Here is a 56,379-nt window from a genome sequence, read left to right as displayed (position 1 = left end):
TTCCAATTCGGTGGCGCACATGCTGAAGGCGATGACCGCTCGGCCAGCGAACGGACAGTGGACTTGGGTAGACTCGGGCCGGGTGTTCAGTGTTCAGGAGTGCATGGCCAAGATTCGGCGCAACGGTGGGGATTCGAGCTCAACGCTGCCTGGGGAGTGGGTGTATTCCAGTGGCGGAAAGATCAGGGTCATGCCGATAGAAAGTGAGCATGCAGGCCATATTTTTGGCATTGATCTCGTGCCGGGTGAATACACGAAGGATCTGGAGAAAGTCCCCACTTCCGTATTTGGATGGAAACCTGGTCAGCCCTTGGCGTGGTTGATTGATCTGTTCAACGAGAAGGGGGAGTTGGCGTATCGTATCCATTATCAGGACAGTGCCTCAACCCCTCCCTATGGGTTACCGCCAGGTTTGCAAGACGGGAAGGCAATCGATGTCGAAATCCTCAGTGTGGCATCATGGCAGCAGGTCGAACACTATCCTGATAGGCTGTTGCGATTGACTCAACCGCGGCTCGTGCTGTTAGGGCACTGGGAGAACTTTTTTGGGAATGATCCCTATAAACCCACCCCTCTGCGTTGGCAAAACGAAGCTGCGATGGTCCAGGCTGTTCGCGATAATATCCCCGCTGGTACGGTGATTCGCATGCCGAATCCTTTCGCTCAAATAGCGCTCCCGAAGGCACAACTAGGTTTTGGTAACAACGAATCGTCCAAGGTATCTGGATGTGTCAAAGGTTTGCTGGATTCTAGTTCCCCCTGATGAGAGGGCCTTGGTCCCCCCATATTTTCGACGTCTCCGCTACTGCGGTGGGACGTGCTCTCTAGTTTTTCTGTGAGTAAAGGAGTCCTCATGACCGATTCAAATCAGCAACTGCCAACCCAGGCTCCGCCACTGGCAGAAGGAAATTGCGCGACGGGTGACCAGCCGACATCAAAGCCCACAATCACCTCTGTTCAGTTTGACATTGCTCAAGGCAATAGTTACCGGATGGAGTTGGGTAAGACGATGCTCGCAATCGCGACAGGGCTGCTTGCATTTACTATCGCGTTCCCGCCGACTCTCACAAAAATCACGTTCATTGAATCGATGCAAATCGCCTGGATTTGTCTCGCATTGTCGATCATAGGTGGCTTGGTGAATATGTACGGGTGGGAGAAGTTTTACCTGACTTATCGTCTCGACTATCGCGAGCGTGGCTCGCTCGGGAAAGCTAAACGTAAACGCATAACGCGCTGGAGAGTCTGGGGACGGGGAGTTCAGTTTACGGGTCTGTTCATCGGAGTCATAGGTATCGGAATTTTTGCCTATTGCAATCTTCCCAACATCAAATTGGCTGTGTGACTATGTCCGCTAAATGGCAACAGCGCAGAAGTCGCGAATTAAACGAAACAGGAAAGCGCAAGACCGAGAAGCGCGCCTTTGCTATCGCGAACAGTAAGGCTATCGAAGGTGTCGTCAAGGATTTCGGCCCCGACCCGGGCTCACGAGCGGGAGGGGGTGTTCGTGTGGTCTTCAATATGTCCAACGAATACATCCCCACGTTTTGCGCCGCTGCTTCAGGCGGTTATAAGAACTCCTACGATCTAGGTAAAACGAGGCGCCTCGGTGACAGCAATCCCGAGCCCAAGCGGCGCGAGCTCGTGGACGATGTGCTTACGAAAGTTACCGGGATCCCTGCGGAAAAAATTTACTTCGGGGCCGTGGAAGTCAACGGCAGCGGAGTGCGTTTTTATGGCGACTATTGTCTTGTGTTGAAAGATGCACCTGATGATCCGTGGATCCTTGATCGAAATTCGTATGACATCGCGCGAGCCCCGCTCGCTTGGCGCGGATCGCTAGATCCGAAACAGATGATAAAAAGCGCAGAATCGATTTCAGGAAAGTGGAAGGCTGACTTGGGTCATATTCTGGTGGTGAAGACCTTCTCCAGCATTCGGGTCAACAGCCGCCGGCTGACAGTGGGGCAAATATCGAACGCAGTACTCAATGATGAAGACTATGTTGAAGTGCTGCGCAGTTGCAGCTTCACCGCAAATGATATTGCTGAGGTTCGAACATCTGCAACAGACGCTGCCCGCGAAGGCGCAATCGCAGATCGCTCCCTGCACGGCCCAGTTCCCAGCGCTCATGAATTGCTCTGGCGGCGTCGCCGTCTGGAAGCAGAGCAAGCGATGCGGGACGAAGGATTGACGGTACGGGTCGTGACTGCTTCGGGGAGAATCCGATAATGGCCAATGCCTGGTATATCGACACGATGGACGCCCTCGCCGGTTTTGCCTTCGCCAGCTATAGGGGTGAAGACCTCGGTAGTGATGTGGCCTTTTCAGAAAGTGCGGACACTTACTTCATTGAAGCCCCTCATTTCGCCGCCGAACGTGTCAGTTCACGCGCGATTGCGTTTGGAGCGTCTCGTGGGCGGTTTCAAACCGGGTTATATGAAGGAGAGGGAGAAGTCGCGTTCCCATCGCTGAGCGCTGTGTGCGAGTTTATCCGTCGCTGTTACGGCAGCGGTGGTGGATCGGATGAGGGCCCGGGTGGGCTTGCCCCGTTAGAACCGTCACCGGATCAACCTCAACTTCCTCCGGAACTGGCGGGCCTAGGTGAATTCCCTCGGGAATCAGCTCAGGTTGATCCAGTGGACGTTTTGCAAGCGGCATTCTCTTCCTTTAAAGAGCGAGTACAGTCCCAGAATGACGGGGTCGCTTCCGGCAAGCCGTTTTCATTCCTTGAGAAGATTCCTTCGACGCTAATTGATGCAAAGAGCTCTGCACAGCGCCTTGCACGGGCTGCATTGAGGCTCATTGTTGAGACGTTACGGTATTCCGAGGCTACCTCGCCAGCAGAGCGATTGATTGCTGATCAGTCAGGAAGGAGACTCTACGCTTGTATTTCTCGTATGGGGCTCTGGATTCACATACGTGAATTGATCGAGAAGGATGCCCACGCTCGGAACGTGGCTTTGGCGGCTATAAGGCAATCTCCGCTAGCTGATCTGTATGAGGAGCTAAAATATGATTTCGATGATCGGTCTGAATCAACTGTAGTCATTTTTCTCGAAATCTGGCTCCAAGGTGGGGGGGCAGGGCGCCGCCTATACGAAGCAGCCTTGTGGTTACAACGCTATGGACGTCTTGGTCTGCGAGATGTTTCAAATTTGGTGATCCCGGTTGGTCCGTCGTTTGACCGCTTCGCAGATCTTTCCCATATCCCGGTACCTGTCGGCTTTCTACCTCAGCAATACAGGCCTGGTGGTACGGTCCCTACTATTCGCAACCTGATAGCATTCGCCTGCAACTCGCCTACCATTATCGATACAACTTATCGCGGAGAAGTGTGTGAGACGTTGTTATTCAGCGCTTGCTACTTGACGTCACTTTTTCGGGACAGTATTCCAATCGGTGACGTCTCGTACTGGCGACCCTGGGGGCTGGCAATCGGCGAGGTTGAGTTGATGGAGGTCAGTGAAATGGTTGCTTCAGCAATGGCCTGGCTGGCCAACAGTTTCCCTTCCGGCGCATTCACTCATGAGCTTGAAAAAATCATAGCAAACACAGCTTCGTTGCGAAGGAATCCTCAGCCCGGGCCTTCCATTGGGGGGGCGGATCTTCGGTAGCGTGCGATCGTTATGCCTACCTGATCCAAGTTTGGCCCTTAAGCCTATGCATCGCTTTCCACGTTAAAGCAGGGTGTGCGGAAGGCTGATTCAACGTTAGCGCTCCATAAACCCCATCTAGTCAAAGATGGGCAGCGCATTTAGGCATGCACTCTAGGTGTGCAGTTCCACGGCAGAAAGGCTTCGTAATCTTCAACCAATGTCGCCAGTGGCTGTCGCTCTAATGTGTGGCGAAGCCACGCATAGGGTTCTTGGCCGTTGACCTTGGCGGTCTCGACCAAGCTGTACAGTTGAGCGCTCGCCGTTGGGTGAAAGAGTCTTCCCAAAGAGCTTGGGTGGTTACTGCTCAATCACTGCCTGCCTCGCCTCACTTTACCCGAGAGGCTAAGGAAAGAATGGACCGGGTCCGCGGCTATCACCTTGGTTGGAAAGCCCCATTTTTATTGGAGGAGCAGCTCTCCTATTATATTCCTAATTACGCTGGGGGCTTCATGGAAACCATATTTAGACGCATGTGCTTGGTCAGTGTTATGCCCCAAGTAACTACCATAGTAAGCAAAGTAATAGTTTCCTATCTTCACGGTCTTTGGCTCTGAGCCGCAAAGCAATGAGTGAAGCTTCAGCAGTTGAGCTCTAGTAAAGTAAAAGGGTAGTGGTCTACTTGGGTCAATATCATAGGTTAGTTCAAGCTTTATACGGGGCATAATTCATGGACTCAGCTATTGCAGGAGATTATCACAGGGCAACACGTTGTCTCTCCAGTTGTTGATCTCGCACTAGCTACCGGCCTATGAGTTTATGCGATTTTAGTCCTTTTCTGACTTGGCGTTGCCCTATAACCATTCAGCCCAAAGTCAGACATGCTATCGCCTCACGAAGTAGAAGTTGGGATCAGCGACATTGTGGCAGATGACCCAATTCTGCATCAGCGGCAAAGCCAGACGCTTTTTATGACCTCATATGCTCCCTATTCTCGCGGAAGAATTGCTACATTCTGGGCGGTGCTGATGAGGCTGTTCAAGATATCAGTGCCATCAAAAAAACCGGACTAAGCCCACTTCTTCGTATCTGCATTGATCAGCAGCGGGGCGACAGCTCGTCACCTGCTACGCGCTTGACTGACTTTCCGGCGAAGGCGGAACCTTCAACCTGACTAAATGCGTCAATGGCAGCTGCGTCAAAAAAGCAGCGGTATTTGGGCGACTTGTGCAGGCGCGTCAATTTCGCTTTTGCTTGTTCTTTAACTTTGCTGTTGACTTCAGTTGTCATTTCAAGATCTCTCGTCGCCGTCGAAATCATAGTCCTAGGTGAGATCGTAAGCAAGACCGACGCCTTGGTGATATGTGGAGCCTTCCCGCAGGGACGCCTCTCTGACTTCAGAGTATGGGATCGTCAATTACAACGTCGTTCAGCCAGCAGCATGCCATGGTTTTGAACTGCACCGGGACCCAACACCGCCGCGTACTCGGGTAAGAAGCGTGTGGTGTGGGCTGCGCTGGATATAGAGCACAAAAATATTCTCGCGACTGTCCTTGGGCGGTGCCCAGCACATATCGTTTAAGGCGAGCTCCTCTGAAGAGACGGGCTGCTATCCGCGCACCCCCATCTCCATCGGCCTTGGTACGCATAGGGGCACATAAGGTTATTTGGCTTCTTCTCCCGCCGCTGGAACTTCGAACATCGCGCATGCGATGAGGTGGTCATCACGCCAGCCTCGGGTTCATTTAGAGCACATCTCGGTCGGTGGTCGCCCTCCGGTACCTGTAGAATACAGCCGCGCGTTGCTCATTTTGTGTCTTGAAGACTCGACCCTCAAACCGGACAACTAGCCCAGATCTAGAATCGCTCACCCCCAGGTTGATAGGGGTAGGGCGAAGCGGCAGCCAGCTTTGTTTCGATCTGAGTACCAGTCCTGTCCGTTTCTGCGCTTTTATCAAACCGGGGTGTTTTGGAAGAATGCACGTCAGCATTTGTACTAACTGCCCGTCTCGGGATTGGATTTTGTCGGGCTGGCGGTAGTACTCAGGACAAAACACAGACGTGTTTGATCTCTACCACCCAGGAAACAAGCAATGGCCAAGGTCTCTGACGTAATCGTACAAAGCCTGGAGAACGAAGGGCTGAAATGCGTTTTCGGTATTCCTGGGGAAGAGAATCTCGACTTTTAGAGTGCCTGCGAAAATCGCTGATCCAGCGTTTACTCACGCGGCATGAGCAGTCCACGGGATTCATGGCTGCAACCTATGGGCGCTTGACCGGAAAACCAGAGTTAGCCTTTCGACCTTAGGTCCGGGCGCGACGAATAGTTGTATGTCGCCAACTGTTGCCAAGGAGAGCTAAACTCAAGAAGTTGCCTCAGCAGCGCTGGGCAGGCGCGGCCAATGAGGCCTTGATGGTCACTATTGAGGAGGCGGGGCCCGGGTGAAGGGGCGTCGTAAGGTTATAACCGGCAAGTGGTGGCTTCAATAGCATTTCATCAAAGAGGCTCGGGCTGTCTTGGCTTCGAAGCCGGGACTGGGGACGCTTTTTGGAAGTTGCAGTCAGAGCGACGCCTGAAGAGTTACTGGGGTACTCGCTGGGAGCCGTAGAAGCGGAGCCAACGATCTCGCTCGCCGCAGCTTGGCAAAAAATTCGCCCTGCCCCGTGCTGTCTGACCTAACCAGTGGAAAGGTGCTTACGATGTCCGATCTCCAGAAGTTCCACAAAGTGTTCCATCCTCGCGTTGGATGCTTAAGCATCGAGCACCGATATTTCGCCCAAAGGCGTGAGCTGGTTCTAAATGAGGCCGAGCGGGTGCTAGGGGCAAAAAAAGCCGCAGACCAATGGTTTGTTCATCCTGCTCTTGCGCTCAATTATCAGCCACCGTGTCTCCTGCTATTGACCTCCCAAGGATATCGGCAGGTACTGGATCTGTTAGTCCAAATTGAATACGGCGTTTACGTATAATCCGTAGACATTAATTGCCGAATCATCTCTGCCTTTTTCGTGAGCTACATATGCCTACAAGAGCGCTGGTCGCTCCACAGTTACCTTTCTATAGGCACGCGAAACCGATTGTTTGCTGACCAATCCCAGCTTCGGCAGCGCTTCGGCTTTGGGTGAGCATCTCGTTGATTCGATGCGTAACCTAATCCGCTTGATATTTGAAGCCCGGCACGACGATGCTCGTAGTAGCTTTCCAAGGTGCTTGAGAAGCAAGCGCGTATCCAAACTGTTAAGTTTCTCCTTGAGCTGTCCCGAGATTCATCGCTGCCCGAACGGATACGACGTAATGCCAAATTTCTCATACGTCACTATCCAGATCAGTTCCAGGTGCTGCTGGCGGGACGTATTGAAGAAGGTTCAGACCCTTTAATATCGCCAATGGAACCAGTGTTCACAAGAGTTAAATCTTGGTCCTCGCAAAGCCCGTTGGGCATCTAGGATGTAAGAGCTGGTTCCGGGGTCACCACGCAGCGGAAATGCGCCGCTGCGCTCATGAGCATAACCCAAGCGACCAAGCTTAATGAATATCACCCATGTGGTTATCTCAAGGATGTGCTGACGCGCGTGCCGCAGCAGCGCGCCAGTATAGTGGAAGAGTTTTGTCGCATAACGGGTTACTGTGCGCGATCTATAACGCAAGTTCGCTTAACCTTTAGCGCGGACTTAAACCTAATTTTTATTAGCGCCACTTATGAAAAATTTCGAACTAGCATCTTCAGTTCATCAAAGCTCAAAGCAGACACGGCGATCGCACCTGGCAACCCGACCTCACATTTATAGGTCGAAAGGCGCTTACACAACTCATGCAGCTGATTTACGGCTTCGACTCCTGTGTAATTAATTGCGCGCCTTCTTAAAACTTTATTTCTAAAAGCGCGCACACCGGACATGTCAAATCCAGCGTGATGCTCTGCCAAAAGTGACACAATTGACCACGCGGCATCAGTAGCTAGTTCAAACTCTTCATCCGCGTACCGCCTGTGCAAGTTGGACAAAGCGCTTACCAAACCAGTCAAACTAAATAGAGCATCGGGAATATCAAGCTGTGTAGAATTTGAGTCGTCAGAAAGTGCAAATAAAACTAAAACTGCGCTTTCTACAATGCACCTGCATTCCCCTTCGCATACAGACCACTCCCTATAAAATCCACGTTCATTTGATGGATTTTCTGCCCCCCGGAACAAGCTAACAGAATCTTCCACGCTGCCTTCCATTCGATAGAACTTCGCTAGCTTTGTTCGTGAACGATGATTTTCGGGATCCGCGTTTAGAACGGCCTCACAAAGAGCGATAGCCAGCCTAGATTTTCCCTTTTCATAAAGTGCATCGGCCATTTTAAAGCGCCAAAAATCAAAGTTTGACACTCTCTCATTTTTTGAGCGTTCGACTTCAGATATAACAAGATCAATAAAAATATTACTTATATCAACATCAAACTTTGTCTCTAACACCTCAACTATAGCTTTTGCAATATATTTGTGGCGTGTAAATACAACGGTCGACGTTGTAGTGGCTGCGGCTTCTTGGCCTAACGGGTTTATGACGTATTTTTGTAGTCTAGCGACAGTTAGCCCCATAACCGATGCCAGAACTTCAAGGGATAACTTATCAAAATCTTCTGCGTGCATGGCCGCGATATAGCCTAACGCATCACGAAGAGACTTAGAGTTTTCAACAGTATGGTCGCTGAGCCTAGAAAGCATTGCTTCCGCATGAGAAAGAAGATCCCCGTTGTGCCTCGAAAGCAACAAGGCGCCAAAAAAGGCTCCTGTATTACTTTTCGATTCCTGCTTGGCGTAAAAGCGAAGCTTGTCTACTCGTACATTTGTCTCGAGATTCATAAAGTCATCCCCTAGACCTCTCGCGCCATAACCTGCCCAAGCTGTAACTATCTTTTCGGCGTCAACTTTGCTCAAATCTTTTAGAATCACTGACTGGTAGGAAGAGCAAAAATTCCAAGGTAGAGATATTGCTTCCGAAGACTTCCAATCAGAATCTCGGCAAGCTAGTAAAAAGTCGATTTTACCCTCATATCCCTGACATCCAGACTCCACGAAATGTAGAAGGGCACGAGCTACTTGATCGGCATCGTCCACCACAACAAGCCAATCTTGATGTTGCAACAACACAGGTAAAAGCTGAGAGACGTCAAACGGCCTAGAGCTGTTTTTTCGGTATAAAATTTTCTTTGTTGGATTGGCTTGGAGGATACTATAGGCTGTCTGGAGCAACGCAGTAGTCTTACCTTCGCACCCAGCAGCCAGTAAAGTACATATCACCGGCTCTGCGTCTTTGGTAATACCTTGAAGCTTGGAAAAGACCCTTCCTAGTTCATTTACTACTTCACGGCGCGGAATAGATGGCGACAGAGCCACCTTCCAGCTCGGCGTGGCACCATCGAAAAAGTAAACAGCGTCGTCATCATCCAGAGGTATGGCATGCGCATCTAATTCGATAAGAGTTAGGACATGCCAGCCCCCGGGAGGCGTAACCGGCCTTGTCGAAACAATCGCTATAGAACTTTTCGGAAGTTCGTATCGCCATATATCTCTATCTCGGTGGGCTTCTGGAAATCCAGCAGAACTATGCTTCCAGTTTTGCTCAGTAAAACTCCACTCGTAAGGTTTTAACTCTATATGCTTTGCATCGAAATTAAGTTGTCCCCACAATAAGCTATTCTTCCATTTACTGCCTTCCGGTGCTTGGAATGCGGCGCCAGCCTGTATTGCCATAAAGGAGCTACCATTCACATATTCAGGCTTGCCCCAAGCCTCGTGCATATGCCCATGGAGATATATCGCGTTATGGTGACCTAGTAGAGCCTTGACAGTTTCTCGATGACTTTGGCACACCCAATCCAAGGGGTGATGGCCAAGCACAAATTTGACATCTGTGGGTGGAGATTTTTCAAGTCCTGCTCTTAACAGGGCGATGCCTGGAGTCAAGGTACCGCGATCTTGCTCATCTCGGCACAACCACGAAGTATTGATACCGATGACGGAAACGTCGCCACCATTTACGCTTATTCTTTGATAGTATGATCCATCGGCAGAAACGATATCTTTGGTAAATGTAGCAAGAGAGTGATTGACAAAGTTAGAAAAACGCTCAACCAATATCTTCCTGTCTCCAAGCGAGATATCACTAGGTTCAAAATTACCATCCTCCAAACCTAAATATTCGTCTCTACCAAACTTTCTATTTTTATTTCTCTGAACATCGTGATTTCCAGGAACCAAGAAGATTTTTTCGCAAAAGTCCTCACCCAAAAAACTCATAAGTGGAACTAATATAATGTCGTTAAATAGTGAGTATTCGTCTATCTCGCCAGAGTTAGCGATGTCACCGGTGATGAAAATCGCATCTGGCGGTCCATTTTCTTCTGAATACTTGATGACGTGATCAATGATTTTTGACGCAAGCAGCGGTTGCTGGTAGGTGAAATCAGGTTTTTTTCCAAAATGGAAATCTGAAAGGTGTAACCATTTGAAAACGCTCACGAATGTATCCTTTATCCGTCAAAGATGCTCACATTCATGCTGAGGCATCCTGCCTTAATGGTTGCATATTAATATCATGCCAGAACTCATACGTCACCTGGGAATCGTTCGCTGGCCTCTTGACGGACCACATCGGTCTGCGAGTGCGCTACGCCGTGCAGTTGCCTACCGATGCTGTACTGGTGCGTGCCGAATGTGCCAGCGCCAAGGCGAGGCTTCGGAGGAGTGAGTGAGTCAGCATTCAGGTGGTGGCGGAGAATTAGTTATAGATACCGCCTTACCTGACAATAAAGATCAGTTCCCCCCTGTCAGTCATTGCCATGCCGCATTTGAGCCTACCAAGGGGACTGCTCGTGCATTGAGTAGATCCGATCGTCGACGATCTTGAATATCGCAATGTCTCCAGACCAGACGTTGCCCTTGGCGTCTAGGACACCCAGCCTTACGTTGTACTGCCCGTAAATCTCGAACGTGGTTGTGGTGCATTCCATGACCGAGCATTTCCTAGACGCTGCCTAGTTTTTCCTAGCTAGGTGAACCATAGCAGCTTACGGGCATGCGGCCCGTGGCATTTATTTTGAAAATCTACAGGTATTGTGCCAATTGACGAAGCGCTGCGACGTACCGGGCGCTTAGGTTCTTGGTCAAATCTATACCTGCTTAAATTTCATTTAGATACGCTGAACTGGCGCCGTCAATTTAAGCGGGGTGTCGATGGCTGGTGTTCCAGAGACCTATACCACTGATTCTAATTTCTGCTATGCCTACGCTTGAAATTATCCGTTCTGAGCGGGGGTTAGGACGGGCGTCGACGAGCAAACTACTACCAGCCTTGCTCCCCTCGACAAGGCGACGTAAAGGTTTTGGGCGGTCATAAATTCGGGGTGTAGGACGACAGACACGTCCGCTTCCAAACCTTTAAGCAACAAGGTACTGCCCACTGAGCGGCGCGCTAAAGGGCTCCCGGTATGCCGACTGTGCTCGCGAGCCTGGATAGCTGCGCGTAAAAAGTCGGATGCACCTGAAGCCGCTGACTGCATTGCCACTCGACAACAATGAAGAACCTGGGGGCGGAATACACGTGAACCTGGTTGATCAGCGAGGGCGATGAGCAGGCGAAGCGCCTGATCTAAAGTAGTATCTTCGATGAAGGCGATGGCCTCAGTTTCTGAAGGGGTCGGAGGCGTTCTGGCCCGACCTGCACGTAGAGATTCGATTCGCGTCCGTATGTTTGCAGCACCCACTCCAGTCATCACGCTTGATGCGAACTCAATGAGCTTCGCCAGAGGGTCAGGACCTCGCAGGTCAAATGATTTCGCAAAATCCACCAAGTCGCGCATATCGACGGACTCAACGGCCATTGCACCGGGAGTCTGGCTGGTAAGCTGGTGGCGTCCCTGGACATTAATGGCGTCACCTATGATAAGGACATTTCCCTGAGCATTAGGCGGCTCGGTCCGCGCGGCGCCCATGCGCTGTGTAACTGCGCTGTTAGCTTCTAGTTTCACCCAGCGCACTTCTGCTGGGGCCGTACGCAGATCCACCGGTAAGCCCCTTTGAAGTTCTAGTCTTACTGTAAGCAGCCACTGCCCCAGGTTTTCAGCTCCAACCTGACGCCAACGCCATGGAGTACCCAGTTCACCAACTGCTGGGAATTCGCTCTGAACATCGTTCTCCCAATGAACCAGCTGGTTACCACGAAAGCCGAATATAGCCTGCATCGGGTCACCGAGCACACACGTCGGCAGTATATGAGCCAAAGCTAAGACAATGGCATGCTGTACGAGATTGCAGTCTTGATATTCATCGACTAACAGACGTGAGTAGGTAGCACGAAGAGGATGGGTCAGATGGCCTGCGTTCAGCAGTTGCGCGGCTGCTTGACGAATCGCAGGGTAGTCCGTACCAGGCAGCCTCAGGTCCAGAATGCGTGGGTCATGGCCGCTTCTTGAAGGAAACCTAGCTATGAGACGCATCGCAAAACCATCGATTGTTGAGATCCGATATGCGGAGACCGGCACGCCAGCACGCTTCAGGCGTCTACGCAGAGCTGCAACCCCAGCGTTAGTATGTGTCAGCACGAGGATTGGCTCGTCCTGCCCATGCGCGAGGAGTGTGTCCGAAATCAACTGCGTTTTTCCACAACCAGCAGGGGCGGTTATAGATCCTCGTTCAAATACAAAAAGATCTATCTCAGGGGGCACTTGTGAACCCCCAGAGTTGGTCAGTGACTGCTTTGAAACCTAGCTCGGCGTTTGGCAGAGTGGGACCAACAATATCTCTAGCAATCTCTTGATAGGTCGTGAGCGACTTGAACCAACCATTGTTTCGAATACGAGATGCGACGCCCAGCAATTCACGGTGTTCGGGTAGATAGCCATCTATGAGTCGATCAGTCTGGATAGCCTCTAGCGTCACGCCCCCTTGGGACTTGCTCTGGATTTGCTGATTCATCAATTCGGCGCCCACAACTTCTTCAGCCTTCGCTAAAAGAGAGTCCAGTGCTTGCTCACTGAGGGAGCGGAAGAGTTCATCCTCCAAGGTCAGGCCTGGTCGCCATGTAAGAATCTGTCCCCCAGCAGCCATGAAAGCTTCAGCAACGCCTGGGGTAGAAAGCTTATCGGCGTCTACAAATACCAGTACGCGATAGCCCAAATGCAATAATGCCGCTCCACGAACAAAACTGTTATCAGGAGTTCCGCCGCCTGCATTCACATAAGAGCCTCCATGTGCCAAGAACGAGGTAGCGCCACATCTACCCCACCATTGATCAAGTCCGCGCGCAAAGCCTACCTCGCTCGCGCCCTCGCAAACGATGATGGATTTGGCAAGGAACGCTTCAGGGTCTGCCCGCAGAGTGCTTTGGACTTCGTTGGAGCCTCCTGCTTTGAGAGCAAAATGGCGATCGGGGCCTGCGCGTACAACGAACAACTGGGAACCAGACAACTCGCGAAGCGCGACTGGCGAATGCGTCGTCAAAAATACCTGCATTGGCGCGACGGTTTCCTTGGCACCCAAGGAGTCGAGGAATCGCATGAGCCGATGAGGCTCAAGGCCATATTCAACCTCATCAACCAGAGCGATTGGCGCAACGCTTGCGGCGGCACGTTGAAGTCCTGCTACAAGCAGTCGGGAAGAGCCTGTACCCAAGGAGCGCAGTGGGATACCGGCCTCACTATGCAGCGCTATAGCACCCTCTCCAATCGATACCGAATGGGCGTCTAGCAAAGCTTGCGGCATTGCCCCGACTGAAACGCCAAGACTCTGGGCGGTGTGCTGCACAACACCTAGCGTTTGACCCAGATGTATAGCCGCTTGGTTGCCGAAGTTTTTCCTAGCTTGCCTGGCTGCATGCGCTAACTCGGCCCCCAGCTCTGCACGTTCTTCCGTGATCCGATTGAGCACAGAGCCACGGCTCCAAGACAGATGAGTACTGGTGAAGCTTCCGATGCGGGCCGGCGCTAGTGCTGTTCGCTCTTTCCAGGGAAGAGTACGCTCAAGCTGCTGCCGTTCAGCGCGTTCAGAGAAAAGCGTCCATGAGGGCTCAAGATCGGCACCAACCCGCAAAAGCAGCGTAATAACGGTCTCGATATCGGTTCTTGGCTCGTCTTCGATAGTACCGGTGGCATGGTCAAATCCACGTAGGAATTCACCATATACATCGATATCCAAAAGAGAGGCCGGGAGGTCCCCCAGCGTTACGCCGATAGCGATGGGATTTTCGACATTCATTGCGAAGAAATCCATGTCGCCGAATGCACTATTTCGTCTGGTGCCAAGGCACAGATCAATAGCGTCGAGGATACTGGATTTTCCGCTGTCACCAGGACCGATGAGGCCATTTATGCCAGGGGACGGGAACCAGTCGAGAGCATAGATGGATCGAAAGTTTCTAATCTTCAAACCGCGAATACGCGCCACAGATTTTCCTCAAGAGCTGGCCGGGAAGGTCTACTGCTGTCAACGACCTTAGTCAGCAGCATAGCTTCAAATGCTTAGATGAAAAGGTGAGGCCTACTTTTGAGTGCTGTAAGGCCCGATAGCAATCATTCATCTGATGCAACCTGCTAAAAAAAGACGAAAATCTGGGCTTGGCGAATAGTACCGAGGCTTGATGAGCACATAGCCAAATCACCTACCTCATCCCCCGAAATTAAGGAGGAAGGGCTTGATCCGTATGTACGTAAAGGGATGCCCTGCTGCGGCTGCTGAACCAGCGGGATAGCCACTTTTGCCCAAGGCTAGACTGCGATCCCCCTCGGCTTTCCACGTTGACTCATCAAGGCTACGATTTATTTAGCTGGACCATCTGGCAAGGAGGGCCAGAAAGCTAACTCGGGTCGTTTTCTTGGGGGCGCGTTTGTGAGCGGTTGATACAAGGCGTCGCCCGCTCCCATTTAGTTGTTTGGGTTCAATGGGTGTCTAACTCAAGCTCAAAGCTACTAAACATTGACGAATTCAGTCGCTCTTAAATTCGATAAATTCGCATTTATTTCGAAAACCTACACTTGTTAAGAAAGACGAACAACACCGGATCGAGCACCGCGACTTTGATGTCCAGCTCCATCAGACCGGGCCAAACCGTCGATGGATTTTCGGAAGTCGACGGGTTTGGGGTAGAGGTGGACTTTTTTCGACGCTGGCGTTGGGGCGCATCATGGCAAAGGCTCCGGAAATTATTCGAGAGCCCAGCATCACGCCTCAGATTCCAGGTTGGAATGTGTGGATGGTGGATCGTTTACCATGGAGCTGTTTAGGTATGGCGGAGTCTTGCGCCGAATAGGGCAAAACTTTACGGAAAGTCACGCTGGCTAGGGGCATTGGCAGGATACAGAGTCAAGAAACGCAATGGCTTCGGTCTTTGGCTCAAACGCCCGGAGAGACCGGTTCAAAATGTCGTCCCGATCTTGGCAACTAGCTGCTCGGAGGATTCGACCTTGAGTGCTCCGCCCGCCGATGGGGAGGTGGGTTTCGCGGACCTCTTAGGTGTAACCGCCATCAGGCCCTAATCAACGCTGAGGTAGAGCGCGCGTGTGCTTACGCACATACTCCCACTTGCCAAAGCGAAAACGCTGGTACTGCTGCACCTGCACGGCTTTATGATCACGATAAGACATGATGCATTCCTTCAGTTCATTAGCTGCTTAGCAGCCTTCACACGTTAGATGCAAAGCTCGCGTTTAACGTGGATCAATGAATCTGAAGAAGTCCCGGATGGCGGTTACAGAAGCGATCGTACCGCAAGTCGGGGATTCCTGCTAGTGAGGTCTCATGGGGCAGCCTGATGAGCCTCCTGCCGTTCACGTCGAGCGTTTTCGGCTTTAGCCACAATATTGTTTCCCATCACCGCTAGGTCATTTATAAGTGCTCTAGTTCGTAGATCAAGCATGTCATCCAGATTGAATGCATACACGGTAGTATCACACATAAGTGCTGCAAGTTTGTATAAGTGTGCGAGTGCGCTGATCATATTCAGATCATGCTGCGCTTCTAGCGCTAGCGAGGCATGACTCGCATGTGTGTAAAGGCATAGGTTATTGTATTCGAATTCACCATATGCTCTTGGAATTGGGGTGCAATCTAGCAAATCAGCCCAGCTAAGCTTTTTTTGAGTGGTTATCTTCCACTGTCCATTTCGCACTGCATTTTTAATTTCCGTGGAAAGCAGCTTGTAAATTGGGCTTCTTGTAAGTGTTTTCCGGCACTCCAGAATTTTTTCGTTAACCGTCTCGATCTGCTGGTCATATAGATCTTTGTATCCTTCAAATTGTCTTATTCTTTCATAAGTGCGTTTGTTGTCTAAATTTCCCGCTAATTCGTAAGCGGCGTATTTGAATTCTCTTTCTTCCCGTCCGCCGGTGGCAAATTTGCTTTTGGTAATATAGTTGTAGGTCAAATATATTTCGTGACAGCTTCGGATTTGTATGTTTATGCTTCTTATGTCAATATAGTTTATTTCTGGCCTAAAAAAATAGGGTATCCCATTAGATAAATGGTAGGTGGTATTGTACATCTTGAAAAAGGCTTTGAATAAGCAATATATCCACTTGTCAGCCTCTGACATGGTTTCGTGCTGCCATTCCAGGTGCATATGCAAAGTTGATAATGCCTCGAACATTATTTTTGCGACTTCTTCATTGCTAATATTGTTCACTATCCTTAGGTATTCATCTTCCGTCATGGCTGTCTAATTCTTATGTTGTTAAAGTTTTAAATTTCACATGTGCCCTCATTGTGGGCAATGATCTAGGTCGCGAGCGAAGTAATAATCGATGCTGGCCTCAATGGCAAGGCGATTAATGACCGCCACGCCATCACGGTGCAGCCTGGGTGCGTTCACTTCAGGATGCGCGCAGAGGCAGGCGGTGGGCGACAGCGGTACAAACAGCCATTTGGAAAAGCTGTCCGGCACGACAAACTCCCCCTCGACAGCCTGCAGGAGCTGCCATGTTTTGCCACTCATCGCCCTTACCGCGTTGGAAAGTGTGAGGCGAATCGACGGTGCGACCAGCGCGCGGCTTGAAATAGTGAGGTCGGGGCGGATACAGCTGATACCTTCGGCCTCCAGTAGCTCCTGCTCATCCTGGGTGTAGTGATGCCGGAGACCAATTACCTTTGGAGCATCGCCGATTGACGGGTTAGCCAGCCGTTTGTTCTTCTTCCACTGCGTTCGGATGTTCCAGAGGCAGTAGAATTCGTCGATCACGGTGAAATGCTGGCGGCCAAAGCGAAAGGCAGGATTATCGAGGATAACGCTGGCCAGAGCCTGGAAGGCGTCCTCGATGTCTTTCATGAACCCGCCTTCCGCCTGTTGATCCCAAACCCGTAGGGCGCAGAAGATCTGGTCTGCTGGCCTGGCATGAAAGACCTTTTCAGACGCCTTGCGCAGCACCTGAACCGCCCCTTTCTCGTTCGCGAAGCGAGAAATGCTGGCGTTCGGGAAAGTGTGTTGGTTTATCGTCAGTTGATGAGGGTTGCCTTTCTGTGGTGGCTCAAAAGTCATGGAATGGGCTCGCATGTGAAGGGTATGTAATGCCAGGAAACTGGACGGCCCTGCAAAAGCAACCGAGCCCATTCGTGCCGACGGCTTAAAAAGCAAGATCTTCCGCCAAACGAATCCCTCCCGGCAAATCGAAGGAAAAGTTGTTGCCGTAGAACATGTTGAAGCAGAGCTTGCGCCCCCCAAGGTGTAGACGTGCGCTATTTTCAATAGTCATGGCGTGACAGTGTTCCGGGATGCCGCGCCGCAGGTTGTAAGCAGTGGTGGCGCCACAAGCGTAGAATATTCCAGTCGCATTAATTTCGAAAAAATCGCATCTATTTCGAAAGCCGACAGCCGCCCCCGACCAGCGCAGGACCCGATGCCGAGTGATGGGGTTGCCGAAAAGGGCGCTGGGGCCAACTGGTCAGCGGCGCATGACTGGCGACCGACTGAATCGCAGCCACCTCCAGCGCTTCGAGCTCATCCAGCGGCGGTAATAGCCCGGGCAAACGGCTCGCAAGCAGCGTCTTGCCAGTGCCGGGAGGGCCACTAAAAAGAAGGTTATGGGCACCAGCGGCGGCTACCAATAGAGCGCGTTTGGCGGCAGTTTGGCCTTGCACCTCACTCAGGTCGGGATAAGGCTGCGTCTGCAGAATCAGGCCATTGGATTTATAGGGCGGGATGACCGTGTGCCCATTAAGGTGGGACACCAGCTCCAGCAGATGACTGACCGCGATTACCTTCAGGCCTGACGCCAGACACGCTTCCTCGGCATTCACTGCCGGGACGATCAGCGTGTGGCCCGCTTCACGCGCAGCAAGCGCCGCCGGGAGCACGCCCTGCACGGGACGAATCGCGCCCGATAACGCCAGTTCCCCCAGACATTCGATGCCCTCCAACGCAAGCGTCGGCACCTGCGCGCTGGCGGCCAGCAAGCCAAGTGCGATGGCGACATCGAAGCGTCCGCCGTCCTTGGGCAAATCGGCAGGGGCCAGATTCAGTGTGATCCGCCGCGCCGGGAATTCCAGCCGACAGTTAAGGATCGCACTGCGTACCCGATCCTTGCTCTCCTTCACCGCGCCTTCCGGCAGACCTACCAGCGTCAGACTGGGCAGCCCGTTGGCGAGATGGGTTTCAACGGTCACGGCAGGGGCTTCAACGCCAACTTGGGCACGGCTCAGAACGATCGCGAGGGACATGGCTTTCCTTGAAGGCAGCACCGCTTCCTGCGGCGAGCTGAAGGATAGTCATTGGCCCGGCGCGTGGGCGGGGGCATGTTTTTCGGGGTATGTATTGAAGGGCAGGGGCACAGGAGGATAGGTCGATGACCACGTTGGAGGCCATCAAAGCCCAGGTTCAGCGCATTGCGCACTGCGCCTGAGCACCCGCAGGGTTAAACGCTCAACCCTGTGGCTCAGCCCCTGGCGCTTTCGGCTGCGTCGCCAACTGCGCTTCCATCTCCGCCATCTTCGCTTCCAGTGCCTCAAGTCGGGCGCGGGTGCGGGCGAGGACGATCATCTGGCTGTCGAATTCTTCCCGGCTGACCAGATCCAGCTTGCTAAAACCGCTCTGCAGCAGCGCCTTGAACTGGGTTTCGAATTCGTTGCGGGGAACCGGGGTTTCGCCGTTGAACAGGCGGGACGCGTGGCCGCTCAGGGCGTCGAGAAAGGCTTTAGGGGCGAGCATGATGAAACTCCAGAATCAGAGGGCGCGAGTGTAGCACGCAGCTTTCGACCGCCCGCCACGCGCAACGCTCTGCACGCTTTTCGCGCATCGTCTCGGGCACGCGCGCACCGTTGTTGTGCGGCGCTGGCAATCGATGACTACTCTGAAGCGTGAATTAACGGTTCAAGTGCCGAAATTCACGCCGATCGATGAGATGGCAAGCTTTCTGCTTAGTGGCTTGTAACCCATGCACTGATGCAGTCGCTGTGACGAATGCAGTGCGGCAGGCGGAGCGGGGAATGTTTCGTCAGAAGCGGTTTTCTGGAGTTGGTCAGGTCTCTTGCGGACACGACGCGTTACAAAGCCAGACACTGCGCTTAGACTTGAGTCGGGTTTGTTTTCCTGGGGCAAGTCCACCAATTCGGGAGAAAGTTTCATGAAGCTAGTCACTGCCATCATCAAGCCGTTCAAGCTGGACGACGTACGCGAGTCGCTGTCCGAAATCGGCGTGCAGGGCATCACGGTTACTGAAGTCAAAGGCTTCGGACGTCAGAAAGGCCACACCGAGCTGTATCGCGGTGCGGAGTATGTAGTCGACTTCCTCCCCAAGGTGAAGATCGATGTTGCGATCGACGACAAGGATCTGGACCGCGTTATCGAAGCGATAACCAAAGCGGCCAACACCGGCAAGATCGGTGACGGCAAGATCTTCGTGGTCAATCTGGAACAGGCCATCCGCATCCGTACCGGCGAAACCGATACCGACGCAATCTAAGCCGCCAAACCCCAACGCCCCAGGAGAAAACAATATGACTCTGCGTCAATTCGCAGGGCTAGGAGCCCTGTTGTCCCTCGTAACCCCTGGCTTGGCCATGGCGGCAGACGAAGTGGCAGCCCCTGTACTCAATTCCGGCGACACCGCCTGGATGCTGACCTCTACCGCGCTGGTGCTGTTCATGACCATCCCCGGTCTGGCGCTGTTCTACGGCGGCATGGTCCGCTCTAAAAACATTCTTTCCGTGATGATGCAATGCTTCGCCATTACCGGTCTGATCAGCATCCTGTGGGTCGTCTACGGCTACAGCATGGCGTTCGACACCACCGGGATGGAAGCCAACGTCGTCAACTTCAACTCCTTCGTCGGCGGTCTGTCGAAGGCGTTCCTGGCAGGCATCACCCCGGCAAGCATCACTGGCCCTGCGGCACTGTTCCCGGAAGCCGTCTTCGTGACCTTCCAGATGACCTTCGCCATCATCACCCCGGCCCTGATCGTTGGCGCCTTCGCAGAACGCATGAAGTTCTCCGCGATGCTGATCTTCATGGCGATCTGGTTCACCCTGGTTTACGCGCCGATTGCGCACATGGTCTGGAGCGGCGTCGGCGGTCTGTTGTGGGACTGGGGCGTTCTGGACTTCGCGGGCGGCACCGTTGTTCACATCAACGCCGGTGTGGCTGGCCTGGTAGCGTGCCTGGTACTCGGCAAGCGTAAAGGTTTCCCGACCACTCCGATGGCCCCGCACAATCTGGGTTACACCCTGGTAGGTGCGGCCATGCTCTGGGTGGGCTGGTTCGGCTTCAACGCAGGTTCCGCAGCTGCGGCCAACGGCACCGCCGGTATGGCCATGCTGGTCACCCAGATCGCCACTGCTGCTGCAGCGCTGGGCTGGATGTTCGCCGAATGGCTGACCCACGGTAAGCCAAGCGCGCTGGGCATTGCCTCGGGTGTGGTTGCCGGTCTGGTTGCTGTGACTCCGGCTGCCGGTACTGTCGGCCCAATGGGCGGCCTGATCATCGGTCTGGCGGCAGGCGTGGTCTGCTTCTTCTGCGCCACCAGCCTGAAACGCAAACTGGGCTACGACGACTCCCTGGATGCGTTCGGCGTTCACGGTATCGGCGGTATCCTTGGCGCGATCCTGACTGGCGTGTTTGCAGCCCCTTCGCTGGGCGGCTTCGGCACTGTGACCGACATCGCGGCACAAGTCTGGATTCAGTGCAAAGGCGTCGGCTTCACGGTCATCTACACCGCGATCGTGACCTTCATCATTCTCAAGGTGCTCGACATGGTCATGGGCCTGCGTGTCACCGAAGAAGAAGAAGCGGTCGGCCTGGATCTGGCGCAACACAACGAACGTGGCTACAACTTGTAATCCACGCATGAAAAAATGCCCGGGTCTCCGGGCATTTTTTTGTCTGGGGTTTGTCGATAGGGATGTCCGCACAGGGGGCGGGTGTTCCAGGCAGGGACATCCGCTGCAATGTTCGGCCAAACCTGGCGATTCCGGACGCTTGAGAGGGCATAAATGCCCTTGTTCTGCGCCCGTAAAAATCGTCGCTCATTACGCACTTTGTTTTTTTTTCCAGCGCGTTAGAATGCGCGCCGAAGGGCGGAGAACGGTATGTGGCAACAGACCTTGATCACGCTGCGGGCAAGGCCTCGTGGTTTCCATCTGGTGACTGACGAGATCGTTGCGGGCCTTCGCGAATTACGCGAATGCCGCATTGGCCTGCTGCATGTCTGGCTGCAACACACCTCGGCCTCGTTGACCGTCAACGAGAACGCCGACCCGGCGGTACGTCGCGATTTCGAGCGGTTCTTCAACCGTCTGGTGCCTCAGGGGCGCGACGGTTACGAGCATGACGACGAAGGGCCCGACGATCTGCCTGCGCACTTCAAAGCCAGTCTGCTTGGCTGCCAGCTGACATTGCCGGTTACAAATGGACGGCTGGCGTTGGGCACATGGCAAGGTATTTATCTGGGCGAGCACCGCGATGCAGGCGGAGCCCGTAGAGTCCTCGCCACGCTTCAAGGTGAGGGACACGACCGCTGAGAGTCTGCGGTAGTTGAATTTTTTCCGGCTGTCCAAGAAATCAAGCCCGGCTGGGCTATAACTAATCTGCTTGCGCAAGTCATGAGGTAGAACATGAGCGACGACGACATCGAAGAAGGTCTGGAAGACGAGCTGGAAGACGAGGAGGGCGGCGAGGGGCTTGCTGCGGCTTCCGATGAAGATGTAGTGGAGGTCGACGACAGCGCTGAAGTCTCTGCGACTCCGGCCAAGGGCAAGGCCAAGGCCGCCGTCTCGGTAGACGAATTGCCGAGCGTGGAAGCCAAGAACAAAGAGCGTGATGCTCTGGCTCGCGCGATGGAAGAATTCCTCGCTCGCGGTGGCAAGGTCGTGGAAGTGGAGGCCAATGTGGTCGCCGATCCACCCAAGAAGCCTGATAACAAGTACGGCAGCCGCCCTATCTAAAGGCCGGTTGTGCGCTTGATGAAAAACCCGCTGTCGCTGCGGGTTTTTTATGGCCTGCGATCCGGGTTGCCGACGCAAAAGCCGGCATTCATACCGGGGGAGACACGGATCAACCCCAGCGCGCCAGCACCTCGGGCAATTGCGTCAGGCTGCTGATCTCGGCATCCGGCGCTCTTTCAGCCTCCCAGACTTTGCCAGCGGGGTTGTACCAGATCGCCCGCATGCCGGCCTGCTGAGCACCGGCGATGTCGTCACCGGGGTGGTCGCCGACATGCACGGCCTGACTGGCATCGGCATTGCCGCGTTTCAGCGCTTCAACGAAGGGAGCAGGGTCTGGTTTGCCGATGCCCAGGTCCTCGGCGCACAGAGCGAAGGCGAAATAATCGGCCAGGCCCAGGCGTCGAACGTCCGCATTGCCGTTGGTCACGACACCCAGCGTGTAAGACTTGGTCAGGATTTCCAGTGTCGGCACCACTTCAGGGAAGATGTCCAATTGGTGCCGCCCTTGAAGGAATACTTCAAAGCTCTGGTCCGCCAGCTCGTGGGCTTCGGCCTGACTGTAGCCAGCGTCCTCCAGGGCGTGAAACAGCACCGTACGGCGCAACGCACTGATCCGGTGCTTGAACGTCGGATCCTCTTCGATGAGTCGCGAGCGGATTTCCCACAGATGCTCGACCGGAACCGGCCCTAGCTTTGGCGCGTTGGCAGCCAGCCACTCACGTAGCTTGGCTTCGGCACTGACAATTGCCGGTGCGGTTTCCCACAGCGTGTCGTCCAGATCGAAGGTGATCAGCTTAATGCTCATTGTCGGCGTTACCTTTGCGCTTGGCCCGTGGATGGGCGCTGTCGTACACCGTGGCCAGATGCTGGAAATCCAGGTGGGTGTAGATCTGAGTGGTGGCGATGTCGGCGTGACCCAGCAGCTCCTGCACGGCGCGCAGGTCCTGGGACGACTCCAGCAAGTGACTGGCGAATGAATGGCGAAGCATATGCGGGTGCAGATTCTGGCCCAACTCGCGTTCGCCAGCGGCCTTGACCCGCAGCTGGATCGATCGCGGCCCGAGGCGCCGGCCCTGCTGGCTGACGAACACAGCATCGTCCTGTGGATTGGCCAGCGCCCGCTGCTTGAGCCATTCCTCCAGCGCTTCCCGGGCCTTTTTGCCGACCGGTAAAACGCGAGTTTTGCTGCCTTTGCCGAGGACCTGCACGAGACCGTCCGCCAGATCCAGGTCTGCACAGTTCAGTCCGGTCAACTCGGACAGGCGCAGGCCTGACGAATAGAAAAGCTCGAGGATGGCCTGATCGCGCCGGGCCAGGAAATCGTCTTCGACGCCGCCTTCAAGCAGTTGCAGGGCTCGGTCGGCATCAAGCGTTTTCGGCAGGCGACGCTCGCCCTTGGGCGGTGACAGGCCATTGGCCGGATCGTGATCGCAGAGGCCTTCGCGGTTGAGGTAGTGATAGAAGCCGCGAACGGCTGACAGCAGTCGGGCCAGGCTGCGCGAGGATTGACCCTGCTGGTGAAGGCGAGCGACAAGGCTGCGCATGGCCTGAATATCCAGCGCTTTCCAGCTGTCGATGTGCTGCTTTTCGCAGAACGCCAGGACCTTGTTCAGGTCGCGGCGATAGGCTTCAAGCGTATGGCTCGACACTTGGCGCTCACTGCGCAGGTGCGTGCAGTAAGCGTCCAGTTGCCCTTCCATGACTAGCGAACCGAACGCAGCGAGTTGGTGAAGCGGGGCAGCAGGCGGCTGAGCACGTCGGCGATGTAACTGAGAAACAGCGTGCCGACCGAGCTTTTGTAATGCTGCGGATCACGGCTGCCGATGGCCAGAACGCCATGCAAACCTTGATGGGTGAGGGAAGCCAGGGCGGTCGAGCCTACTTCCTTGCTTTGCTCGCTGCCGAACAGGAACTCGAGTTCATGCTCGCGCAGCGCGCCACACAGGGTTTTGCCGCCCGACATCAGCCCACCGATGGCTTTCTGCGCGTCGGCGGCACTGACCCAGCGGCCAACGGTCATCGGGTGGTCGCTGAACAGAATAAGGCTGACGAAGGGCACCTGAAACTCTTGGCGCAGGCTGTCTTCCACGCAGATGACGATTTCTTCCAGACTGGTTGCGTCCATCAGATCGAGAATCAGCCGGCGGGTTTTTTCAAACAGCCGGTCGTTGTCCCGGGCAACGTCCATCAGTTGCGAGAGCCGGTGGCGCATCTCGATGTTGCGCTCGCGCAGCAGTTTAAGCTGGCGTTCGACCAGCGAGACGGTGTCGCCCCGTTGGTGCGGGACGCGCATCATCGCTAGCAGTTCGTCGTGTTCGGCGAAGAAATCAGGGTGTTGTTGCAGCCAGGCCGCGACCGCCTCGGCTTCAGGGGCAGGCACTGCGTTCTCGGCAGGGGGTTGGCCGGGCGTGTCGTTTGAAGTCTGAGGCTGATCGGTCATTGGATACTCTCGCTCATAGACGTACTTGGCCTTCGTAAACCCGGACAGCCGGGCCAGTCATCACCACCGAATGGCCAGGACCGGCCCACTCGATGGACAGGCGTCCGCCCGGCAGGTCGATCAACATCGGCGAATCCATCCAGCCTTGGGTAATGGCCGCGACCGCTGCCGCGCAGGCTCCGGTGCCGCAGGCCTGAGTTTCCCCGGCGCCGCGTTCCCACACCCGCAATTGCGCGCGCTGACGGTCGACGACGTGGAGAAACCCCACGTTCACCCGAGCCGGAAAGCGCGGATGGTGTTCGATTTTCGCGCCCAGCACATGCACGGGTGCGTTGTTGATGTCGTAGACGCGTAGCACGGCATGGGGGTTGCCCATGGACACGGCCGCGAGTTCGACGGTTTCGCCATCGACATCGAGGGTATAACTGGTGGCCTGCTCCGGCGCATCGAACGGGATGTCCGCCGGCACCAGGCGCGGCGCGCCCATATCAACGCTGATCTGGCCGTCGTTGCGGATGTCCAGCTCGATGATGCCGCCTTTGGTCTCGACGCGAATCTGCTTCTTGGCCGTCAGCCGCTTGTCCAGCACGAAACGGGCGAAGCAGCGCGCGCCATTGCCGCATTGCTCGACCTCGGAACCGTCGGAATTGAAAATCCGGTAACGGAAGTCCACGTCCGGATTGTTCGGCGCTTCGACCAGCAGCAACTGATCGAAGCCGATGCCAGTGTGGCGATCGCCCCATTGCTTGGCATGCTTGGGCGTAATGTGCGCGTGCTGGCTCACAAGGTCCAACACCATGAAATCATTGCCCAGGCCATGCATCTTGGTAAAACGCAGCAGCATGGGATTACTCCGGCAGCAGGCTTTCGCCGGCAAACAGCTCAGTCACGGTTTCACGGCGACGCACTTCGAAGGCTTGCTCGCCATCCACAAGCACCTCGGCGGTACGCCCGCGGGTGTTGTAGTTGGAGCTCATCACGAAGCCATAGGCGCCGGCGGAATGCACGGCCAGCAAATCGCCTTCAGCCAGCGCGAGTTCGCGCTCTTTGGCCAGGAAATCCCCGGTTTCGCAGATCGGGCCGACGATGTCGTAGGTGCGTTTGGCGCCGTCACGGGGCTTGACCGCAGTTACGTCCATCCACGCCTGGTACAGCGCCGGACGAATCAGGTCGTTCATGGCGGCATCGACGATAGCGAAGTCCTTGTGCTCGGTGTGCTTGAGGTACTCGACGCGGGTCAGCAGCACGCCGGCATTGGCAACGATGAAGCGGCCGGGCTCGAACATCAGCGCCAGATCGCGGCCATCGAGGCGTTCACGCACGGCCTTGATGTACTCGCCCGCGAGTGGTGGCTCTTCATCGCGATAACGCACGCCCAGACCGCCGCCCAGATCAATATGCTTCAGCAGAATGCCGCAATCGCCCAGCCGGTCGACCAGATCGAGCAAGCGATCCAGGGCATCCACGAAAGGCGAGAGCGTGGTCAGTTGGGAGCCGATGTGGCAGTCGACGCCAATAACGTCAAGATTCGGTAGCTGCGCGGCGCGGATGTAAACGTCTTCGGCGTCCACGATGGCGATGCCGAATTTGTTTTCCTTGAGGCCGGTGGAGATGTAGGGGTGGGTGCCGGCGTCGACGTCCGGGTTGACGCGCAACGAAACCGGGGCGCGCACGCCCATTTCGGCGGCAACGACTTGCAGGCGTTCGAGTTCGTCGGTGGATTCGACATTAAAGCAATGCACGCCGACTTCGAGGGCTCGGCGCATGTCATCACGGGTCTTGCCTACGCCGGAAAAGACAATCTTGTCAGCCTGACCGCCTGCCGCCAGTACGCGCTCCAGTTCGCCACGGGAAACGATGTCGAAACCGGCGCCCAGGCGCGCCAGGACATTGAGAACACCCAGGTTGGAGTTGGCTTTGACCGCGTAACAGACCAAATGCGGCATGCCGCTCAGGGCGTCGGCGTAGGCGCGATACTGCGCCTCGATGTGCGCGCGGGAATAGACGTATGTCGGCGTGCCGAAGCGTTCGGCGATGGCAGACAACGCCACTCCTTCCGCGAACAGCTCACCGTCGCGGTAGTTGAAGGCGTCCATGACTGATTCCTAGTAGGTCGAAGTCTGATGCTTGTGCGAGTGCGACTTGGTCTGGCTGGAGCCGTCGGACGAGTCGTCGTCGGGCAGATACAGTGGACCTTTCTGACCGCAGGCAGAGACCAGACACGCAACTGCAAGCAGCGCGGCCAGGGAGGAAATCAGGCGCTTCATGGCGAAATCCTTTGTATAAGCATTAATTGCGCCCGAGTATACCGGCCACCCGACAGATTGCCTATGCGCTGGAGTTCCCGTCCGGCGGGGGTTTGACGCCGTCACGCAATTAGACTGAGCAGCACGCGCGGATTTCTGACGCAGTCTGTGATGCAATGACGTTCGGTACCTTACCGACAAAAGCCGGTCCCGCCATTGCAGTTGGGCGGGTAGGCTTTGCATTTGCCGGGGAGCGACCGTATCGTGCGTCGCTGCGCCATCCGCTGACACTTTTGAGGTTCATGCAATGAGTTTGACCGAAGCCCGTTTTCACGATCTGGTCGATGCCACCCAGGAAAAGCTCCAGGACATCTTCGACGAGAGCGGTCTGGATCTGGACCTTGAGAGTTCGGCCGGTGTGCTGACCGTGAAATTCGAAAACGGCTCGCAGTTCATTTTCAGCCGTCAGGAGCCTTTGCGTCAGCTGTGGCTGGCGGCTGCGTCGGGTGGTTTTCACTTTGACTACGACGAGGACGCAAAGCACTGGATCTGCGACAAGAGCGAAGAGCTGTTGAGCGAGATGCTCTATCGTCTGGCGAAGCAGCAGGCCGGCGAAGAGATCGACTTCGATGCCCTCGACGGCAGCGATGGCAACCGCCAGTGACCGTTAACGCAACGCCGGTCAAACCGCCAAAGCCGCTGTTCAGCAACGTCAGCCCGGCTGTTCCGTCGCCCTGCATCAGCATCTGCCGGCTCGACGAAGACAAGGTCTGCACGGGGTGCCAGCGCCACGTCGAAGACATACGCGAGTGGCGGGCGGCGACCGATGAGCGTCGGCGTGAGATCGTGCGACAAGCCGATCAGCGTCGCAGTGTAAATTGCGTCGCACGCTGAATCGTCTGTGGCGAGCCGGCCGTCATCAAACCTCATCCATCGCGGCATTCAGTGAGTGTTCCAGCTCGGCTTTGTAGCGCAGGAACAGGATGGTCTGACCGCGCGCATCCCCCAGAATCCCGGACAGGTCCAGGTCGGTGATGTAACAGCGGTAACGTTGCGGCTCACGGCGCTGGTCGAGAATTCGCCGCGCCACGACGCTGAACAGCTGATCGCCGAATTCGAGGTCTGAGAACTCCATCCCGTCGCAATACAGCGTCACGCTGACCTGGCCTGGGCTCGCCTCCTCGATAATCGCCTGCACATCGAAAAATGGTTTTTCGATAAGCATTGCCGGAGGCGAGCGCTGCTCAACGCGGCGGGCTCGCCCTGATCCATCGGGGGTTATGCGGTAATACAAAGCCTCCAGCGAGGTTGATTCCAGCGGGTTATCCATCGGCAACAACGCTACGCGTCGGTACATCAGCGACTGAAAGAAGCGCTGCAGCGGCACCAGCAGGCTGGATTCAGTGTGATACGGCACCTGCTGATGCCATAACGCATTGCGCTCATCGAGCACGTACAGGTCGGCATTGGGTTCGTTGATCCGGTAAAAAACCTGAATGCACTCGGGCTGCCCGTACGGGATGAACAGCGACAAGTCCGAGTCGTCCAGTGCTTGCGGGTCCAGATGAAGCGGGCTGTAGGCAGAAAGCTCTTCACCCAGATAATCAAACAGTGCCGGCACGTGTTCGAGCGTGACGTGGCTGACCTGGCCGGGGATCATTTCCAGAACGTGGTAACGCTGCTCGACCTGAATGAGATAGCGATGATTCAGGCGCCGGTCCAGCAGCAGTTGCGCGGTGCCGATGAGCTCTTCCACGCGCTGGGCGATAGCCTGCGCACGGTTGTGGCAAAAACAGCGCACGCGGATGACAGGCCTTGCGGACTTTTCCGGCAGGCTGTTGAGCAACTCCGTCAGGCAGTCCAGCAGCGCATGGGGGCCGTCGAAGCGATTAACCAACACCTCGTTCCAGCTGTTGAGGGTGATCTGGTCGAAGGTCAGCACCAGATTTTCGCGGACACCTGCGTAGCTCAGCGAGTCAGTCCGCTCGGTGGTCATCAGGATGTTCAGGTCTTTGTGGTGCCTGAGCGGGTCGATGCCGACGTTGACCAACAGCAGGATCTCGCGGGGCACGCTCGGGCTCAGCAGTACGTCTTCATCGATCATGCCCAGCGGCAGGGCAATGCTCTGCTGCAACGCGCTTTGCAGATTGAAAAGCTCGAATTCGGTGAGATCGCTGATGCCAGGGTGCAGCGCCAGGCGCGTGCTGCTGTCGATGACGTTGTTGCGATGGCACCACGTAAGCAGCTCCAGCAACTCGCGGCTGCGCTTGATCGGCGCAAACGTCTCCAGCTCGTGGGTACTCAGGTTGCCGTTATACAGACACCATTGATACCTGCCGGGCTCGCGCTTGTTCGGCAGTTGCGCCAGCGTCAGCGTATCTTCTGCCAGATCCGGCGCGATGCCCGGATTGAGAAATTCCACTTTGCCGGCTTTGCGTTCGAAGGCCGCATACAGCCGGCGCCCGAGCACATTGAGGTCGCGCTTGCTGATCGAATTGACTGCCTTTTGCGCCCGCGCGAACTGGGTCAGGAAGCGGTAACTGAGGTTGAGCTCGCCGACCAGTGCGCGACGTTCGCTGGCGACCTGACGCACTTTCCATTGGCTGCGGCTGTCGAGCAGCGCCAGCTGACGATCGTCCCAGTTCCACTCATTGACCAGCCGTTCCAGCAGAAGACGCTGCCAACCGTTGCTGCGGTGGCGAGTAGCCCCCGTGAGTTTCTTGTTCACTTTCAGGTACAAACTGCGACGTGCCAGCTCCAGCCGCTCGGGCTCGCCCCGTGCCAGCAGGTATTCCTCGATGCGCCGGTACACCATCACGTACGGGTCCAGTTCGTCGAGGTCTACTCGTTTGGCGAACACGGCGTTCTTAAAGCGCATGCTCAGGCACTGCACCTGCGGGTGTTCGCTGGCGTAGGCCTCGGTGAGCAGCAGTTTGAGCACCGACTTGTAGGGCGATTCGATGCCTTTGAACAACTGCCAGAGCCCGGCGCCGATAAATTCGCCCGGCGGGATGTGCGACATGTTGCCGAGGTCCAGCACCTCGTCGGCACGAATAAAGCGCTTCGACAGCAGGGTGTGGGTGTATTCGGCGTAGCGCGTTTCCTCATAGACCGGCACCAGCCACCACATCGGGGTGCGCCCGGCGAGCCAGATAGCAGTGCGATAAAACTCGTCGAGTAACAGATAGTGCTGCGTCGTCCCGCAGTCCTCCCCACTCAGCTGCGCGTCGCGCTCGCCGACGACAAAACGCTCCGGATCGACGAGAAAGAAATGCGCCTCGGCTCCCATGCTCGCCGCCCAGCTTTCCAGAGACTGGCACTTCCTGCGCAACTCCTGGATTTCGTCGGCCGACAGCAGCGGGTCGTGGCAGATCCACACGTCCATGTCGCTCTGGTCAGCCTGGGCAAGGGTCCCAAGGCTGCCCATCAGAAAGATGCCGTGAATCGGCTGGGGGGGATTCACCCGACGTGGTTTGTAGGAGAACGACCGCGTCAGGCGCTGCGCTTCGGCAAGGGCCTGGGCGTCAGGCTCGTAATGGGAAACGCCAGCGGGGGTGGAGCCCGACACGTAGCCTGGCAACAGCGGATGATTAACGTGGAAAAATAGCGGCAGCAGCGATAGCACGCTTTGCTGGCGGGGCGATAAGCCTTCGTATGCGCGCGCCAGTCGACTCTCACTCAGCGCCAGGAAGCGGCTGCGTAACTGAGCGAGGACCTTGCGATCAATGCCCTCATCCAGATCCGGGCGAATTTCGGAACTACGCGTCATCGCGACTCGAAGCCGGCGGGCGGCACTGCATGAAGTAAAGGTGTAGCGATAATCAAGACAGCATGGCGTCAGGCCTATACGGCACAATCGCGGGTCTTTTTTATGGCGCCATTATTTTATCGGCGCAGCATCGTCTAAATGGAGGATTCGCGAAACCTTTATTTGATGCGTACATGCAAAGGTTTCGCGAGGGTCGAGTCAGGCAGCTTCCTGGCTGGTGGCAAGAATGATCAGCAGCGATTGAGCGTGGTCGGCGGCATCCAGCCCCAGGCTGGTCAAATAGCCTCCGTCGTGTTGCGTGGTGAGGCCTTTGTCGAAGAGTCTTTGAGCGGCAGCGATGGCTGCGGGAGCCGCGGAATGGTGGTGGACCTTCAGTCCCTCTTTGGTGTTGCTCAGATTGAACAGCGACAGGATTTCCAGCTCGGCAACCAATTCAGGGGTAAACGACATAGGTGCTCCAGACTTTTTCCAGTGGATACACCGCGATCAGAATCGCAGGCGTGACGGCCCCGTCGCCATGCGGCAGCGAGGCTGTTGGAGTGTAGTCAGGTCTGGGGATTTTGCTGGAAGTATCTGGCCGGTCGTCAGGTTGGGTGAGCGGACCGGCATATCTGGCAGGTGTTACTCGTCTTCCGCCAGTCGCACGCCCGGCGGCATGTCGGGCAGTGCACGCAGGGCGGCTTCGTACCAGGCAGTATTGAACGGGCGATCTTCAGCCAGTATCCCGTCGATCTCCAACGCCAGAATGTGGGCCATCATCTGCAGAATTTCTTCGCGCTCGATGCCCACCAGGGTCAGCTTGTTGTAGGTGGCTTTTGCGGCTGGCGGGTTGTCGCTCTCGATCTGATTTTCGATGGCTTCAATCAGCGTCGCTTCCGCAAACTCTTCTTCGTCGTTTTCGATGTTGTCGCTCATGTCGTTCTCGATGTCCTGCCGATTGAATGGCAGCGCCCGCAGGGCGACGCCGTTTATGCGTTTAGCGGGTGGCGAGCAAATGCTGGCCACGCACAACCGCGGCCTTGACCTGCTCCGGCGCCGTGCCGCCGATGTGGTTACGAGCGTTGACCGAGCCCTCGAGCGTCAGCACCGCAAAGACGTCCTGCTCGATCTGATCACTGAATTGGCGCAGCTCGTCCAGCGTCATCTCGGCCAGATCCTTGCCGGTCTCGACGCCATGCTTCACCGCGTGACCCACGATCTCGTGGCAATCACGGAATGGTAAGCCGCGGCGGACCAGATAGTCGGCCAGGTCGGTTGCCGTGGAGAAGCCACGCAGCGCGGCCTCGCGCATCATGGCGTGCTTGGGTTTGATCGCCGGGATCATGTCGGCGAAGGCACGCAGTGAGTCGCGAAGGGTGTCGGCAGCGTCGAACAGCGGCTCCTTGTCTTCCTGATTGTCCTTGTTGTAGGCCAGCGGTTGGCCTTTCATCAAGGTGAGCAGGCCCATCAGAGCGCCGAATACGCGGCCGCTTTTGCCACGGACCAGTTCAGGAACATCAGGGTTTTTCTTTTGCGGCATGATCGAGCTGCCGGTGCAGAAGCGATCAGGCAGGTCGATGAACTGAAACTGCGCGCTGGTCCACAGCACCAGCTCTTCGGAGAAGCGCGACAGGTGCATCATCGCGATGCTCGCGGCAGAGCAGAACTCGATGGCGAAGTCGCGATCGGAGACGCTGTCCAGCGAGTTGCCGCCGACGGCCTCGAAGCCTAGCAGTTGGCAGGTCAGTTCGCGGTCAATCGGGTATGTGGTACCGGCCAGCGCGGCGCTGCCCAAGGGCATGCGATTGGTGCGCTTGCGGCAATCGACCAGACGCTCGTAATCACGGCTGAGCATTTCGAACCACGCCAGCATGTGGTGGCCGAAGGTCACCGGTTGCGCAGTCTGCAGGTGGGTGAAGCCCGGCATGATGGTGCCGGCTTCGCGCTCGGCGAGCCCCAGCAGGCCTTCTTGCAGGCGAGTGATTTCAGCCAGAATCAGGTCGATTTCGTCACGCAGCCACAGGCGGATGTCGGTGGCGACCTGGTCGTTGCGGCTGCGCCCGGTGTGCAGCTTTTTACCGGTGACGCCGATGCGATCAGTCAGGCGCGCTTCGATGTTCATGTGCACGTCTTCGAGGTCCACGCGCCAGTCAAACGTGCCGGCTTCGATCTCGCCCTGAATGCTCTTCAGCCCGTCGATGATCGTGTCGCGCTCGGCGTCGGTCAGCACGCCGACTTTGGCCAGCATCGTGGCGTGGGCGACGGAGCCCATGATGTCGTGACGATAAAGGCGCTGATCGAAGGTGACGGAGGCGGTGAAGCGTGCGACGAAGGCGTCGACGGGTTCACTGAAGCGGCCGCCCCAGGACTGGTTGGTCTTGTCGGTGCTCATGATTCGCTCGCTGCTTTGCTGGTGGCTGAAACTGATGAAAAACCGGCGCCGGCCGATTCTAAAGACGCGGGCGATGATAACAGCATTGCCGCTTATTTATCCCCGGCGGCTTGCCCGCAACGGTATGAGCGAAGAGACTGGCGGCCATGCAAAACGAGCGCAAACAACCGGGGCAGAGCAGTGCGCCCGGCAAAGAGTTCTTCCTCCCGGAACTGTGCCTGCCACAGGCGTTGCTGATGCTGGTGGTGCTGGCGGAGTTGCTGGTCTTCGTGCTCGTGCTCATCGAGCCCATGCGGCCGGAGTTTGACTGGGTGCGGCTGGCGTTGATTTCTCTTTTCGTGCAGTGGATCGTGCTGCTGTCCGCCTCGCTGCTGTGTGGCTTGCGTCCCTGGCTGGCGCGGATGCGTGCTGGCGTGGCCGGCTGCATCGGTTGTCTGCTGGTGGTCGCGGTGACGCTGATGTGCACCGCCGTGACTGACTATTACCAAGTGAATCCCCCGACCTCGTTCAATGGGGTCGTCGAGCGGTACCTGCGTTACGCCCTGATCGCCTTGATTATGTCCGCACTGATGCTGCGGTACTTTTACCTGCAGAGTCAGTGGCGCAAACAGCAGCAGGCCGAACTTCAGGCCAGGATCGAATCCCTGCAGGCGCGTATTCGCCCGCATTTTCTGTTCAACACGCTCAATAGCATCGCCAGCCTGGTCACCAGCGATCCGGTCAAGGCGGAGCAGGCGGTGCTTGATCTGTCTGACCTGTTTCGGGCCAGTCTGGGCAAGCCTGGCAGCCTGACCCCATGGCGCGAAGAGCTTGAATTGGCAAAACGCTATTTATCGATTGAGCAATATCGACTTGGAGAGCGTCTACAGATGGACTGGGCCGTAAGTGCAATTCCCGACGACTTGCCAATTCCCCAGCTAACCTTGCAGCCATTGTTGGAGAACGCATTGATTTACGGCATCGCGCCCCGTGTTGAAGGCGGCGTGGTCAGAGTCGAGGCGGACTACGAACGGGGAGTATTCACATTGCGCGTCAGTAATCCTTACGATGAGGCCGCTTTACGGCAAAACTCAAGCGGCACCCAGCAAGCCTTGGCCAACATCGGCGCTCGACTCACGGCACTTTTCGGTCCCCTCGCCAGTCTGAGCGTGGAGCGCCGAGACGGTCGTCACTTCACCTGTCTACGCTATCCTTGTGCGAGACTCACGCAGGAAGCCAGAGCTATATGAATGTCCTGATCGTTGATGATGAACCCCTAGCCCGAGACCGCTTGAGCCGTATGGTAAGCGAGCTCGAGGGTTACAAGGTTCTGGAACCCAGCGCCACAAATGGCGAAGAAGCCTTGCAGCTGATTGAAAATTTGAAGCCCGACGTGGTGTTGCTGGATATCCGCATGCCTGGCCTGGATGGTCTCCAGGTCGCGGCTAAATTGTGCGAGCGCGACGCCCCACCGGCCGTAGTGTTCTGTACGGCTCACGATGAATTCGCGCTTGAAGCCTTTAAGGTGAGTGCCGTCGGCTATCTGGTCAAACCGGTTCGTCCCGAGCACCTGCTCGAAGCGCTGCGCAAGGCCGAGCGGCCCAACCGCGTGCAGCTCGCCGCCATGACCCGACCTGCCGCCGAAAGCGGTGCCGGTCCCAGGACTCATATCAGCGCCAGGACCCGTAAGGGCATCGAACTGATCCCGCTGGCCGAAGTTATCTATTTCATTGCCGACCACAAATACGTGACGTTGCGCCACGAGGGCGGCGAAGTGCTGCTGGATGAGCCGCTTAAAGCCCTGGAAGATGAGTTCGGCGATCGCTTCGTGCGTATCCACCGCAATGCGCTGGTCGCCCGTGAACGCATCGAACGCCTTCAGCGCACGCCACTGGGCCATTTCCAGTTGTTCCTCAAGGGGCTCAACGGTGATGCGTTGATCGTCAGCCGCCGGCACGTTGCCGGTGTGCGCAAGATGATGCAGCAGTTGTAAGCAAGTGCCGCGAAGGCGATGCCGTGCGATGCGGGCGACATGCCGTCGCATGGCGTGGGCAGGTTGATTGAGATCATGATGCGCAACGATTGAATACAGTCATTCGGTCCGATCCGGCCGAGCTGTTATTATTCGCCGCATTCACTCAGCACGGACCGGTTCATGTCTTCTCGCGAAATCCGCATCGCCACCCGCAAAAGCGCCCTGGCCCTCTGGCAAGCCGAGTACGTCAAGGCGCGTCTGGAGCAGGCGCATCCCGGCCTGATCGTGACGCTGGTGCCGATGGTCAGTCGCGGCGACAAGCTGCTGGACTCGCCGCTCTCGAAAATCGGTGGCAAGGGTCTGTTCGTCAAGGAGCTGGAAACAGCCCTGATGGAGCACACAGCCGACATCGCCGTCCACTCGATGAAAGACGTCCCGATGGACTTCCCTCAGGGGCTTGGCCTGTTCTGTATCTGCGAACGCGAAGACCCGCGCGACGCCTTCGTCTCCAACACTTACACCAGTCTCGATGAGCTGCCCGCCGGAGCCGTGGTCGGAACGTCGAGCCTGCGTCGACAGGCTCAGTTGCTGGCGCGTCGGCCTGACCTGCAAATCCGGTTTCTGCGTGGCAACGTCAACACGCGACTCGCCAAACTGGACGCGGGTGAGTACGACGCGATCATCCTTGCCGCGGCCGGCCTGATCCGTCTGGGTTTCGAAGACCGCATCACCGCCCCCATCAGCATCGACCACAGCCTGCCGGCTGGCGGGCAGGGCGCAGTGGGCATTGAATGCCGCAGCGTCGACATCGAACTTCATGCCTTGCTGGCTCCGCTGCACCATGACGACACCGCCGTGCGGGTCACCGCCGAGCGCGCGCTCAACAAGCACCTCAACGGTGGTTGCCAGGTACCGATCGCCTGCTACGCCGTGCTGGAAGGCGAGCAACTGTGGCTGCGCGGTCTGGTGGGCGATCCCTCCGGGACCGTGCTGCTGCACGCAGCTGCGCGCGCGCCACAAGTGGACGCCCAGGCGCTGGGCGTGCAAGTGGCCGAAGCGCTGCTGGCTCAAGGTGCAGCGAAGATTCTCAAAGCGGTATACGGCGAGGCTGACGGCGAGTGAACGCCTGGCGCCTGCTGCTCACGCGTCCGACTGAAGAATCGCAGGCGCTTGCGCAGACCTTGGCTGAGGTTGGCGTGCACAGCGCCAGCCTCCCGCTACTGCAGATCGAGCCTTTGCCGGTGTCAGAAGCCAACCGCTCGATCATCTACGACCTCGCCGCGTACTGCGCGGTTATCGTCGTCAGCAAGCCGGCCGCGCGCCTGGGGCTGGCGATGCTCGATGAAGTCTGGCCACAGCCGCCAATGCAGAAGTGGTTCACCGTGGGCGCCGCCACCGCGCAAATTCTTGATGACTACGGATTGCATGTGTTCTTCCCCGAGCATGGCGACGACAGCGAAGCGCTTCTCGACCTGCCGCAGTTTCAACAGGCCGTCTCGGGTTACGACCCCAAAGTGCTGATCATGCGTGGCGAAGACGGTCGCGAGTTGCTGGCCGAACGGTTGCGTGAGCATGGTGTGGTGGTCGATTACCTGCCGTTGTATCGTCGCAACCTGCCGCAATACCCGGCTTTCGCGCTGCCTCATACCGTAAAGGCGGAACGCTTGAATGGGCTGGTGGTCAGCAGTGGACAGGGTTTCGAGCATCTGCGTGAGTTGGCGGGCGACGCCTGGCCTACGCTTGCGCAGATGCCTTTATTTGTACCAAGCCCCCGGGTCGCCGAAATGGCGCGTGCTGCCGGGGTCCTTACCGTAGTGGATTGCCGTGGCGCCAGCGCCCCGGCCTTGTTGGCAGCATTGCGTGAACACCCCGCGCCTGCCTTACAGGCGTAAGGCTCGATCAGTCGGATTACGCGACGCCCAAAATGCAAAGGATGGATACGTGAGCGAAACAGTCTTGCCAAAAGATGACGTTGAACCGGTACTGGCCAAACCTGAGCCGCTGCCGGATCCAGCGTACAAAGAACCGTCGAATCGCCGAAGCAGCAACGGGCTCGCCATACTGGCGCTGTTGCTGGGCGCTGCGGGCGTTGCCGTTGGCGGCTGGAGTGTTTGGCAACTGCGCGCCATGCAGGCCGGTCACCAGGAGCAGTCAGGTCAACTGCAGGACATCGGTTCGCAGACCCAGGCGCTCAAGCAGAGCGAGCAGCAAATCGCCGCACGTCTGGCGCAATTGCCACCGGCTCAGGAGCTGGAGGATCGCCGTCGCCTCGTTACGCAGTTGCAGGGTGATCAGCAGCGACTGAGCCAGCGTGTGGAGACTGTGCTCGGCGCCAGCCGCAAGGATTGGCGTCTGGCCGAGGCGGAGCATCTGCTACGGCTGGCGAGCCTGAGACTGTCGGCACTGCAAGACATCAACAGCGCTGCAGCGCTGGTCCAGGGCGCCGACGAGATTCTGCGCGAGCAGGACGATCCGGGTGCGTTCGCGGCTCGCGAGCAATTGGCCAAAAGCCTGACCGCGCTGCGCAGCGTCGACCAACCGGATCGCACCGGACTGTTTCTGCAATTGGCGGCCGTGCGGGATCAAGTCGCGCAGTTGAATGAGCTGGCGCCGGAATACAAGGACAAGGGCGATTCGCTGTTCGGTTTGACCGATGGCAGTGAGGACAGCTATTGGGCCAAGTGGTGGGACAAGATTTCCCAGTTCGTGCGCATCGACTTCAACGCAGACAAGAATATTCGTCCGTTGCTGGCGGGCCAGAGCCTGACCCAGGTTCGTCTGGCGTTGAGCCTGGCTATCGAGCAGGCGCAATGGGCTGCGCTTAACGGCCAGGCACCGGTCTACGAGAAGGCCATGGCTGAAGCGCGCAGTGTCCTGGACGACAATTTCAATCGCGACAACCAGCAAAGCAAAGCGCTTGGCCAGCGTCTGGACGAGCTCAGCAAACACCCGGTCTCCGTCGCGACCCCTGACCTGACACAAAGCCTGACGTCGGTTCAGGCCTACCTCGAACAGCGTCACACGCCTGTTGGCGGTGCGCTGGAGAAACGTACTGACGAGGCGCAGCCTGGGAAACAGCCATGAAGCGCGCTTACGTCATCCTCTTCGTGCTGGTCGTTGCTGCGGCGCTGATAGGCGTCGCGATCTCCCGTCATGCGGGCTACGTACTGATTTCCTACGACACCTTCCGCTACGAATCGAGCATCTGGGCAGCGCTTGCGCTGCTGGTCGCCGTCCTCTTTATGTTGTGGCTGGTGCGCGTGCTGATCGCGTTGCTGACGACCTCTGGCGGAGTGGTCAATCCTTGGTCACGGCGCAATCGAAGCCGTCGTGTGCAGAACGCGATCGAACAAGGGCAGATGGATCTCGCAGAAGGACGTTGGGCCAGTGCGCAACGAAACTTGCATCGCGCCGCTGAAGCGGAGCGTCAGCCGCTGCTGTACTACCTCGGTGCTGCCCGGGCAGCGAACGAGCAGGGCCGTTATGAAGAAAGCGATAACCTGCTCGAGCGCGCGCTTGAGCGTCAGCCACAGGCCGAACTGGCCATCGCGCTGAGTCACGCGCAGCTGCAGGTGGACCGTGGCGACCTCGATGGAGCACTGGTTACCCTGCAGGCCATGCAAGAACGCCATCCGCATAACCCGCAGGTCTTGCGTCAATTGCAACGCCTGTATCGCGAACGTGGTGAGTGGGCGGAGTTGGTTCGTCTGATGCCGGAGTTGCGAAAAGACAAGGTGCTTCCGGCGCAAGAGTTGGCTGAACTGGAGAGACGTGCCTGGGGCGAAAATCTCTCGCTGGCGGCCCATCGTGAATCCGGCAGCGATACCGTAGCCACGGGCCTGCCGTCGTTGGAAAGCGCCTGGCAACAACTGACTTCGGCTCAGCGCCAGGAGCCCGCGCTGGTATTGGCGTACGCCGAACAACTGCGTCGGCTGGGCGCCGATGTGCAGGCCGAGGAAGTCCTGCGCACGGCCATGAAGCGCGACTACAACACCCACCTTGCGCGGTTGTATGGACTGGTGCGCGGCGCCGATCCTGCCAAACAACTGCAGACTGCCGAAGGCTGGCTGAAAAGTCATACCGATGACCCAGGCTTGCTGTTGACGCTGGGTCGTCTGTGCCTGCAAAGCAGCTTGTGGGGTAAAGCGCGTGATTACCTCGAGTCGAGCTTGAGGTTGCAGCGCAACCCGGAAGCGTGTGCCGAACTGGCTCGTCTGCTTGCGCAGCTGGGCGAGACTGACCGCAGCAATCAGCTGTTTCAGGAAGGTCTGGGTTTGCTGGATGAGCGTTTGCTCGCCCGTCCGTTGCCAGCACTGACACGCGCTTAGACTGGGGTAAGACGTCAACTCGAAGAGGCCCGCTTGCGGGCCTCTTCAGTGTCTGAGTCTTTTATTTGTGTAGGGCATTTCCGTGCTTCGTGTGGCTTGTTGAGAGGATCTTTGGGCTACCGGTATAACGTCTTAAACACGGCGTCGGGATTTACCTACATCAACAAAGAAATATCCTCCGTTGAGCGCCTTGAAAGCGACTCGCGCTTTCCTCTACCGTAGCCGCCTTCGTCTTTTGTTACGGATTTTCCATGCAGCTGGCTCGTACGCGCTCCTTGTTCTCTCTGGCGTTTCTGGCCTGCGCATCGATTGTGGGAGCGACGGTTTATCTCGGCCCTGTAGTTGATGCAGCGCCATGTCCGATGTGCCTGCTTCAGCGTGTGCTCATGGCGGTATCTGCGGGTGTGTGTTTGCTCGCCGCGCTGCACGCGCCGGGCAAAAGTGGCTGGCGTATCTACGCGGGCTTTCTTTTACTGTTTTCCGCTGTGGGAGCGAGCGTCGCGGCACGTCAGGTCTGGTTGCAGGCTTCGCCGCCCGAGAACATGGCAGCGTGTATTGAAAACCTGCACTACCTCATGGAAACGCAAAGCTATGTGAAGGTCATGGCGATGGTGCTGGCGGGAAGCGCAGGGTGCTCCGAGATCAACTGGTCGCTGTTTGGCATCAGCTTGCCGGAGTGGAGCCTGTTGGCGTTTTCAGGTTTAAGCCTGTTCGCGCTGTACTACCTTTTTATCGAGTTTCGCCGCTTCAGATCAATGGATGTGGGGACGGCCGATTAAACACTTGTATGAACTTTATGTCCTGCGTACCTTGATGGGCTAGTCATGCGGGCATAATCTGGGCCGCACGCATCATCGGATCAATGCTGCTGTTTGCGCTTTTCCCGGCCGGCCCCGACACGTCTCGGACCGAACCGCAAAGCGCTTGAAGCAGCATGCCCCTGAAGGGAAGAGAGAACATCATGCTGGAAAGTTGTCAGAACGCTCAGGAACGCTGGGGTGGGGTTCACAAGCTGATTGACCGCTGGTTGCTGGAGCGCAACGAGTTGATCACGGCTTATTACGCCTTGAGTGCAGATCCGGAAGCGTTTGCCGAAAAAAGCACGCCCTTGCAGGAATTCTGCGGCTCGTTGGTCGATTACGTGTCGGCGGGTCATTTCGAAATTTACGAGCAGCTCACCAACGAGGCCAAGGCGTTCAAGAATCAGCGCGGCCTTGAGCTGGCTGACACGATCTATCCTCGGATCGACGTCATCACCGAGAAGCTGCTGGCGTTCAACGATCTCTGTGATGAAGGCAAATGCGTCGCCGAGAAATTCAAGGAATTGGGCGGCTTGCTGCACGAGCGCTTTGAGCTGGAAGACTGCCTGATCGAAGTGCTGCACAACGCGCACAAGGAACAGGTCGAGGAAGAGGTCTGAGAAGGCCACTGATATAAGAAAGGGTGCCTTGGGCACCCTTTTTTTATGATCTGTTTTTGGTCTGCCCGGTGGAGTCTCGGTCATCGCCGGCGTTACTGCGACACCCCGAGCAACTCGATTTCGAACACCAGCGGGGTGTACGGATCGATCAGATCACCCGCGCCCTCTGCGCCATACGCTTGAGCCGAAGGGATGACCAGCCGCCATTTGGCACCCACCGGCATGTCGGCGAGGGCGGTGGTCCAGCCGGCAATGACGCTGTCCAGGCGGAACCATTGTGGCTGCTGGCTCTGATCGAAGATCGTGCCATCAGGCAGACGGCCCACGTACTTCACCTGCACACGGCCATTGATGTCGGGTTTGGCGCCGTTGCCCGGCGTCAGTTCGGTCATCAGGATGCCATCCGCGAGTTGGCGAACGCCAGGTTTGGCCTTTTCGACGTCCATGAATTTGCGTTCGTCCTTCAGCGCCGCTTCGGTTTGCGGTTCAGTCTGGCCAGAGCTTTCAGCCTGGGCGAGGGCGGCGTCGTGGTCGCTGAGAATCTGCTCCATGCGTTCCTGTTTGATCGCCAGCGGCTTGCCTTGATACGCCGACTGCAGACCTTCAAGCAGTGCGGGCAGCTGCAGGTCAGGTGCTTCCTGGCGCAGACGCTCCCCCAGACTTGCGCCAAGGCTGTATGAAAGGTCGTGAGTGTTGTCGGACGCCGGAGCATCAGTCGCGTGAGCAAAGGGTACCAAGAGGAACAACGACATAAACAGGTAGCGCGACATGAATGCTCTCCGGCCTGGGAAGTGAGCGATTATGCCAGCGCTGAAGCCCGAGCGTGACGGGTATTGCCGCGTTTTTCGGCGTCTTGCAACAGAGCGGGGATCGTAGTGTCAAGATGCCCTAGCGGCGGTGCGGGCGGAGGTCTAGTATGGCCGCACTCAAATCAGCCAGGAGGTAAGTCATGTCGGCCACCAAGAAGCCAGTAAACACTCCGTTGCATTTGCTTCAACAGCTTTCGAGCAGCCTGCTCGAACATCTCGAAGACGCCTGCTCTCAAGCATTGGCAGACGCTGAAAAACTGCTCGCCAAACTCGAGAAACAACGTGGCAAGGCGCAGGAAAAACTGCACAAGTCGCGCACCAAATTGCAGGACGCTGCCGCCGCCGGTAAAGCCAAGGCCCAAGGCAAGGCCAAAGACAGCGTGGCCGAGCTCGAATCACTGCTCGACGCTTTGAAAGATCGTCAGACTGAAACCCGCAGCTACATCCTCAACCTCAAGCGTGATGCTCAGGAAAGCCTGAAGCTGGCCCAAGGCATTGGCCGCGTGAAGGAAGCCGTTGGCAAAGCGCTGAACGATCGCGCTGCTAAACCCCCGGTTCAAGCAGCTGCCAAGCCTGTCGCTGTAAAATCGCCTGCGAAATCACCTGCAAAGCCTGCGGTTAAAGCCGCCCCGGCAAAGCCTGCTGCCAGAACTGCGGTCAAAGCTGTCGCTGAGAAAACCGTTGCCAAAGTGACTGCGAAAACCGTGGCCGCCAAGCCAGCTGCGAGCAAGCCGGCGGCGAAAACGGCTGTTGCCGCGAAATCGGCGGCCAAGCCTGTAGCCAAGAGCACCGCTGCCAAACCGGTTGCCGTGAAAGCCGCTGCCAAACCTGCTCCAGCTAAAGCGCCTGCGGCAAAACCAGGCGCCACTGCCGCCGCCAAGCCGGCCGCGAGCAAGGTAGCAGCCAAGCCAGCCGTCAAGCCAGCTGCATCAAAGCCTGCTGCCGCCAAGCCAGTCGCAGCAAAGCCTGCGGCAAAGCCAGCCGCCACGTCTGTCGCTCCGGCAGCCTCCGCTGCGCCAGCCGCTCCGGCCGCGCCAGCTGCTGATTCGACCTCGAACAGCGCGTCCTAAGCGATATCGGTCCCGGCGCGAAGCAGAATCTGCAACGCGTCGGGACTGGCTTGAGCAGCACCTCCCGCCAGCGCTTCCAGCCACACGCCCGTAGGTTGAGCATCACGCTCAGGCCAGTCTTTGGTCAGCCGTTGCAAACGCACCAGCAGCTCACGCTCGGCATCGAGCTCCAGGGTTTTCAGTCTGTCGCGTAACGCCTTCAGTTCTTCGTCTTCAATCGCGTCGGCCTTCCAGCGAGTCCGAACATCCCTCAATGGCCCCACCACCTGCTCGTGCCACGGATCGGCCAATTGTCCGATTTGTCGTGCCCGCTCCGGGTCGAACTGCACACCACGCCGGTCCATCCAGACCCCGCACAGCAGCGCGCAGACATTGGCGCCATTGGCTTGCAGGCTCAGGCACGCCTGCTCGACGCCTGGGCGCGCATAAAAATCGAGGGTGAAACTCCATAGGTCCGAAAGCATCGTCATCTACCTGTTTTGGGCGAAGCTGGTAGACTCCGCCGCCATTATGATCAGACTTCAAAGCCTTACCTTACAGCGTGGTCCGCAACGTCTGCTAGAAGACGCCGAGCTGACGCTGCACGCCGGCCAGAAAGCCGGCCTGATCGGCGCCAACGGCGCCGGTAAATCCAGCCTCTTTGCGCTGCTTCGGGGTGAGTTGACCCCCGACAATGGCGATTGCCTGCTGCCCGCCGATTGGCGCATCGCTCACATGCGTCAGGAGGTCGATACCCTCGATCGTCTGGCAGTGGACTACGTCCTCGACGGCGATCTGCGCCTGCGTCAGGTGCAGCATGACCTCGCCGCTGCCGAGGCCGCCCAGGACGGCGCCGCGCAGGCGCGTCTGCATTCGGAGCTCGACAGCGCCGACGGCTACACCGCCGATGCGCGGGCTCGCAAGTTACTGGCAGGTCTGGGCTTTACCAACGAGCAGATGCAGCGCCAGGTCAGCGATTTCTCCGGTGGCTGGCGGATGCGTCTCAACCTGGCGCAGGCGTTGATGTGTCCTTCGGACCTGCTGCTGCTCGATGAACCGACCAACCACTTGGACCTCGATGCCATTCTCTGGCTCGAAGACTGGCTCAAGAGCTACCAGGGCACGCTGCTGCTGATCTCCCACGACCGCGATTTTCTGGATGCGGTTGTCGATCACGTTGCCCACGTCGAGCAGAAAAAGATCACGCTTTATCGCGGCGGTTACAGCGCTTTCGAACGCGCTCGTGCCGAACGCCTGGCCCAGCAACAGCAGGCCTACGACAAACAACAGGCACAGCGCGCGCACATGGAGAAATTCATCACGCGCTTCAAGGCCCAGGCCACCAAGGCCAAACAGGCCCAGAGCCGGATCAAGGCGCTTGAGCGAATGGAAGAGCTGTCGGCGGCCCACGTCGATTCTCCATTCGACTTCACCTTCCGTGAATCGACCAAGATCTCCAGCCCGCTGATGGATTTGTCTGATGCACGACTGGGTTATGGCGACAAAGCCATTCTGCAAAAGGTGAAGCTGCAACTGACGCCGGGTGCACGCATCGGTTTGCTGGGCCCGAACGGCGCCGGTAAATCCACGCTGATCAAAAACCTCGCGGGCGAACTCGAGCCGTTGAGCGGGCGTATGGTGCGCGGCGAAAACACGGTGGTCGGTTACTTCGCGCAGCATCAGCTCGATTCTCTGGACGCCAAGGCCAGTCCACTGCTGCACCTTCAGCGTATCGCGCCCACCGAGCGCGAACAGGCCTTGCGGGATTTCCTCGGCGGTTTCGATTTCCGCGGTGCGCGCCTCGACGAGCCGGTGCTGAATTTCTCCGGTGGCGAGAAAGCGCGGCTGGCGCTGGCCCTGATTGCATGGGACAAACCCAACCTGCTGCTGCTCGACGAACCGACCAACCACCTGGATCTGGAAATGCGCCTGGCCCTGACCATGGCGCTTCAGGAGTTCAGTGGCGCGGTGCTGGTGGTCTCACACGATCGGCATTTGCTCAAGAGCACGACTGACAACTTCCTTCTCGTCGCCGATGGCCTGGTTCAGGAGTTCGATGGCGACCTGGATGACTATGCGCGATGGCTGGTGGACTACCGCCTGCGCAATGCGCCGGCCAGTAATACACCGGTGAATGTCGACAAGACCGACAAGAAGGCCCAGCGTCAGCAGGCTGCCGCACTGCGCCAGCAACTCGCGCCACACAAACGCGAAGCCGACAAGCTTGAAAAAGAGCTTGGTACGCTGCACGAGAAGCTGGCGAAGATAGAAGTGGCCTTGGGCGACAGCGGTATCTACGAAGCGGCCAACAAAGACAAATTGCGCGACCTGCTGGCCGATCAGGCGAAGCTCAAATCCCGTGAGGCCGAACTCGAAGAAGCCTGGATGGAGGCGCTGGAGTTGCTGGAGTCGATGCAAGCCGAGCTGGAAGCGTTGTCCTGACAGCGTCGCCTGCGTTAGCCGTCTACCGCAGGCGACCGTTACAGCTGTCTGGCAAGTCGCCGCAACAGTCAGAAATAACTGGCCTTCAAGGGCCCGGAAACACTAGGTTAGGCGTAGATTTCGTTGCCTGAGGTGTGTGATGTCGCTCGAAACATGGTTGGGGTTCTTCGCCGCTTGCTGGGTTATCAGCCTGTCTCCGGGCGCGGGCGCTATTGCCTCGATGTCCAGCGGTCTGCAATACGGGTTCTGGCGTGGCTACTGGAACGCGCTGGGCCTGCAGATCGCCCTTGTCGTGCAGATCGCTGTGGTCGCCGTAGGGCTTGGCGCGGTTCTGGCCACTTCGGCATTAGCATTCACCCTGATCAAATGGTTTGGCGTCGCCTACCTGGTCTATCTGGGCATCAAACAGTGGCGTGCGCTGCCGAGCGATCTGGCGGATGAGTCAGCTGTCCGCCCGGTGGGCAAGCCGCTTGTGCTCATGGCCCGCGGTTTTCTGGTGAACATCAGCAACCCCAAGGCGCTGGTGTTCATCCTGGCGATCCTGCCGCAGTTCATTGACACGCATCTGCCGCTGCTGCCGCAATACCTGATCATCGCCTCGACCATGGTCTGCGTGGATCTGATCGTCATGGCCGGCTACACCGGCCTGGCTTCGAAAGTGCTCCGCGCCCTTAAAACCCCCAAACAGCAGCGTCGAATGAACCGCACCTTCGCCGGATTGTTCGTCAGCGCCGCAGCCTTCCTCGCCACCTTGCATAGGGCTTGAATCGGCGAAAGCCGGTCCCACTGGATGCACACGATGTCTCAGTGGGACCGGCTTTAGCCGGGAAAGGGCCATCGGCAGCGCCCTATTTTTGCGGTGTGACACCTGACGTCTTCCCGGCTGAAGCCAGTCCTACTAACGAAGCGCGGTGCTTTCAGTGGGACCGGCTTTAGCCGGGAAGGGGCCATTGGCAGCACCCTCATTTTTGCGGTGGGACACCTGACGTCTTCCCGGCTGAAGCCAGTCCCACAATTGAGTCGTAGCCATCAACGCAGCGCTTGAGTCCTCAGCGCCTAACATGAACAATGGCAACCCGTCGCATTCCTGATTGAGATCCACCCTCATGTTCCGCTCCCGCTTTTTGACCTGTCTGAGCCTCGTGCTGTTGAGCCTGTTCAGCGCCAGTGCCTGCGCAGCGCCTGCCGAGGACGCGGCTCAGGCGTTGCATTTACTTGATTACGTCGGAGCGGACTACTCGGAGACGATCGCGGACGGCAAGGTCGTGGATGACGCCGGATACCGCGAGCAGCTGGAATCTCTTGCGGCGCTGCAGGGCATGATCGCCGCGTTACCTGCCAAGCCAGAGCGGGCAGCGCTGGAGCAGGGCGTCACAGCGCTGTTGAATGCGGTCATCCAGAAGCAGGACGGTGCTCAAGTGACCCGTCAGGCGCGTCAGCTCGGCGCAAAGCTGGCAGTGGCGTACGAGGTCAGCCAGGCGCCGGTGATTACCCCGGATCCCGCCCGTGGCGCGCCCTTGTATGCGCAGCATTGTTCGGTGTGCCACGGCGATGCCGGCGCAGGCGACGGTCCCGCCGGGATAGGCCTTTTGCCGCCGCCCTCGAACCTCCGTGACGCGGTGCGGCTAGACCGCCTGAGTCTCTACGACATCTACAATACCCTCGGGTTGGGCCTTGAAGGCACTGAAATGCCAGCCTTCGCGGACCAATTGGATGACCGCCAGCGTTGGGACCTCGCCACTTACATCGCAGGCTTCAGCGCGGATTCTCCTGCGAAGCAGGACAAGCCCTACAACCTCGCTGATCTGGCGCGGCAGACCCCGGCGGAAGTCAGCGCCAGCGAAGGGCCGCAAGCCGCTGCCAGCTTCCGTGCCCAACGCGCGCAGCCGCCGCAGGTCCAACGCGGCCCGGCGCAGCTGCTCGACTACACCAGCGTAACTCTCGACAAGAGCCTTACCGCGTACCAGGCTGGCGATCGCGAGCAGGCGTATGACCTGTCCGTCGCAGCGTATCTGGAGGGCTTCGAGCTGGTCGAAAGCTCGCTGGACAACGTCGACGCCACCGTGCGCAAGGACACCGAAAAAGCGCTCATGGCCTATCGGCAGTCGTTGCAGGACGGCCTGCCCGCAGCACAAGCGGCGCAGAAGCTCGATGATGCCAAGGTCAAGCTAAAGGAATCGGCCGATTTGCTTGGCAGCGATGGCCTGAGCACCACATTGAGCTTCATCTCCGGTTTGCTGATCCTGCTGCGCGAGGGGCTGGAAGCGATTCTCGTGCTCGCGGCCATTCTCGCGTTCCTGCGCAACACCGGTCAGCAATCGGCGGTGCGCAGCGTCAACGTCGGCTGGGGGCTGGCGTTGCTGGCAGGCTTGGGCACGTGGGCGCTGGCAGCGTACCTCATCGATGTGAGTGGTTCGCAGCGCGAGTTGCTGGAAGGCGCGACGGCGCTGTTCGCCAGCGTCATGGTGCTGTGGCTGGGTGTGTGGATGCACGACCGACGTCATGCCGCCGCCTGGCAGGACTACATCAAGAACAGCTTGGTCGGCGGCGGTGGCCGTTTTGGTTTTGCGGTGCTGGCGTTCTTCTCGGTTTATCGCGAGCTGTTCGAAGTCATTCTGTTCTACGAGACCCTGTGGCTGCAGGCAGGCCCCGCCGGCCACAACGCCGTCTTGGCCGGAGGTGCCACGGCGCTGGTGCTGCTTGTCGGCTTGGCGTGGGTGATCTTGCGGGGTTCGGCGAAGCTGCCGCTGACGCTGTTCTTCGGCATCAATGCTGCGCTGCTGTGCGCGCTGTCGGTGGTGTTCGCCGGCCATGGCGTTAAGGCGCTGCAGGAAGCCGGGATTTTCGGAACGCGTCCGGTACCGTTCTTCGATTTCGACTGGCTTGGGATCCACGCCGACGCCTATTCGCTCGGTGCGCAAGCCATAGCGTTGTTGGCGATTGTGGTGCTGTATGGCCGCAGCCGGATAGCCGAGAAGCGCCGAGCGGCTGCTGCATAAATTCATTTTCTGGAATTGGAGTCGCTTATGCGCGTCTGGATCGATGCCGACGCCTGCCCCAAGGCCGCAAAGGACCTGGTCATCAAGTTCGCCCTCAAGCGCAAGTTTGAAGTGGTGCTGGTGGCGGGGCAGAGTCAGATCAAGCCGAGCCTGACCCTGGTGAAGTTGATCGTAGTGCCCAGCGGGCCGGATGCGGCTGACGATTATCTGGTGGAGCACGCCGTGCCGGGCGAGCTGGTGATCTGCAGCGATGTGCCCTTGGCTGATCGGCTGGTTAAGAAGGGCGTTGCGGCGCTTGACCCACGGGGCAAGGAGTTCGATGGGCAGAACATGGGTCAGCGCCTGGCAATGCGTAACCTCTTCACGGATCTGCGCGAGCAAGGCCAGGCGAGCGGCGGGCAGGGCGCCTATGGCGAACGGGAGAAACAGGCCTTCGCCAATTGCCTGGACCGGATCCTGACGCGGCTGGCCCGCGAGTATCCCGCGCCGCCAGCAGGCGAGAGCCCGTAGGGCTGGCGAGCGGTCAATCCGCTTCCAGCACCTTTCCCAACATCAGTCCGGAAGGCGATCCTCGTTTTCCTGCACCAGCTCCAGCACCCGATCCACCAGCTTGTTGATCCCGGACGCTGCTTCGCCGATGGACGTGGCGACCATGTAAGCGGGTGTGCTCACTAACTTGCGGTCCTTGTCCTCGACGATTTCCGTCACCTCACAGTCCTGATGGGTGCCGCCCATTCGGGTGATCGCTGCAGCGGTCTCGGCGTCGTTGCCGATCGTGCAGGTCACGCCCGGCCCATAGATTTTGGCGGCCAGCGCCGGCGATACACAGATGAGCCCGATGGGTTTGCCCGCGGCGGCGAACGCTTCGGCCATCGCCAGCACTTCAGCCTGGACCTTGCAGCCAGCGCCTTGGGTGGAGAAGTTCGACAGGTTTTTCGCGGTACCGAAGCCGCCGGGGACGATCAATGCGTCGAATTCAGTGACGTCGGCTTCGCGGAGGTCTTCAATGGCACCCCGGGCAATGCGAGCTGATTCAACCAGCACGTTGCGCGACTCGGGCATCTCTTCCCCGGTCAGATGATTGATGACGTGATGCTGGGGAATATTGGGTGCAAAGCACTTTACGACTGCGCCGCGCTGATCAAGGCGCAGCAGCGTGAGCACGCTTTCGTGGATTTCCGCGCCGTCGTAAACGCCACAGCCAGAAAGAATTACGGCCACTTTTTTGGTCATTCGCGTGTTCCTCCTTCGGGCGCTCCGGCCGTTCACCGGTTACGCAGTTCAGCATTGCGCTGATTGTCGCAAGCCATGAACCTAGGACAACGCCGTCAGCGAATGTCTCCGGACTCATCGGCCTGCGCCGAGGATTTACTCATCAGGGGTGCTTTTGGCTTCGACCTTGGCTTCGGCATTGGCCGCAACGGCCAGCTTCTCTTCCCGAGCGATGCGCGCATTTTTGATGCGGCGGCGAATCCACAGCAGTACGCCGATCACGAGCAGCGCGCCAAGCACCCACAGCTCGTATTTCTTGACGTTGCCCAGCAGGCCTTCGAGCACGGAACCGAACTTGTACGCGGCCGCGCCCAGCGCTGCTGCCCATACCGCTGCGCCGATGCCGTTGAGCAGCAGGTAGCGCCCCGGCGGATAGCCGGACAGGCCGATGGCGACCGGCATGACCGTGCGCAAGCCGTAAACAAAGCGGAAGCTCAGCACCCAAATGTCGGGGTGGCGGCGGATATGCTCCAGCGCGCGATCGCCCATCAACTGCCAGCGAGGCTTGCGCGCCAAGAGCTTGCGGCCATGCTTGCGCCCCATGAAATACCACAGCTGGTCGCCGGCGTAGCTGCCGAAGAAGGCAACCACCACGACCAGATTGATATCCATGTATCCGCGGAACGCAAGAAAGCCGGCAAGCACCAAAATGGTCTCGCCTTCAAAAAAGGTCCCGAGGAAAAGGGCGAAGTAGCCAAATTCTTGTAAAAAATGCTGGAGCATCATTTGGGTGCTGGCGAAATGAACGCGCAGCCTAACGCGCCCAAGGCATTCAGGAAAGTATGCAAATGTGTCACCGCGTTAAAGTTTCCTACGTTCGGGAGCGATTATTCGCGCGAAGAGCAGGTTTGTGTCGCACACGTTACGTCGCAATTACGACTGTAACGTGAGCGTCATAATCGCCACTTATAAATGTCACGCTTGCCCGTCTGGATGGGCTCGGAGCCCCTCCTTGCACGTTGCCCTCCACCTGGCACCACCCGAATGTTTGCAGGTCAGGGCTTGCACCGTACGGAGAAATCCGTAGCGTGGAGAGTCAAACCGCTCACAGCATCGAGCCTGACGCCGGTCGCCCCGCCGCACGACATCGAGTCAGGCTGCAAACATCTTCAGAACCGCCACGCCTTGGGCGTGACCGTTGCCCCACGCTGTACGTCACCACTGTTGTGGCGCAAGCGGCATTCCGACATCGGCCGTATGCGCGGCCCAACTGTTACAAGGCCAATTGCCTTACAGGATTATTCATGAGCACCGAAGGATCTACCGAAGCCGCAGTCGAGCTTGACCCTCAGCCCGTCAATCAGGAAGTCACTCCTTTGGTCGAGCCGACCATCGAAGTGGTCCCCGCGCTAGAACCGCATCATCCGGCTCCGCATGTCATCGCGGTGCCCAATCTGGATGACAGCAGTCTCTACATCCATCGCGAGCTGTCGCAGCTGCAGTTCAACATCCGCGTGTTGGAACAGGCGCTGGACGAGTCCTACCCGTTGCTTGAGCGGCTCAAGTTCCTGCTGATCTTCTCCAGCAACCTCGACGAATTCTTCGAAATCCGCGTCGCCGGCCTCAAGAAGCAAATCACCTTCGCCCGCGAACAGGCCGGTGCTGACGGCCTGCAGCCTCATCAGGCGCTGGCGCGCATCAGCGAACTGGTTCACGGCCATGTGGATCGCCAGTACGCCATTCTCAACGACATCCTGTTGCCCGAGCTGGAAAAGCATCAAGTGCGCTTCATCCGGCGTCGCAACTGGAATGCCAAGATCAAGGCCTGGGTGCGCCGTTATTTCCGTGACGAGATCGCGCCGATCATCACGCCAATCGGCCTGGACCCGACGCACCCGTTCCCGCTGCTGGTGAACAAGTCGCTGAACTTCATCGTCGAGCTGGAGGGCATCGATGCCTTCGGTCGCGATTCCGGTCTGGCGATCATCCCGGCACCGCGCCTGTTGCCGCGCATCATCAAGGTGCCGGAAGACGTGGGCGGCACAGGCGATAACTATGTATTCCTGTCGTCGATGATTCACGCCCATGCCGATGACCTGTTCCAGGGCATGAAGGTCAAGGGCTGCTACCAGTTCCGTCTGACCCGGAACGCTGACCTGGCCCTCGACTCCGAAGACGTGGAAGACCTCGCCCGCGCGCTGCGTGGCGAGCTGTTCTCCCGTCGTTACGGCGATGCGGTGCGTCTGGAAGTGGCAGACACCTGCCCGAAACTGCTGTCGGACTACCTGCTCAAACAGTTCAACCTGAGCGAGACCGAGCTGTATCAGGTCAATGGCCCGGTGAACCTGACGCGGCTGTTCAGCATCACTGGCCTGGACAGTCACCCCGAGCTGCAGTACATGCCGTTTACCCCGGCGATTCCAAAGCTGCTGCAGAACAGCGAAAACATTTTCAACGTGATCAGCAAGCAGGACATTCTGCTGCTGCACCCGTTCGAGTCCTTCACACCGGTCGTCGATCTGCTGCGCCAGGCGGCGAAAGACCCTCACGTGCTGGCCGTGCGGCAGACGCTGTATCGCAGCGGCGCCAATTCGGAAATCGTCGATGCGCTGGTCGATGCCGCGCGCAACGGCAAAGAAGTCACCGCCGTCATCGAGCTGCGTGCGCGTTTTGACGAAGAGTCGAACCTGCAACTGGCGAGCCGCCTGCAAGCGGCGGGTGCAGTCGTGATCTACGGTGTGGTCGGTTACAAGACCCACGCCAAGATGATGCTGATCCTGCGCCGTGAGGCCGGCGAGATCGTCCGCTACGCGCATTTGGGCACCGGCAATTATCACGCCGGCAACGCGCGTCTCTATACCGACTACAGCCTGTTGACCTCGGACGATGCGCTGTGTGAAGACGTTGGCAAGCTGTTCAGCCAGTTGATCGGCATGGGTAAGACGCTGCGGATGAAGAAGCTGCTGCACGCGCCGTTCACCCTGAAGAAAGGCATGCTGGACATGATTGGCCGGGAGACGCAGTTCGCGTCCGAGGGCAAGCCTGCGCACATCATCGCCAAGTTCAACTCGCTGACCGACCCGAAGATCATTCGCGCGCTGTACAAGGCCAGTCAGACCGGGGTCAAGATCGACCTCGTCGTGCGCGGCATGTGCTGCCTGCGTCCAGGCGTACCGGGCGTGTCCCACAACATTCAGGTGCGCTCGATCATCGGTCGCTTCCTTGAGCACACGCGGGTGTTCTACTTCCTCAATGGCGGCGATGAGCAGATGTTCCTGTCGAGCGCCGACTGGATGGAGCGCAACCTCGACAAGCGCGTCGAGACCTGCTTCCCGGTGGAAGGCAAGAAGCTGATCTTGCGTGTGAAGAAAGAGCTGGAAGGGTACCTGACCGACAACACCCATAGCTGGCTGCTGCAGCCGGACGGGCGCTACATTCGCAGCACCCCGACCGGCAACCAGAACGCCCGCAATGTGCAGGCGAGTCTGTTGGAAAAACTCAGCAACCCGGTCCTCAGCGTACGTTGAGGATGATGCCGACTCGGGTCAGCCACTCCGCTTCGAGCGCGAAGTCGGCCTGAGTCAGCTGGTTGTTTTCCAGCCAGCCATCCGGGAACACGATGTCCAGGTGGTTATCGTTGGCGGTCAGCACAGGTTGCGGCATCTCTTGGGTGCCGCGAATGTGGTGAAACAGGATCGCGAAGCGCAGCAGCACGCACAGACGAATCAGCTTCACGCCTTCGTTGCCGAATTCGGCAAACTTGTCCTTCGGAATGTTACGGCGATGACCGCGCACGAGCAGGCCAAGCATTTGCTGGTCCTCGCGGGAGAAGCCCGCCAGGTCCGAGTGCTCGATCAGGTACGCGCCATGCTTGTGGTAGTGATAGTGGGCGATGTCCAGACCCACTTCATGCACCTTGGCGGCCCAGCTCAGTAACTCGCGGTACGAATTGTCCTCAAGCTCCCACGCTTTTGCCACTTGCTCCAGCGCTGACAGCGCCTTGCGCTCGACACGGGCAGCTTGCTCAAGATCAACGTGGTAGCGCTCCATCAGCGAGCTGAGGGTGCGTTCACGCACGTCTTCGTGGTGGTGACGGCCGAGCAGGTCGTAAAGCACGCCTTCACGCAGTGCGCCTTCGCAATGGTCCATGCGCTTGAGGTCGAGGGCATCGAAGATGGCTTCGAGAATCGCCAGCCCTGCCGGGAAGATCGCCCGACGATCAGGCTTGAGGCCTTCGAAATCGATCTTGTCGACTTCCCCAAGCTTCATCAGCTTGCGCTTGAGCCAGGCCAGGCCTTCGGCGTTGACCTCGCCATTGCCGTGGCCGCCCGCCTTCAGCGCCAGGCCGATGGCGCGTATGGTGCCGGACGAGCCGATGGCCTCATCCCACGTCAGACGATGCAGGGCGTGCTCGATGCTCATTATTTCCAGCCGCGCAGCGGTGTAAGCCTGGGCGTAGCGCGCGGGTGTGATCTTGCCGTCCTTGAAATAACGCTGAGTGAAGCTGACGCAGCCCATCTGCAGGCTTTCGCGCAGCAGCGGTTCAAAGCGCTGTCCGATGATGAACTCGGTGCTGCCGCCGCCGATGTCGGCGACCAGGCGTTTGCCGGGCGTGTCGGCCAGGGTGTGGGAGACGCCGAGGTAGATCAGGCGCGCCTCTTCACGGCCGGAGATGACCTCGACCGGATGGCCGAGGATTTCTTCGGCGCGGTGGATGAATTCGTTGCGGTTGCGAGCCTCGCGCAAGGCGTTGGTGCCAACGATGCGCACGGCGCCGGGCGGCATACCGTTGATCAGCTGGGCAAAACGCTTGAGGCAATCGAGCCCGCGCTGCATGGATTCTTCGCTGAGGCGGCGGTCGTCATCGATCCCCGCGGCCAGCTGCACTTTCTCACCGAGCCGCTCAAGGATGCGAATTTCGCCCTCGTTGGCTTTGGCGACAACCATGTGGAAGCTGTTGGAGCCCAGGTCGATCGCGGCGATCAGCGAGAGTTTTTTGGCTGTGGATAGCGGCATGGTCAAAAGGTCTCGGTCGATAACCCCGACATCGTGCCACGATCCATCCCCGTCGCCAAACCGGCAACGCCTCGCTGGCACATTTACGCGGAGAGTGGGACCGGCTTCAGCCGGGAGTAGGCCTGTTTGTACGCTATCGATTTCGCAGTGTGGCAGCTGACGCCTTCCCGGCTAAAGCCGGTCCTACAATTTGAGCCTAAGCCGGTCCTGCACCCGGGCTCAAGCCTGCTCGACTGAGCCGATAAAATTCGCCAGCTCGGGCGTCTTCGGGTTGGCCATCAATTCTTTCGGGTCGCCCACTTCATGCACCTTGCCCTGATGCATGAACACCAGCTTGTCGCCTACTTCACGGGCGAAGCGCATTTCGTGGGTCACCATGATCAGCGTCATGCCGTCTTTGGCCAGCTCGCGAACGACGGCGAGGACTTCGTTGACCAGCTCCGGGTCAAGTGCCGAGGTGATTTCGTCGCACAGCAGCACTTTGGGCGACATCGCCAGCGCACGGGCAATCGCCACGCGCTGTTGCTGACCGCCAGACAGCCGGTCCGGAAACGCGTCGAATTTCTCGCCCAGGCCCACGCGATTCAGCATTTCCTTTGCCAGCCTGGTCGCTTCAGCTTTGGAGACCTTCTTCACCACCTGTGGCGCGAGCATCACGTTCTCGCCCACGGTCAGGTGCGGAAACAGGTTGAATTGCTGGAAGACCATGCCGACTTTCTGTCTCAGGCTGCGCAGGTCAGCCCGCGCGGCGTCGAGGTATTCGCCGTCGACCTCGATCACGCCGTCATTGATCGACTCCAGTCCGTTGAGCGTGCGTAGCAGCGTGCTTTTGCCGGAACCGCTGCGCCCGATGATCGCCACGACCTGGCCTTCCTCGACGCTGAGGTCGATACCCTTGAGCACATGGTGGTCGCCGTAATACTTGTGCAGGGCGGAAATTCTAAGCAGAGGCATGAAGTCTCCTTTCCAGGTAGCGCGCGCTGAGCGACAACGGATAGCAAAGCAGGAAGTAGCCCAAGGCAACGAAGCCGTAGACCATGAAAGGCTGGAACGTGGCATTGGCGAGCATGCCGCCGGTTTTGGTCAGCTCGGTAAAGCCGATGATCGACGTCACCGCTGTGCCCTTGACCACCTGCACCGAGAACCCCACTGTCGGCGCCACCGCGATGCGCAACGCCTGCGGCAGAATCACATAACGCAGTTGCTCGAAAGGCGTCAGCGCCAGGCTGGCGGAAGCTTCCCACTGGCCGTTGGAGATCGACTCCACGCACCCCCGCCAGATTTCAGCCAGATAGGCGCTGGTGAACAATGTCAACGCCAGCGCCGCTGCCAGCCAGGGCGAAATATCGATGCCCATCAGCGCCACGCCGAAGAACACCAGAAACAGCTGCATCAACAGCGGCGTGCCTTGAAACAGCTCGATGTAGCAGCGTGCCAGCCTGCGCGGGGCCGCTTTTTCGGAGATGCGCAGGGTCATCACCAGCAACCCGATCACGCCGCCGCCGATGAACGCCACCAGCGACAATGCCAGCGTCCATTGCAGCCCGGTCAGCAAATTGCGCACGACGTCCCATAGGGTGAAATCCATCAGCGGCTCCTCGCGATGTAGCGTCGGCCGATCCACGCCAGCAACTGACGCACCAGCAGCGCCATGCACAGGTAGATCAGCGTGGTGATGATGTACGTCTCAAACGCGCGGAAATTGCGCGACTGAATGAAGTTCGCGGCAAAGCTCAGCTCCTCGGTGGCGATCTGCGAACAGACGGCAGAGCCCAGCATCACGATGATGATCTGGCTGCTCAGCGCCGGCCAAACCTTGCCCAGCGCCGGGACCAGCACGACGTGGCGGAAGGTCTCGAAGCGCGTCATTGCCAGCGCGGCCGACGCTTCGATCTGGCCGCGCGGAATGGCCTGCACACCTGCGCGGATGATCTCCGTCGAATAGGCGCCGAGGTTGATGACCATCGCCAGCACCGCAGCCTGCCACTCGGATATCTGCAGCCCCAGGGACGGCAGCCCGAAGAAGATGAAAAACAGCTGCACCAGAAACGGCGTATTGCGGATCAGCTCGACGTAGACACCGAAAACGGCCGAGAACGGCTGGATTTTCCACGCCCTGACAATCGCCCCGACGATGCCGACGCTGACGCCGAGCAACGTGCCGATGGCGGTCAGTTCCAGCGTGAACAGCGCGCCGCGCAGAAGCAGGTCAGTGTTTTGCAGGACCGGAATGAAGTCGAACTGATAAGCCATTTATGCGCCTCGGCAGTCGATGATCAGAGGTCGGCAGGCAATGGCTGCTTGAGCCAGGTCTGCGCGTTCTT

52 protein-coding genes and 4 pseudogenes (2 of these 56 cut by a window edge) are annotated in these 56,379 nt (G+C 57.8%); 27 read left to right on the top strand and 29 right to left on the bottom strand.

Features of this window, described 5'->3' with window-relative positions; genetic code table 11:
• The 4 genes from AC3ISG_RS24120 to AC3ISG_RS24105 form a co-directional block, all read left to right on the top strand.
• On the top strand, positions 1–763 hold the 3' portion of the coding sequence (locus tag AC3ISG_RS24120) for a hypothetical protein (RefSeq protein ID WP_489298139.1). The gene continues 365 nt to the left of window position 1, outside the view; the window shows 763 of its 1,128 coding nt (coding positions 366–1,128); its start codon lies beyond the left edge, outside the window; it ends in the stop codon at positions 761–763.
• A 90-nt stretch (positions 764–853) separates the two neighbouring features.
• The gene (locus tag AC3ISG_RS24115; RefSeq protein WP_489298138.1) at positions 854–1,345 is read left to right on the top strand and encodes a hypothetical protein; all 492 of its coding nucleotides are present in this window, start codon (positions 854–856) and stop codon (positions 1,343–1,345) included.
• A gap of 2 nt (positions 1,346–1,347) precedes the next feature.
• On the top strand, positions 1,348–2,232 hold the full coding sequence (locus tag AC3ISG_RS24110; RefSeq protein WP_489298137.1) for a hypothetical protein: 885 nt from the start codon (positions 1,348–1,350) through the stop codon (positions 2,230–2,232).
• A complete protein-coding gene (locus AC3ISG_RS24105; RefSeq protein WP_489298136.1) occupies positions 2,232–3,617 on the top strand; it encodes a hypothetical protein in 1,386 nt (461 codons plus the stop codon). The genes AC3ISG_RS24110 and AC3ISG_RS24105 overlap by 1 nt, the downstream gene beginning before the upstream one ends.
• 140 nt (positions 3,618–3,757) lie before the next feature.
• Here AC3ISG_RS24105 and AC3ISG_RS24100 read toward each other — a convergent pair.
• Both AC3ISG_RS24100 and AC3ISG_RS24095 read right to left on the bottom strand, forming a co-directional pair.
• A pseudogene (locus AC3ISG_RS24100) lies at positions 3,758–3,922 on the bottom strand (transposase domain-containing protein); the annotation flags it as partial.
• Positions 3,923–4,694: 772 nt separating this feature from the next.
• Positions 4,695–4,886 carry a hypothetical protein gene (locus AC3ISG_RS24095; RefSeq protein ID WP_489298135.1) on the bottom strand — a complete coding sequence of 64 codons (192 nt, stop codon included), beginning with the start codon at positions 4,884–4,886 and terminating at the stop codon, positions 4,695–4,697.
• A gap of 803 nt (positions 4,887–5,689) precedes the next feature.
• Here AC3ISG_RS24095 and AC3ISG_RS24090 point away from each other — a divergent pair.
• From AC3ISG_RS24090 to AC3ISG_RS24080, 3 genes and pseudogenes are all read left to right on the top strand, one after another.
• A pseudogene (locus AC3ISG_RS24090) lies at positions 5,690–5,921 on the top strand (thiamine pyrophosphate-binding protein); the annotation flags it as partial.
• A gap of 375 nt (positions 5,922–6,296) precedes the next feature.
• The gene (locus AC3ISG_RS24085; protein WP_489298134.1) at positions 6,297–6,563 is read left to right on the top strand and encodes an antitoxin Xre/MbcA/ParS toxin-binding domain-containing protein; all 267 of its coding nucleotides are present in this window, start codon (positions 6,297–6,299) and stop codon (positions 6,561–6,563) included.
• A 237-nt stretch (positions 6,564–6,800) separates the two neighbouring features.
• On the top strand, positions 6,801–7,040 hold the full coding sequence (locus AC3ISG_RS24080; protein WP_489298133.1) for a BPSL0761 family protein: 240 nt from the start codon (positions 6,801–6,803) through the stop codon (positions 7,038–7,040).
• A gap of 251 nt (positions 7,041–7,291) precedes the next feature.
• Here AC3ISG_RS24080 and AC3ISG_RS24075 read toward each other — a convergent pair whose 3' ends face one another.
• The 8 genes and pseudogenes from AC3ISG_RS24075 to AC3ISG_RS24040 all read right to left on the bottom strand — a co-directional run bounded on the left by AC3ISG_RS24075 (position 7,292) and on the right by AC3ISG_RS24040 (position 18,770).
• On the bottom strand, positions 7,292–10,102 hold the full coding sequence (locus AC3ISG_RS24075; RefSeq protein ID WP_489298132.1) for a P-loop NTPase: 2,811 nt from the start codon (positions 10,100–10,102) through the stop codon (positions 7,292–7,294).
• Between the two features lie 277 nt (positions 10,103–10,379).
• Positions 10,380–10,593: pseudogene (locus AC3ISG_RS24070) on the bottom strand (hypothetical protein).
• A 285-nt stretch (positions 10,594–10,878) separates the two neighbouring features.
• Positions 10,879–12,306, bottom strand: coding sequence for a UvrD-helicase domain-containing protein (locus AC3ISG_RS24065; RefSeq protein ID WP_489298131.1), 1,428 nt, complete (start codon positions 12,304–12,306; stop codon positions 10,879–10,881).
• A complete protein-coding gene (locus AC3ISG_RS24060; protein ID WP_489298130.1) occupies positions 12,296–14,023 on the bottom strand; it encodes an ATP-dependent nuclease in 1,728 nt (575 codons plus the stop codon). Before AC3ISG_RS24060 ends, AC3ISG_RS24065 begins: the two co-directional genes overlap by 11 nt.
• 1,348 nt (positions 14,024–15,371) lie before the next feature.
• Complete coding sequence (locus tag AC3ISG_RS24055; protein WP_489298129.1) at positions 15,372–16,283, bottom strand: hypothetical protein; 912 nt, start codon at positions 16,281–16,283, stop codon at positions 15,372–15,374.
• A 48-nt stretch (positions 16,284–16,331) separates the two neighbouring features.
• Complete coding sequence (locus AC3ISG_RS24050) at positions 16,332–17,105, bottom strand: hypothetical protein (RefSeq protein WP_489298128.1); 774 nt, start codon at positions 17,103–17,105, stop codon at positions 16,332–16,334.
• A gap of 326 nt (positions 17,106–17,431) precedes the next feature.
• Positions 17,432–18,283 (bottom strand): annotated as a pseudogene (locus AC3ISG_RS24045) (YifB family Mg chelatase-like AAA ATPase); the annotation flags it as partial.
• Between the two features lie 202 nt (positions 18,284–18,485).
• On the bottom strand, positions 18,486–18,770 hold the full coding sequence (locus AC3ISG_RS24040; protein WP_489298127.1) for an accessory factor UbiK family protein: 285 nt from the start codon (positions 18,768–18,770) through the stop codon (positions 18,486–18,488).
• Positions 18,771–19,185: 415 nt separating this feature from the next.
• Between AC3ISG_RS24040 and glnK the strand changes: the two genes are divergently transcribed.
• The 4 genes from glnK (at position 19,186) to AC3ISG_RS24020 (ending at position 22,000) form a co-directional block, all read left to right on the top strand.
• Positions 19,186–19,524, top strand: coding sequence for a P-II family nitrogen regulator (gene glnK, locus AC3ISG_RS24035; RefSeq protein WP_002555808.1), 339 nt, complete (start codon positions 19,186–19,188; stop codon positions 19,522–19,524).
• A gap of 34 nt (positions 19,525–19,558) precedes the next feature.
• Positions 19,559–20,896: an ammonium transporter gene (locus AC3ISG_RS24030; RefSeq protein WP_037016614.1), complete on the top strand. Its 1,338-nt coding sequence runs from the start codon at positions 19,559–19,561 to the stop codon at positions 20,894–20,896.
• A 249-nt stretch (positions 20,897–21,145) separates the two neighbouring features.
• Positions 21,146–21,577: a secondary thiamine-phosphate synthase enzyme YjbQ gene (locus AC3ISG_RS24025; RefSeq protein WP_122623534.1), complete on the top strand. Its 432-nt coding sequence runs from the start codon at positions 21,146–21,148 to the stop codon at positions 21,575–21,577.
• Positions 21,578–21,670: 93 nt separating this feature from the next.
• Positions 21,671–22,000, top strand: a complete 330-nt coding sequence (locus AC3ISG_RS24020) for a hypothetical protein (RefSeq protein WP_122534138.1) — start codon at positions 21,671–21,673, stop codon at positions 21,998–22,000.
• Positions 22,001–22,109: 109 nt separating this feature from the next.
• Here AC3ISG_RS24020 and AC3ISG_RS24015 read toward each other — a convergent pair whose 3' ends face one another.
• From AC3ISG_RS24015 to lptM, 6 genes are read right to left on the bottom strand one after another with little or no spacing between them, the layout of a single operon-like run.
• The gene (locus tag AC3ISG_RS24015) at positions 22,110–22,805 is read right to left on the bottom strand and encodes an HAD family hydrolase (protein ID WP_489298126.1); all 696 of its coding nucleotides are present in this window, start codon (positions 22,803–22,805) and stop codon (positions 22,110–22,112) included.
• A complete protein-coding gene (gene xerC / locus AC3ISG_RS24010) occupies positions 22,795–23,700 on the bottom strand; it encodes a tyrosine recombinase XerC (RefSeq protein ID WP_122623532.1) in 906 nt (301 codons plus the stop codon). Before xerC ends, AC3ISG_RS24015 begins: the two co-directional genes overlap by 11 nt.
• A gap of 2 nt (positions 23,701–23,702) precedes the next feature.
• Positions 23,703–24,440, bottom strand: a complete 738-nt coding sequence (locus AC3ISG_RS24005; RefSeq protein ID WP_489298125.1) for a DUF484 family protein — start codon at positions 24,438–24,440, stop codon at positions 23,703–23,705.
• Positions 24,441–24,453: 13 nt separating this feature from the next.
• A complete protein-coding gene (dapF, locus tag AC3ISG_RS24000; RefSeq protein WP_272629627.1) occupies positions 24,454–25,284 on the bottom strand; it encodes a diaminopimelate epimerase in 831 nt (276 codons plus the stop codon).
• Positions 25,285–25,288: 4 nt separating this feature from the next.
• Positions 25,289–26,536, bottom strand: coding sequence for a diaminopimelate decarboxylase (lysA, locus tag AC3ISG_RS23995; protein ID WP_489298124.1), 1,248 nt, complete (start codon positions 26,534–26,536; stop codon positions 25,289–25,291).
• Positions 26,537–26,545: 9 nt separating this feature from the next.
• On the bottom strand, positions 26,546–26,707 hold the full coding sequence (gene lptM / locus AC3ISG_RS23990) for an LPS translocon maturation chaperone LptM (protein ID WP_037016591.1): 162 nt from the start codon (positions 26,705–26,707) through the stop codon (positions 26,546–26,548).
• Between the two features lie 286 nt (positions 26,708–26,993).
• On the opposite strand from lptM, the gene cyaY reads away from it, so the two are divergent.
• Both cyaY and AC3ISG_RS23980 read left to right on the top strand, forming a co-directional pair.
• A complete protein-coding gene (gene cyaY / locus AC3ISG_RS23985) occupies positions 26,994–27,350 on the top strand; it encodes an iron donor protein CyaY (RefSeq protein WP_272629625.1) in 357 nt (118 codons plus the stop codon).
• Positions 27,347–27,580 (top strand): DUF1289 domain-containing protein, encoded by a 234-nt coding sequence (locus AC3ISG_RS23980; protein WP_122534131.1) that lies wholly within the window; start codon positions 27,347–27,349, stop codon positions 27,578–27,580. The genes cyaY and AC3ISG_RS23980 overlap by 4 nt, the downstream gene beginning before the upstream one ends.
• A 25-nt stretch (positions 27,581–27,605) precedes the next feature.
• Here AC3ISG_RS23980 and AC3ISG_RS23975 read toward each other — a convergent pair whose 3' ends face one another.
• The 4 genes from AC3ISG_RS23975 to argH form a co-directional block, all read right to left on the bottom strand.
• Positions 27,606–30,455: a class I adenylate cyclase gene (locus AC3ISG_RS23975; RefSeq protein ID WP_489298123.1), complete on the bottom strand. Its 2,850-nt coding sequence runs from the start codon at positions 30,453–30,455 to the stop codon at positions 27,606–27,608.
• 198 nt (positions 30,456–30,653) lie between these two features.
• On the bottom strand, positions 30,654–30,905 hold the full coding sequence (locus AC3ISG_RS23970; RefSeq protein ID WP_122534129.1) for a TIGR02647 family protein: 252 nt from the start codon (positions 30,903–30,905) through the stop codon (positions 30,654–30,656).
• 171 nt (positions 30,906–31,076) lie between these two features.
• Positions 31,077–31,370 (bottom strand): hypothetical protein, encoded by a 294-nt coding sequence (locus AC3ISG_RS23965; protein WP_122534371.1) that lies wholly within the window; start codon positions 31,368–31,370, stop codon positions 31,077–31,079.
• Between the two features lie 61 nt (positions 31,371–31,431).
• The gene (gene argH / locus AC3ISG_RS23960) at positions 31,432–32,826 is read right to left on the bottom strand and encodes an argininosuccinate lyase (RefSeq protein ID WP_122534128.1); all 1,395 of its coding nucleotides are present in this window, start codon (positions 32,824–32,826) and stop codon (positions 31,432–31,434) included.
• A gap of 146 nt (positions 32,827–32,972) precedes the next feature.
• On the opposite strand from argH, the gene AC3ISG_RS23955 reads away from it, so the two are divergent.
• The 8 genes from AC3ISG_RS23955 to rsd all read left to right on the top strand — a co-directional run bounded on the left by AC3ISG_RS23955 (position 32,973) and on the right by rsd (position 40,528).
• Positions 32,973–34,055 (top strand): sensor histidine kinase, encoded by a 1,083-nt coding sequence (locus AC3ISG_RS23955; RefSeq protein WP_489298122.1) that lies wholly within the window; start codon positions 32,973–32,975, stop codon positions 34,053–34,055.
• Positions 34,052–34,798: a LytR/AlgR family response regulator transcription factor gene (locus AC3ISG_RS23950; RefSeq protein WP_122534126.1), complete on the top strand. Its 747-nt coding sequence runs from the start codon at positions 34,052–34,054 to the stop codon at positions 34,796–34,798. Before AC3ISG_RS23955 ends, AC3ISG_RS23950 begins: the two co-directional genes overlap by 4 nt.
• A 162-nt stretch (positions 34,799–34,960) precedes the next feature.
• Positions 34,961–35,902, top strand: coding sequence for a hydroxymethylbilane synthase (gene hemC, locus AC3ISG_RS23945; RefSeq protein WP_489298121.1), 942 nt, complete (start codon positions 34,961–34,963; stop codon positions 35,900–35,902).
• Positions 35,899–36,672: a uroporphyrinogen-III synthase gene (locus AC3ISG_RS23940; RefSeq protein ID WP_272629620.1), complete on the top strand. Its 774-nt coding sequence runs from the start codon at positions 35,899–35,901 to the stop codon at positions 36,670–36,672. The genes hemC and AC3ISG_RS23940 overlap by 4 nt, the downstream gene beginning before the upstream one ends.
• A gap of 49 nt (positions 36,673–36,721) precedes the next feature.
• Positions 36,722–37,864, top strand: coding sequence for a uroporphyrinogen-III C-methyltransferase (locus tag AC3ISG_RS23935; RefSeq protein ID WP_489298120.1), 1,143 nt, complete (start codon positions 36,722–36,724; stop codon positions 37,862–37,864).
• The gene (locus AC3ISG_RS23930) at positions 37,861–39,108 is read left to right on the top strand and encodes a heme biosynthesis protein HemY (protein ID WP_489298119.1); all 1,248 of its coding nucleotides are present in this window, start codon (positions 37,861–37,863) and stop codon (positions 39,106–39,108) included. The genes AC3ISG_RS23935 and AC3ISG_RS23930 overlap by 4 nt, the downstream gene beginning before the upstream one ends.
• 251 nt (positions 39,109–39,359) lie before the next feature.
• Complete coding sequence (locus AC3ISG_RS23925; protein ID WP_489298118.1) at positions 39,360–39,887, top strand: disulfide bond formation protein B; 528 nt, start codon at positions 39,360–39,362, stop codon at positions 39,885–39,887.
• A gap of 182 nt (positions 39,888–40,069) precedes the next feature.
• Complete coding sequence (gene rsd, locus AC3ISG_RS23920) at positions 40,070–40,528, top strand: sigma D regulator (protein WP_122534120.1); 459 nt, start codon at positions 40,070–40,072, stop codon at positions 40,526–40,528.
• A 92-nt stretch (positions 40,529–40,620) separates the two neighbouring features.
• Here rsd and AC3ISG_RS23915 read toward each other — a convergent pair whose 3' ends face one another.
• Entirely contained in the window at positions 40,621–41,298 is a 678-nt protein-coding gene (locus AC3ISG_RS23915) for an FKBP-type peptidyl-prolyl cis-trans isomerase (RefSeq protein WP_122623522.1), read from the bottom strand.
• 179 nt (positions 41,299–41,477) lie between these two features.
• Here AC3ISG_RS23915 and AC3ISG_RS23910 point away from each other — a divergent pair, with 179 nt between their 5' ends.
• A complete protein-coding gene (locus AC3ISG_RS23910) occupies positions 41,478–42,407 on the top strand; it encodes an AlgP family protein (RefSeq protein ID WP_272629615.1) in 930 nt (309 codons plus the stop codon).
• On the opposite strand, the gene AC3ISG_RS23905 is transcribed toward AC3ISG_RS23910, so the two are convergent.
• Complete coding sequence (locus AC3ISG_RS23905) at positions 42,404–42,871, bottom strand: TIGR02444 family protein (protein WP_489298117.1); 468 nt, start codon at positions 42,869–42,871, stop codon at positions 42,404–42,406. The two genes, AC3ISG_RS23910 and AC3ISG_RS23905, sit on opposite strands and share 4 nt — an antisense overlap.
• A 46-nt stretch (positions 42,872–42,917) precedes the next feature.
• Here AC3ISG_RS23905 and AC3ISG_RS23900 point away from each other — a divergent pair, with 46 nt between their 5' ends.
• The 4 genes from AC3ISG_RS23900 (at position 42,918) to AC3ISG_RS23885 (ending at position 48,337) form a co-directional block, all read left to right on the top strand.
• Positions 42,918–44,828: an ATP-binding cassette domain-containing protein gene (locus AC3ISG_RS23900; protein ID WP_489298116.1), complete on the top strand. Its 1,911-nt coding sequence runs from the start codon at positions 42,918–42,920 to the stop codon at positions 44,826–44,828.
• Positions 44,829–44,967: 139 nt separating this feature from the next.
• Entirely contained in the window at positions 44,968–45,594 is a 627-nt protein-coding gene (locus tag AC3ISG_RS23895) for a LysE family transporter (protein ID WP_122534115.1), read from the top strand.
• 340 nt (positions 45,595–45,934) lie between these two features.
• Complete coding sequence (locus AC3ISG_RS23890; protein ID WP_489298115.1) at positions 45,935–47,827, top strand: FTR1 family protein; 1,893 nt, start codon at positions 45,935–45,937, stop codon at positions 47,825–47,827.
• A 27-nt stretch (positions 47,828–47,854) separates the two neighbouring features.
• On the top strand, positions 47,855–48,337 hold the full coding sequence (locus AC3ISG_RS23885) for a YaiI/YqxD family protein (RefSeq protein WP_272629606.1): 483 nt from the start codon (positions 47,855–47,857) through the stop codon (positions 48,335–48,337).
• Between the two features lie 42 nt (positions 48,338–48,379).
• On the opposite strand, the gene elbB is transcribed toward AC3ISG_RS23885, so the two are convergent.
• Both elbB and AC3ISG_RS23875 read right to left on the bottom strand, forming a co-directional pair.
• Positions 48,380–49,060, bottom strand: coding sequence for an isoprenoid biosynthesis glyoxalase ElbB (gene elbB, locus AC3ISG_RS23880; protein WP_489298114.1), 681 nt, complete (start codon positions 49,058–49,060; stop codon positions 48,380–48,382).
• Between the two features lie 135 nt (positions 49,061–49,195).
• Complete coding sequence (locus AC3ISG_RS23875; protein WP_489298113.1) at positions 49,196–49,825, bottom strand: DedA family protein; 630 nt, start codon at positions 49,823–49,825, stop codon at positions 49,196–49,198.
• 518 nt (positions 49,826–50,343) lie between these two features.
• Between AC3ISG_RS23875 and ppk1 the strand changes: the two genes are divergently transcribed.
• Entirely contained in the window at positions 50,344–52,566 is a 2,223-nt protein-coding gene (gene ppk1 / locus AC3ISG_RS23870; RefSeq protein WP_489298112.1) for a polyphosphate kinase 1, read from the top strand.
• Here ppk1 and ppx read toward each other — a convergent pair.
• The 5 genes from ppx to AC3ISG_RS23845 all read right to left on the bottom strand — a co-directional run.
• Complete coding sequence (gene ppx / locus AC3ISG_RS23865) at positions 52,553–54,055, bottom strand: exopolyphosphatase (protein WP_122623515.1); 1,503 nt, start codon at positions 54,053–54,055, stop codon at positions 52,553–52,555. The genes ppk1 and ppx overlap by 14 nt on opposite strands.
• A gap of 219 nt (positions 54,056–54,274) precedes the next feature.
• Positions 54,275–55,009 carry an amino acid ABC transporter ATP-binding protein gene (locus tag AC3ISG_RS23860; RefSeq protein WP_122534109.1) on the bottom strand — a complete coding sequence of 245 codons (735 nt, stop codon included), beginning with the start codon at positions 55,007–55,009 and terminating at the stop codon, positions 54,275–54,277.
• Positions 54,996–55,646 carry an amino acid ABC transporter permease gene (locus tag AC3ISG_RS23855; RefSeq protein ID WP_172613005.1) on the bottom strand — a complete coding sequence of 217 codons (651 nt, stop codon included), beginning with the start codon at positions 55,644–55,646 and terminating at the stop codon, positions 54,996–54,998. The genes AC3ISG_RS23860 and AC3ISG_RS23855 overlap by 14 nt, the downstream gene beginning before the upstream one ends.
• Positions 55,643–56,308, bottom strand: coding sequence for an amino acid ABC transporter permease (locus AC3ISG_RS23850; protein ID WP_489298111.1), 666 nt, complete (start codon positions 56,306–56,308; stop codon positions 55,643–55,645). Before AC3ISG_RS23850 ends, AC3ISG_RS23855 begins: the two co-directional genes overlap by 4 nt.
• A 23-nt stretch (positions 56,309–56,331) precedes the next feature.
• Positions 56,332–56,379, bottom strand: partial view of a transporter substrate-binding domain-containing protein gene (locus AC3ISG_RS23845; protein ID WP_489298110.1) — the end only. Its footprint extends 738 nt past the window's final position; only the last 48 of its 786 coding nucleotides appear in the window; its start codon lies beyond the right edge, outside the window; it ends in the stop codon at positions 56,332–56,334.

This window comes from Pseudomonas sp. GL_135 (genome assembly GCF_057834665.1).
The sequence above is the reverse complement of the archived record's forward strand: the minus strand, read 5'-3'. Positions and strand labels throughout refer to the sequence as shown.

Bases quoted from the DNA above. Each gene is read 5' to 3' on its own strand.
- AC3ISG_RS24115 (WP_489298138.1), top strand. From the start codon at position 854: ATGACCGATTCAAATCAGCAACTGCCAACCCAGGCTCCGCCACTGGCA.
- AC3ISG_RS24110 (WP_489298137.1), top strand. From the start codon at position 1,348: ATGTCCGCTAAATGGCAACAGCGCAGAAGTCGCGAATTAAACGAAACA.
- AC3ISG_RS24105 (WP_489298136.1), top strand. From the start codon at position 2,232: ATGGCCAATGCCTGGTATATCGACACGATGGACGCCCTCGCCGGTTTT.
- AC3ISG_RS24095 (WP_489298135.1), bottom strand. From the start codon at position 4,886: ATGACAACTGAAGTCAACAGCAAAGTTAAAGAACAAGCAAAAGCGAAA.
- AC3ISG_RS24085 (WP_489298134.1), top strand. From the start codon at position 6,297: ATGTCCGATCTCCAGAAGTTCCACAAAGTGTTCCATCCTCGCGTTGGA.
- AC3ISG_RS24055 (WP_489298129.1), bottom strand. From the start codon at position 16,283: ATGACGGAAGATGAATACCTAAGGATAGTGAACAATATTAGCAATGAA.
- AC3ISG_RS24050 (WP_489298128.1), bottom strand. From the start codon at position 17,105: ATGACTTTTGAGCCACCACAGAAAGGCAACCCTCATCAACTGACGATA.
- AC3ISG_RS24040 (WP_489298127.1), bottom strand. From the start codon at position 18,770: ATGCTCGCCCCTAAAGCCTTTCTCGACGCCCTGAGCGGCCACGCGTCC.
- glnK (WP_002555808.1), top strand. From the start codon at position 19,186: ATGAAGCTAGTCACTGCCATCATCAAGCCGTTCAAGCTGGACGACGTA.
- AC3ISG_RS24030 (WP_037016614.1), top strand. From the start codon at position 19,559: ATGACTCTGCGTCAATTCGCAGGGCTAGGAGCCCTGTTGTCCCTCGTA.
- AC3ISG_RS24025 (WP_122623534.1), top strand. From the start codon at position 21,146: ATGTGGCAACAGACCTTGATCACGCTGCGGGCAAGGCCTCGTGGTTTC.
- AC3ISG_RS24020 (WP_122534138.1), top strand. From the start codon at position 21,671: ATGAGCGACGACGACATCGAAGAAGGTCTGGAAGACGAGCTGGAAGAC.
- AC3ISG_RS24015 (WP_489298126.1), bottom strand. From the start codon at position 22,805: ATGAGCATTAAGCTGATCACCTTCGATCTGGACGACACGCTGTGGGAA.
- xerC (WP_122623532.1), bottom strand. From the start codon at position 23,700: ATGGAAGGGCAACTGGACGCTTACTGCACGCACCTGCGCAGTGAGCGC.
- AC3ISG_RS24005 (WP_489298125.1), bottom strand. From the start codon at position 24,440: ATGACCGATCAGCCTCAGACTTCAAACGACACGCCCGGCCAACCCCCT.
- dapF (WP_272629627.1), bottom strand. From the start codon at position 25,284: ATGCTGCTGCGTTTTACCAAGATGCATGGCCTGGGCAATGATTTCATG.
- lysA (WP_489298124.1), bottom strand. From the start codon at position 26,536: ATGGACGCCTTCAACTACCGCGACGGTGAGCTGTTCGCGGAAGGAGTG.
- lptM (WP_037016591.1), bottom strand. From the start codon at position 26,707: ATGAAGCGCCTGATTTCCTCCCTGGCCGCGCTGCTTGCAGTTGCGTGT.
- cyaY (WP_272629625.1), top strand. From the start codon at position 26,994: ATGAGTTTGACCGAAGCCCGTTTTCACGATCTGGTCGATGCCACCCAG.
- AC3ISG_RS23975 (WP_489298123.1), bottom strand. From the start codon at position 30,455: ATGACGCGTAGTTCCGAAATTCGCCCGGATCTGGATGAGGGCATTGAT.
- AC3ISG_RS23970 (WP_122534129.1), bottom strand. From the start codon at position 30,905: ATGTCGTTTACCCCTGAATTGGTTGCCGAGCTGGAAATCCTGTCGCTG.
- AC3ISG_RS23965 (WP_122534371.1), bottom strand. From the start codon at position 31,370: ATGAGCGACAACATCGAAAACGACGAAGAAGAGTTTGCGGAAGCGACG.
- argH (WP_122534128.1), bottom strand. From the start codon at position 32,826: ATGAGCACCGACAAGACCAACCAGTCCTGGGGCGGCCGCTTCAGTGAA.
- AC3ISG_RS23955 (WP_489298122.1), top strand. From the start codon at position 32,973: ATGCAAAACGAGCGCAAACAACCGGGGCAGAGCAGTGCGCCCGGCAAA.
- AC3ISG_RS23950 (WP_122534126.1), top strand. From the start codon at position 34,052: ATGAATGTCCTGATCGTTGATGATGAACCCCTAGCCCGAGACCGCTTG.
- hemC (WP_489298121.1), top strand. From the start codon at position 34,961: ATGTCTTCTCGCGAAATCCGCATCGCCACCCGCAAAAGCGCCCTGGCC.
- AC3ISG_RS23930 (WP_489298119.1), top strand. From the start codon at position 37,861: ATGAAGCGCGCTTACGTCATCCTCTTCGTGCTGGTCGTTGCTGCGGCG.
- AC3ISG_RS23925 (WP_489298118.1), top strand. From the start codon at position 39,360: ATGCAGCTGGCTCGTACGCGCTCCTTGTTCTCTCTGGCGTTTCTGGCC.
- rsd (WP_122534120.1), top strand. From the start codon at position 40,070: ATGCTGGAAAGTTGTCAGAACGCTCAGGAACGCTGGGGTGGGGTTCAC.
- AC3ISG_RS23915 (WP_122623522.1), bottom strand. From the start codon at position 41,298: ATGTCGCGCTACCTGTTTATGTCGTTGTTCCTCTTGGTACCCTTTGCT.
- AC3ISG_RS23910 (WP_272629615.1), top strand. From the start codon at position 41,478: ATGTCGGCCACCAAGAAGCCAGTAAACACTCCGTTGCATTTGCTTCAA.
- AC3ISG_RS23905 (WP_489298117.1), bottom strand. From the start codon at position 42,871: ATGCTTTCGGACCTATGGAGTTTCACCCTCGATTTTTATGCGCGCCCA.
- AC3ISG_RS23900 (WP_489298116.1), top strand. From the start codon at position 42,918: ATGATCAGACTTCAAAGCCTTACCTTACAGCGTGGTCCGCAACGTCTG.
- AC3ISG_RS23895 (WP_122534115.1), top strand. From the start codon at position 44,968: ATGTCGCTCGAAACATGGTTGGGGTTCTTCGCCGCTTGCTGGGTTATC.
- AC3ISG_RS23890 (WP_489298115.1), top strand. From the start codon at position 45,935: ATGTTCCGCTCCCGCTTTTTGACCTGTCTGAGCCTCGTGCTGTTGAGC.
- AC3ISG_RS23885 (WP_272629606.1), top strand. From the start codon at position 47,855: ATGCGCGTCTGGATCGATGCCGACGCCTGCCCCAAGGCCGCAAAGGAC.
- elbB (WP_489298114.1), bottom strand. From the start codon at position 49,060: ATGACCAAAAAAGTGGCCGTAATTCTTTCTGGCTGTGGCGTTTACGAC.
- AC3ISG_RS23875 (WP_489298113.1), bottom strand. From the start codon at position 49,825: ATGATGCTCCAGCATTTTTTACAAGAATTTGGCTACTTCGCCCTTTTC.
- ppk1 (WP_489298112.1), top strand. From the start codon at position 50,344: ATGAGCACCGAAGGATCTACCGAAGCCGCAGTCGAGCTTGACCCTCAG.
- ppx (WP_122623515.1), bottom strand. From the start codon at position 54,055: ATGCCGCTATCCACAGCCAAAAAACTCTCGCTGATCGCCGCGATCGAC.
- AC3ISG_RS23860 (WP_122534109.1), bottom strand. From the start codon at position 55,009: ATGCCTCTGCTTAGAATTTCCGCCCTGCACAAGTATTACGGCGACCAC.
- AC3ISG_RS23850 (WP_489298111.1), bottom strand. From the start codon at position 56,308: ATGGCTTATCAGTTCGACTTCATTCCGGTCCTGCAAAACACTGACCTG.